The organism is Mycolicibacterium obuense, assembly GCF_055397605.1.
Genome location: NZ_AP043663.1, coordinates 4,151,124 through 4,207,712, shown reverse-complemented (window position 1 = coordinate 4,207,712; position 56,589 = coordinate 4,151,124). Strand labels below are relative to the sequence as shown.

Sequence of the window (56,589 nt, the reverse complement as noted above, 5' to 3'; positions counted from 1 at the left end):
TTGGCCGGCGGTGGGTGGTCCAGCACGCGGCCACCGCGCTGACCACCACAGCGAAGGCGGCAATGACGCTGGCCGGGAGGGCGTGGTCCTGCAGCCATCCGGTCGCGGTGGCCGACCAGCCGGTGAGCAGGTTGCCGCCGCTGGCGGTGTGCCCGGTGGCCGCGGGCAGCCAGTACCACGCGAGGTAGGCGCCGGTGGCGATGAGGACAACGGCGGTGACGCGGGTCCCGTGGCGGGCGAGGATACCCAGATGCCGGGTCAGGGCCGTGCCGGCGATGGCGGTGCCGACGCTGACCAGCATCAAGATGGTGGCGGCACCGGCTGTGTATGCGGTGAACACTGCCAGCAGACCGCCCCATCCGCTGGTGGCCTGGGCCTGGGCGATCACCGCGAGCAGTACCCCGAAGGTGCAGGACAGTGACGCCAGGGCGTAGCCGATTCCGGCCGCGAGCACACCACCGGCTGTTGGGGAGTCCGGCCGATGACGCGTCCGGGCAGGCATACGCAGACCGATGGTGCGGCCGGTGAGCATGAAGCCGCCCAAGATGGCCAGGGTGAGCCCGATCGTGATCCCGAGCCAGGGAGCAGCCGTCACCAGGGTCCGGGCACCGGCACTGATCGCGATACCGGCGAGGGTGAGGGTGCCGGTGAACCCGATGGTCAGGACGGCCCCGGTGCGCAGTGCCCGGGCCAGCCGCACGAGCACCGCATCGGTGCCGCCGGTGGCGATGGTGCCGGTGATCCACGCCGGTAGCAGCGCGAACCCGCAGGGGTTGACCGGGGCGAGCATGCCAGCGGTAAACGCGAGCGCGAGCAGGTTCACCGTGCGGCGCTGCTGCCGAGGGCGGCCAGGATCTGATCCTGGGACGGGGCGTGGCCGCGGTAGCTGATCTGCCCGGACGGGTCGATGACGAGGGCGGTGGTCGGCGCGGTCACCTGGTAGCGGCTGGTCAGGGCCCCGTTAGTATCGACGACCGCGGGCAGGCTGGTGCCGCCGATCTGGTCCAGGAAGTGGCGAACATCGGCGGGTTTCTCGGTGGGGACGATGTCGACGGCTAGGAACTTGGCGCTGCCTCTGGCTTTCTCCACGGCCGCCCGAGCAGCGGCCAGGGATTTACCGCCGCCGACGCATTCGCCGCACCCGTAGGAGAAGAACAGGATCGCGGTCGGGGCGGCAGCGGGCAGTTCGACGGTTTTGCCGTCCACCGTGGTCAGTGTCGCCGCCGTCGCCTGGGTTGTGGCGTTGGCGTGTGGCGGTGAGGTCGGATTGCTGGTTGTGGCCGATTGGCCGCACGCGGTCAGCGCGCCCGCTGCCAGCATCACAGCCGTAACGCCCGCCCACCTGTGGGGTGTAAACGAACGCGTTTCAGACATTGTCGATGCTTCCTTTCGTCAGGTCGTCGAGCGTGTGCGTCGCGGGTGAATGGCTGTCGGCGGGACAGCAGTGATCGCCGCGTTGACCGCGGCGGGCGAAGGCGACCACAGCCGCCAGCAGCAGCGCGACGGCTGCCCCGATGACCCATGGATTCTCGAGCAGTCCACACACGGCGGCGAGCGCGCCGCCGGCGATCAGGACTGGCGCGGCGCAACACAGGGCCGTCACCAGCACCGCTGCCGCACCCAGCAGCACGGGATTTCTTCGTGGACGTTGATTCATTGATTTCTCCTCATCAGGTTGGGTGCGGCTGGTCAGCTGCAGCAGCCGGGGTGGGCAGTTGGCGGGGTATGGAGCTGGGTAAGGATTTGTGTGGTCAGGGCTGCGCCGAGTTGGTGGGCCTCAGCGACGCTGACGATCTGACCTTCGGGGTGCTCGGCGAGCCACGGCGCGGCGTCCTGCGCGCAGGTGAAGTAGTGCACCTGGTTGCAGAATGAGGACCGGATCGAGGTGAGGTCGTCGGGGTTGACCAGCGAGACCACCGCGGTCTCGGGCTGCACGCTGGTGACACCGTTTTCGCCGACCGAGACCCTGATCGGGTGCCCGCTGACGGGTGATTCGGATTCGATGCTGGCGGGCCGGTCCAGGATGGTGGGAAAGATGAGGGTGTCCAGGGCGCACCAGGTGTAGAGCTCTTGGCCGGCCACGGTGAATCGGTGGCGGGTCGGGCGCAGGGTCAGGCCCTGGCCGACGATGCGGCCCTGCTCGTCGTATTCGGTGTCGGGTACCGCGGCCAGACGCCGGGTCACCTCGTCAACCGGGAGGCCGACGGCCGCGGCGAGCGCCTCCACGGTGACCGGCTCGCCGGCGGCGAGCAGCCGCAGCAACGGCACCAGCATCGTCGGGTCGAGCCCGGACTCTTCCGGAATGGTCAGGCGGTCAAGGAAATTGGGCATCAGGAACCTTTCGAGTGAGCCATGCGTCAGGATGCGCAGCAGGACAGTCGGGACATATCGGCGCTGAAGGACTGGGCGGCGATTTTGATGCCTTCGGCCATGGTCAGATACGGGGCCCAGGACCCGGCGACCTGGTCGACGGTCATCGCGGCGTCGAGGATGTAGACCGCGGCGGCGGCGATCTCGCCAGCATCCTTGGCGACGGCGGTGATGCCGTGGATGCGGCCGGTGCCGGCGTCGGCGACGAGTTTGATGAAACCGCGGGTGTCTCGGTTGACCACCGCACGCGGCACATGTTTTAGCGGCAGCACCCGGCAGTCGCACCGTGTCCCGGCGGCGAGGAGCTCGGCCTCGGTCGTCCCGGCCGCACCGACCGCGGGGCTGGTGAACGTCACGCGGGGCAGATGGCGGTAGTCGACCCTGCGGCCGGCGTCGGTGAAGATGTTGTCGGCGACCATCGCGCCGTGATGGGCGGCGACGTAGACGAACTCGCGGTGCCCGGTCACGTCGCCGGCCGCCCAGATCCGTGGGTTCGACGACTGCAGCCCGTCGCTCACCACGACCTCGTTGTTCTCGCCGGTTTTGACCTGCACCGCTTCGAGATTCAGGCCGTCGGTGTTCGGACGGCGGCCGGTGGCGACGAGGACTTTCGCGGCACGGAACTGCTGCGTTCCGCCGGTGATGGTCGCGGTGACCGTGACCTGATCGTCGGCCTGCTCGACCTCGCTCACCGTGGCGCGGCGCACCACCCGGATGCCGTCGTCGGCGAACACCTCCAGCAGCGCCATGCCGACTTCCGGCTCTTCCTTCGATGCCAGCGTGGAGCGGACCAGCACCGTCACCGTTGACCCGAGCCGGGCGAACAGTTGCGCCTGCTCCAACGCGACGTAGCCGCCGCCGATCACCAGCAGCGACTCCGGGACCTCGGTGACTTCCATCGCGGTGGTCGAGGTCAGGTAGGCGACGCCCTCGAATGCGGGCGGGATGACTGGGTTCGCGCCGGTGGCGATCAGGTAGTGCTCGGCCTCGATGGTGGCATCGCCGACCTCGATGACGGGCGCGTCCGGGGTTCCGGCGAACCGCGCTTGGCCCTGAATGCGCTGCCAGCCATACGATTCGGCCACGTTGAGGTACTTCTCTGAGCGCAGCGACTCCACCAGATCGTGCGTGCCGGCGATCAGGGCCGCCATGTCCACCGGGCCGGCCGTGGTGGCGATCCCCGGGAACCGGGCAGTGTCGGCTGCGGTATGCCGGGCCTCGGCCGCTGCGATCAGGGCCTTTGACGGCACGCAGCCGGTGTTGACACACGTGCCACCGAAGATGCCGCGCTCGATCATGACGACGGACTTGCCGAGCGCGGTAGCGCGGATCGCCGCGGCCATCGCCGCGCCGCCGGAACCGATGACCGCGAGGTCCAATCCCTGACTCATGCACCCATCCTTGACCTTCAAGTAGGCTTGAAGGTCAAGTGTTCTGAGGAGACATCGTGAGAATCGGGAAGCTCGCCGAGGCGACCGGGGCCACCACCGCGACGCTGCGCTACTACGAAGACGAAGGCCTGCTCCCGCCCGCCGAACGTTCCCCGGCGGGGTATCGCGACTATGCCGCCGACACGATCGCCCGGGTCGGCTTCATCCGACGGGGACAGGCCGCCGGGTTCAGCCTCGCCCAGATTCGGCAGATCCTCGACATCCGTGACAGCGGCCACGCGCCGTGCACGCACGTGCGCGACCTGCTCGACATCCGACTGACCGACCTCGACGAGCAGATCAGCGCACTGGTGGCACTGCGCGAGACCATCGCCCGGCTGCGGCAGGGCGCCGAAAGCGTCGACCCGGAATCATGCAGCGCCGATGACGTATGTCGATACCTCTAGGAGCCACCTCCGTGGCACCGGAGGCATGTATTTCGTCAAGTCCGTTGACCCCGGCAGTCGTCATGAATTTCCGCCCCACTGGAGGTCGTTGGTGCGCGGGAGCGCGGGGCCTGCTGAGCAGTAGGCTCACCCGATGCGGTGGGATTTCACTCGAAGCTGGTCGCATTGGCCGTGCTGAGCCCAGCCACACTCGTTCAGGCGATCGCCACCTTCGCCATCACCAATATCGACGACATCGTGGTCCTCGCGGTGATGTTCGGCCAGGCGCCCGGTCATCGTGGCGCAGCCATCCGAGTGACCGCCGGTCAGTACCTCGGCTTCACCGCCATCTTGGCAGTTTCGGTCGGCGGCGCACTCCTGGGTGCCACGCTGCTTCCTCCAGCCGCACTGCCGTACTTCGGGCTGCTGCCCATCGTGTTGGGGCTGCGGGCGGCATGGCTGGCCTGGCGGGATCGCCGCACCCAACCGGCGCCGACCGATGATCCCGCAACACTGTTGACGCCTGGCACCTGGCAGGTCGCAGTCATCACCTTCGCCAACGGCGGCGACAACATCGGCGTGTACGTTCCGATCTTCGCCGTCTCAACGATCGCCACCATCGGTGTTTACATCATCGTGTTCCTCATCGGTGTGGCCATCTGGTGCGCGGCCGGCCGATATTTCGCCTCCCACCCGATCATCGCCAAAGCACTCTCACGCTGGGGCCACATCGTTCTGCCCGTTGCACTGATCACAATCGGGGCCCTCATCCTCATCAAAGGCGGAGCGTTCGCCCTCTAGCTCGGAGCAACTTCACCACTCAGGGCCAGGAGGCGCTCCTGCATCGGCATGTGTTGGCGTTCAACCACTTTGGTGATGTCCCGGCCCGTATCCGCTATGACAATCTAAAACGGGCGGTGGCCAAGGTGCTCAAAGGCCGCAGCCGGCACCCGAACTACCAACACGAGCGAGCGCACCACAGAATCATGATCGTGTGTCACGAGAGACACGATCACAGTAGTTATACCGAAGACGTACCCGAGCCAACGGAATCGACAGGAGACCATTCCGGCTACCCTGCTGCGCTCGCAGCCGGGCGCGGAAGCAGGGTAGCCCCAGATTCAATGAGAAACGTCGCGATCGAAATTCTCATCCAATCTGGGGCAATGCAGGTCAGACTAGTAAATGTGCCCCAGATTCAATGAGAACGGACATCGATCAGCTCGTCGACCACGACGGCCAACGGACGTCGGCGGGTGAACGTCAACACCGGAGCAACAGTCCAGCCGGACCGAAGCGCGCGCAGGTGCGCCGAGCGCCCTGGGGCAGACTCCGGTTCCAAGAACACTACGGTGCCCTCCGGCGCGCCGACTTCAACTCGGTGTGGCGCATCGGCGGGCACGACCACCTTGGTGCCGCGATGCTGGTTGCCGTGCTCGTCACGCATCGTGAAAGGTGTTGTTGCGGTGACAATCTGGACGGCATGGTGGGCGTGTAGATCGGTGGTGCCAATCGATCCGGTGAACGCCAACACCCCAGGTCGCAGCAGTGCAGTCCCGCCCCAGTGCGGTTCACCGGTGATACCACCGCCATCCCGCATCATCGCCACGAATCGATGCTACGGCCTTCCATTAATCGACTTACCGCGGCGCCAGCAACGGGGAACATCGAATCAGGCGTGGAGCCATCCGCCGCCACGGGTAATGCAGGATATGCGCCGTGGGCCAGTCACCCACCGCCGCGCCTAGCTCGGGCTGCCCTTGTACCGTATACCCCTCAGGGGTACCTTCGTTGTATCACCCGGGGCGGGTAGCCCGACGACTGGAAGGCGTATCGCTGGTGAGCGTACAAGAAAGATTTCGGCAGCTCGTGCAAAGCCAGACCGCACGGTCGATCGCCAAATGCATCGCTTTGTGCGCGGTGGGTCGTGTCACTAGTGGGCGCCGCTCAGGCAAGGCCGGCGAGGGAAAGTCCTGCTGCGGCTGACAGCACCGCGACAGGCTGCCCCCGAGCGGCTTGCCGCCGGAGCGTGAGGCCCCTCACTGCTGCCGCCGTCCTTAGTGCCTAGTCTTTATGGACCCGAGTGTCCCGGTCCGATGTTCTGCGAAGGAAGTTCTCGATCGCTGGGCCGAAAGCGTGTGCCATGTCCTCAGCGTTGACGAATTGGCGGGACATCGAAACTTCGGCGAGGACCCCTCGTGGAAGGACATCGGCGAGGCTGTGGGCCAAGCACTCGGGGTGACGGATGTCGTCGCCGGCGATGACGAGCGTCGCAGTGTCGATGCGCCGGAGGTCCTCGACCGTTGCAAAGGCGCGGTCATGACCGATTGACGCCGCGGCCGCCGCACTGTGGGCGTCAGCGCGCGGAATAGCCTCAGCGACCAGGTTGGCGATCAGCGGCTGAAGATCAGGAATGAACAATTCCCAGGCGGCCTGCAGACCGCGGGAACGGGCATGCTCGGCGAAACGATCCATCAGATCGGTGTCTGCGGCTTTGTCCGCATCGTCCTCTATCGCTTCAGCACTGATGACCACCGCCGACCGGGCGATACGGGGGTGCTGGAGGCACGTCCGCAAAACGATGGTGCCGCCCAGTCCGGCGCCGACAAGGTGGGCGCAGGTGTCATCGAGCGCGTGAACGATCGCAATGACGTCGCTGACGTACTGATCCCATCGGTGCAACGTCGGGTCGGGACAACGCGATGCTCCGTACCCTCGAATGTCAGGCAACGCAACGCGATACCGGCCAGCGAGCCGGTCAGCAAGCGGTCGCATGCTGTAGTGATCCGGACCCCCACCATGAAGCATGATGATCAGTTCGCCGCGCCCGACGACCTCCCCCATGAGGGGCCAGCCATCATCTCCGACGTGCAACGCGCGCACCACCAACTGATCCCTCCCGTCGTTCCGGGATAGCGCTACGCGCGTCGACACCAAACCAATGACCCCGGAAAGTAACCCTTGAAGCATACCCCCAAGGGGTATATGCTCTCTTACGTATACCCGGTAGGGGTATCTACACCCGTCGAGGATAGGAGATTGGTGATGAGCACGAGCACGTACGCCGTCACAGGAATGACTTGCGGACATTGCGAGCTGTCGGTGCGCGAAGAGGTCAGCGAGGTCGCCGGAGTTGAAGACGTCGAAGTTAGCGCCAAAACCGGCACCCTGATCGTGACGTCGAGCCGTCCCGTCGACGACGCGCAGATCCTCAACGCCGTCGACGAGGCCGGCTACTCGGCGGTGCGTGTCGCATGAACGCCGCGGGACGATTGACAGCGTTTGGCGCCGGACTGGCAGTGGCGTTCACGGCTGCATACGTCACCGCCGCAGCGGTCGTCCCTGATACCGCGGCGACATCTCCCCAGACCCAAACTTCCGATGCTGCAGCGGATCACAGCGCGCCGCCGACCGAGCAGGCGTCGCCAGTCGATCCCTTCGCCGACCCGCCGGGGTTGTCGTTGGCCGAAGACGGATACGTCCTGAGCCCGGTGCGGTCCCCCAGCGCACCCAACGATCGGGGAACGATGAGCTTCACCATCGTCGACCCGGGCGGCACGCCGCTGCTGGACTACGCGACCGTGCACGACAAGCAACTGCACCTCATCGTGGTCCGTTCCGACGGCCAGCACTTCGCCCATGTACACCCAAGGCTGGACGCGGCCACCGGCACGTGGTCAACGCCGTGGACGTGGAACGCCGCCGGCACCTACCGCGTGTTCGCCGACTTCCAACCCGCAGGGGCGGGCAGCGCCAAACTCACCCTCACCCGAACCGTGCAGGTGGCCGGCGCGTTCGTCCCGGCGGTGGCGAGTGCCACACGCACCGTGGATGACATCGCCGGATACACCGTGAAACTGGACGGTGCACTCACCGCGGGCGTCTCCCACCAACTCACCGCGACAGTCACGCGCGACGGCCGGCCGGTGATGACCTTGCAGCCCTACCTGGGGGCTTACGGCCATCTCGTCGCCTTGCGTGAGGGAGACCTGGCGTATCTACATGTGCACCCTGAGGGGGCCGAGCCGGTACCGGGCGGCACCGGTGGGCCTGCGGTGTCGTTCGCGGCAACCGCACCCACAGCGGGGCGCTACCTGCTCTACCTCGACTTCAAAGTCCAGGACACCGTGCACACCGCCAGCTTCGTCGTCGACGCCGCACCCGGTGGCACCAACGAGCCCGCGCCAGAGCCATCGCGTGACGCCGGCCATGCCGGCGGGCACTGAGCTATCCCGTCCGAATCAGAAACTGAAAGGCAGTGGCTTCATGACGACATCGACACCGGTGTCTGGCCCGAGTGTGGAACTTCGCATCGGGGGAATGACCTGCGCCTCCTGCGCCAACCGCATCGAGCGCAAGCTCAACAAGCTCGACGGCGTGGCCGCGACAGTCAATTACGCGACGGAAAAGGCCACCGTCACGGTGCCTGACGGATACGATCCGGCGCTGCTGATCGCCGAGGTGGAGAAGACGGGCTACACCGCCGCGCTCCCGACACCGCGCACGCCGATGCCCTCCGACGCATCCGGTGACACCCCGCACGCCGCGGACACCGCCGACCCCGAACTGGCCTCGCTGCGGCACCGCCTGAGGGCCTCGGCCGTCCTGACGGTGCCGGTCGTCGCGATGGCGATGATCCCGGCGCTGCAGTTCACGTACTGGCAGTGGGCGTCGCTCACGCTGGCGGCCCCCGTCGTCGTGTGGGCAGCATGGCCATTCCACCGGGCCGCCTGGGCCAACCTGCGACACGGCACCGCGACCATGGATACGCTCATTTCGCTGGGCACCGTGTCAGCGTTCCTGTGGTCGCTGTATGCGCTGTTTCTGGGCAGCGCCGGCACGCCGGGTATGAAGCATCCCTTCGCGTTCACCCTGGCGCCGTCGCATGGCGCCGCCAACATCTACCTCGAAGTCGCCGCCGGCGTAACCACGTTCATCCTGGCCGGACGCTACTTCGAGAAGCGGTCCAAACGGCAGGCCGGAGCGGCACTACGAGCCCTACTCGACCTAGGCGCCAAAGACGTATCCGTCCTGCGCGACGGGACGGAAACCAAGATCGCCATCGAAGAACTCGTGGTTGGCGACGAGTTCATCGTGCGCCCGGGGGAGAAGATCGCCACCGACGGCGTGGTGGTGTCCGGTTCCTCGGCTGTCGACGCCTCGATGCTGACCGGCGAAGCGGTACCCGTGGAAGTCGCTACCGGCGACACCGTGGTCGGTGCCACCGTCAACGCCGGCGGTCGGCTGGTGGTGCAGGCCACTCGCGTCGGCTCGGACACCCAGCTCGCGCAGATGGCCCAGCTGGTCGAACGCGCCCAGACCGGCAAGGCCGAAGTGCAACGCCTGGCCGATCGCATTTCCGGCGTCTTCGTACCGATCGTCATCGCTATCGCCGTGATCACCCTCGGCGCCTGGCTGGGCGCGGGATTCTCAGTCGCCGCCGCGTTCACCGCAGCGGTCGCGGTCCTCGTCATCGCCTGCCCCTGCGCCCTCGGGCTGGCCACGCCCACCGCCCTGCTGGTGGGCACCGGTCGCGGCGCACAAATCGGCGTGCTGATCAAAGGTCCCGAGGTGCTCGAATCCACCCGCAAGGTTGACACCGTGGTGCTGGATAAGACCGGAACCGTCACCACCGGCAAAATGACGCTGGTCGATGTCATCACAGCGCCGGAAACCGAACGCGCGGAGCTGCTTCGACTGGCCGGCGCCCTGGAGAACGCCTCCGAGCACCCCATCGCCCAAGCCGTCGCCGCCGCGGCGGCCGAGGAACTCCAGGCCCTGCCCGTTCCGGAGGACTTCGCGAATGTCGAAGGTAAAGGCGTCCACGGCATCGTGGATGGACACGCCGTCATCGTTGGGCGCGAATCACTGCTGTCCGACTGGGCGCAACACCTCAGCCCGGATCTGTCCCACGCCAAGGCCCGCGCGCAAGCCCAGGGAAAGACCGTGGTAGCGGTCGGGTGGGACGGGCAGGCGCGCGGTGTACTCGTCATCGCTGACACCGTGAAATCGACGAGCGCACAGGCAATCTCGCAGATGCGTGACATTGGGCTGACCCCCGTGTTGCTCACCGGCGACAACCAAGCCGTCGCTCGACAGATCGCCGCCGAAGTCGGCATCGACGACGTCATCGCCGAAGTCATGCCCGAAGGCAAGGTTGACGTCATCGCACGCCTCCAAGCCGAAGGCAAGACGGTCGCCATGGTCGGCGACGGAGTCAACGACGCGCCCGCCCTCGCCCAAGCCGACCTCGGTCTGGCGATGGGCACCGGCACCGACGTCGCCATCGAGGCCTCCGACATCACCCTGGTGCGCGGTGATCTGCGCAGCGCCGTTGACGCGATCAGGCTGTCCCGCGAAACACTGTCGACGATCAAAACCAACCTGTTCTGGGCGTTCGCCTACAACGTCGCAGCGATCCCCGTCGCAGCACTGGGCATGCTCAATCCGATGCTGGCCGGAGCCGCAATGGCATTCTCCAGCGTCTTCGTGGTGGGCAACAGCCTGCGCCTGCGCCGCTTCAAAACCACTTCCGCCGACACCACCAGTTAAATCACCGCCACCTGTGAGGAGAACCAATGTCCGAGAATCAGAACCGCACGTCAGCCTGCTGCTGCAGCGGCGCAGCCGACAAAATCGATACCTCACCCATCGACCCTACGGCGAGGAACCTGCTTGACCTCGGATCGCAGAACGAGACCACCTGCCCCGTGATGCCCGGCACGCCGGTGAACAAGACGGTCGCCGAAGCGGCGGGACTATTCCGTGACTATCGCGGTCGGCGTTACTGGTTCTGCTGCAAGGGATGCGGACCACGTTTCGACCGCGACCCCGACAAGTATGCCTCCGCCGCATGACCGCGACCCTCGTCGCGCACTCCTCGCCGGGCACCCGAAGTTAGTCACCACCACGCACAAGGAAAGCGTCATGACCCACGCCGACAACACCAGGCACTGCCCCTCAACAGGCACCACCCACCACGGCTACATCACCGATAAAGACAAATACCTCAAGCGGTTGAAGCGCATCGAAGGCCAAGCCCGCGGCATCAGCAGAATGATCGAAGAGGAGCGGTACTGCATCGACATCCTGACCCAAACAGACGCGCTCACCAAAGCCCTCCAAGGCGTCGCGCTGGCACTGCTTGACGACCATCTTCGCCACTGCGTCCGTGACGCCGCCGCCACCGGCGGACCGGCCGCTGACGCCAAACTCACAGAAGCCTCTGAAGCCATCGCCCGCTTGGTGCGTTCCTAACACCCACATCATCAATGCGCGTCGACTGAAACGCGAAGTCCCCTAAGGAAAGAACATGACAAACCGCGATGACCACGGCGTAGCAACATCCCACCCTGGCGGGCACGCCCACCACCAATTCCCCAGCGCACACCCTGACACCCACCCACACGGCGAACACCACGGCCATGACAATCACACCGGCCACACTGGCCATAGCGGCCACGGCGGTGACCACGTGGCCCAATTCCGCAAGCTCTTCTGGATCAACCTGATCATCGCCATACCGGTCGTCGCGTTCTCGACCATGTTCGCGATGCTGCTCGGTTACGACGTCCCCGACTTCCCCGGCGCACGCTGGATCGCGCCCCTGCTCGGGACAGTGATGTACGTCGTCGGTGGCCGCCCCTTCCTCACCGGTGCGCTGAACGAGGTCCGTTCCCGCAAACCAGGAATGATGCTCCTGATCGGACTGGCGATCACCGTCGCCTTTTTCGCGTCCTGGGGCGCGAGCTTGGGCCTGCTCCACCACGAGCTGGAATTCTGGTGGGAACTCGCCCTTCTCATCGTCATCATGCTGCTCGGCCACTGGGTAGAAATGCGCTCGCTGGCCCAGACCACCTCAGCGCTGGACTCACTGGCCGCACTACTTCCCGACGAAGCCGAGAAGATCGACGGCGACCGCACCGTCACCGTCTCGCCGACCGACCTGCACGTCGGCGATGTCGTTGTAGTCCGACCCGGCGGCAGCATCCCTGCCGACGGCAAGATCGTCGACGGACGCGCCGACATGGACGAGTCCATGGTGACCGGCGAATCCCGGCCCGTTACCCGCGGCGTCGGGGATCCCGTCACAGCCGGCACCGTCGCCACCGATTCCGGGCTTCGGGTCGAGATCACCGCCACCGGCGACGACACCGCCCTAGCAGGCATCCAACGCCTAGTCACCGAAGCGCAGAATTCGTCCTCGCGTGCCCAGCGCCTTGCTGACAAGGCCGCCGGCTGGCTGTTCTGGTTCGCCCTGATCACCGCCGCGATCACCGCGGCGGCATGGACAATCGTCGGCAATCCCGATGCCTCGGTGGTAAGAGCGATCACCGTGCTGGTCATCGCCTGCCCTCATGCGCTGGGCCTGGCGATACCACTGGTCGTGTCCATCGCCACCGAACGCGCCGCCAGAGGCGGCGTCTTGATCAAAGATCGGCTGGCCCTGGAAGGTATGCGCACTGTCGACGCCGTGCTGTTCGACAAGACCGGCACCCTGACGAAAGGCGAACCCACCGTCACCGCCGTCGAGGCGACCGGAGACGACGACGGCGACATCGTGCTCGCGCTCGCCGCCGCCGCCGAGACCGACAGTGAACACCCCCTGGCGCGGGCCATCGTGAAAGCCGCCGAGGATAGGGGATTAACGGTGCCGCGCGCCAGCGGCTTCTCGTCCTCTCCTGCCGTCGGTGTGACTGCGACGGTCGACGGGCACGAAATCCGAGTGGGCGGCCCCCGACTTCTCGAAGAAGTCGGCGCCCAGGAGGTCCCCGCGGCCACCGCGTGGCGCGGCGAAGGCGCCATCATTCTGCACGTCATCCGCGACGGAGAGGTGCTCGGCGGCCTGCGCTTGGCCGACGAGATCCGCCCCGAATCCCGCGAAGCCGTCGATGCGCTTCACAAGCTTGGCGTGCAAGTCGTCATGATCACCGGCGACGCCGAAGCCGTCGCCAATAGTGTCGGCCACCAGCTGGGCATCGACCGGGTGTTCGCGGGGGTGCGCCCCGAAGACAAGGCGTCGAAAGTTGCTGCCCTGCAACACGAGGGCAAGAAGGTTGCCATGGTCGGCGATGGAGTCAACGATGCCCCCGCCTTGGCGCAGGCCGATGTCGGCATCGCCATCGGTGCCGGCACTGACGTCGCCATCGCTTCCGCCGGTGTCATCCTGGCCAGTTCCGACCCCCGCTCGGTGCTGTCGGTCATCGAGCTGTCCCGCGCCAGCTACCGCAAGATGAAACAGAATCTCTGGTGGGGCGCCGGGTACAACCTCATCTCTGTGCCCCTGGCTGCTGGTGTGCTGGCACCCATCGGCATCGTGCTGCCCATGTCGGTCGGCGCCATCCTCATGTCACTGTCAACGATCGTCGTCGCGCTCAACGCGCAACTTCTGCGCCGCCTCGATTTGACGCCCGAGGCGAGCACCCGCGCCGTTCTCAACCGTTAGGGGACGGCCCACCATGTGGAGCATCCGGCGACCATGTGAAGTTCGAATCGCCGCTCCCAACCATGTGGAGCTTCGCACGAAGAAAGCAAATGCAGTCGCCGGTCGAATTCTCAATTATCCGTCGACCGCCGGTACCTTCGGATGCGCCGTAGACGGCGTGTAGCTGAGCGACAAGCCACCCAATCGGAGCCGGGGAAGCGGAGGAAGGAGCACCAGTGACCGACCTCGCCACTGTCGAAAATTCGATTCGACGACGGTCGTTCGGCACCCTGTCGACGCTCGATAGCAGCGGCAACCCCCACGCGACGGCCGTCACGTACGCAGCGGCCGGTGAAGGCACAAACCTGACGTTGTACATCACGACCCGTACTACGAACGTCAAGGTTAAAAACATTCGACGACGCCCACAGGTAGCCTTCGTCATTCCCGTGCCGCACCGCTTTCTCCCCATGATGCCGCCGGCAGCTGTGCAGTTTGCGGGGTCGGCCACAATACTGAACCACGAAAACGCCGACGCGCGAGGGGCATTCCACGCGGACTGGTTTCTCCGTCGCATTCTCGCCGCCGAGGAGCGCATCGTCTCTCAGCGTGCTGAGCTGTGCTTCATCGCAGTCCGGCCGAGGCGATGGTTATCCACCTACGGCATCGGAATGTCGGCCCTCGACATCGTGCGTCATCCGGGCGACGCCATCGGGCGGGCAGACCTGACGGGCGGAAACTAGCCGTCAGGCCGTGGATTGGCCATACAGACGTAGGTCAATGCACATGGTCGTGGTCTTGGTGGTCGTCTAGCGGCGTCGCCGCTGGAAGCGGCTCGCTGATGGGCACGGGCGTAGCCTGCTCAGGCGCGCCGCCAGAGCCAGCGCCTGGTGCAGGAGCTTCGACTGGGCGCACGGCAGGCGGGGAAGACGTCGGCTCCAAATCGTAATTGTGATGGTCGTCGACGTGTTCTGCACCGGTTCCGTGATCATCGGAGGCGGGCTCCCCAGCGGGCGCTGCAGGGGATGGTTCAGGATGGCTGTGATGGTCGTCAGTCTGCTCTGCACCAGGTCCGTGGTGATGAGCCCCTGCTTCAGCGCCGGCTGGGGCGTGGTGGCCGTGCCGTAGACCAGAGGCAGCGCCCACTGTGGACGCCAACGTGACGATCCCAATCGCGCCCAGGAGCACCATGGCACTGCCGAAGGCGGGCACCGGTTCTCCTTGAAGGCCGCGGTGCCAGACCCAGCCAGCGCCCATGACGACATAGATCTGAAGCAGCAACGCGCATAGGTCCGCGGCTTGGATCAGTTCGGCTTGACCGGCGTGGGGCCCGAGCGGCGCTCCCGCGGTTCTCGACACGGACCAAAGCGCAATAACGGCAAGGTTGACCATGATGCCAAGAGCTAGCACCGGGGTGGTGGTACGGGTGAGTACTAGCCGCGCCCACAACAGTTGGAACAGCGCGATTGCCGTAAAAAACAGGCCCGCTGGCATCCATTCCTGCCAGTGCGTGGGAACGACGGCGAAGTGGATTACAGAAGCGCCTAGTGAGGCGAGCGCGGCAAGCCGAGCCGCTAACCGGCTGTCGGTCTTCTTCGCTGTCCTAGGCGCCACCGAACAAGGATGACAGCGCCACCCTAGACACTGGCTGCACGAGGCCACATCTCAACCCGACCGAGATTCATTCGTCATCAACTACTGCCGTCCTACGTAGATGGATCGATGCGACCCTTCGTCTGCGAGTCTCAACCACCGCCGTTTGGCGATAACCAACACCGGCTTCTCTTGAGACCTCGCCGATGCGGCAGTAGCGCACGTCGCTGTTCGCGTCCGGAACTGGCTCAGATTGTCGACGGGACTACGCGCGTCACCGTGCGGGGCGCCGAAGGACAGAGGTCACATCTGCCTCATGGCGTTGCGCTGCTTGAGCTGTTCGCGCACCACATCCTCGATACGGCCATCGGGTAGCGACAACACATAGCGCCGCATGACATCCAGCGCAAACTCCTCAATGTCGGCGTAGCTGGCACCGGCAAGCTTGTCGGCGAGGGTGCGCGGCGCCATACCGAGGTTCCCGCCGAGCCGCATACGCAGCTGCTCGAGAAAAGTCGTGGCCTGTATGCGCGACGGGGGATGCAGTGCTAACCGCACCTGAAAGCGGCGCCATGCCGCGCGGTCGAGCAGTTCGCCATGGTTGGTCGCGCAGACGGCGACGACGTGGGAGGGCAAGCGATCGATCTGTAGGAGCAGCGTCGAAACGACGCGCTTGATCTCGCCGGTTTCGTGCGCGTCGGAGCGCTCCTTGGCGATGGTGTCGAACTCGTCGAAAAAGAGCACGCAGCGCCGAGTCCTTGCGAACTCGAAAACGTGATCGATTCGACTCGTTGTCTCTCCAAGAAAGCTAGATACAACTCCCTCGTAACGCACGGCGTAGAACGGCACCATCAACTCCGCTGCCAACACTTCAGCAAGCGAGGTTTTACCGTTACCAGGCGGACCTTCCAAAAGGATGCGGTTACGCGGTTCCAGGCCGTGGCTGCGGAGAAGCTCGCTACGGTGATGCTCCTCGATGATCTCGTTCACCGCCGCCGTGACGGCAGGCGCCAGATGCACCTCTGACAATCGCCGTTTAGGCACAATTTCGGTGACCAGATCAGCGACCTGGCGGGCGGTGTCATCACGGGCGAGCAGGCTGCGAGCACCGGCAGTGGTGATCAATTCGGACAGACGATCAGCCACAAGATGGTGCTGATTGTTGCGCTCCTCGGCGATGATCGCCTCCACCAGCATGCGAAAGCGGGCGACGTCGCCACGCTGCTGCGCCTCGACCAGATCAATCACTAGGTCAGACCTCGCCATGTGGCCCCTCCTTGCGCAATGCGCTCGCTCGATCATTGCAGATGCGTTCACCACCGCGGGTTCGGCGCCGTACTGTGTCGTGCCCGCTAGCAGCGCCAACAGCGCTCAGATAGTTGTCCGAGTTCTGCCGTAGTGTTCTTCGACCGCCCTGCGGCCACTGATCGCACGGGTGGCTTGTCGCCAGCTACCCGGGAGTGTCTCAGAGGCGTATTGGTGCGCCGGGCGGTCACGCTCGTCGGCGTTGGTCTAGTTCCGGACAGCAGGCCCCGCGACGCTCTGCGTGTCGGTGAGGCGAAGCTGCGTTGGCACGGCAGCAGCGCTGAGGTGTCGAGCTGGTCGCGGCCGTGACAGGCCTTCCGGTCACCGGTTTCGTCGTGGTTCACGTCGACAAAGACGCTGATGACCGCCGACATCGACGAAAGTGCATGGAGTTTCTTCTGCCGCACTTGGCGTTGATGCCGTGCCCACCGGCGAGCCGATCTTGGAGCTGGACACTCGGTCACTTCTGAGGACGTCGACCACGCGACACAGCGCGCCGAGGAAGCGAGACAGCGCGCCGAAACGCCCACCTGTCCGCAGCCCATCTCCACGAACAGGCCGGCGACGCACATCAGCGGGCAGCCGAGGTTCACGACCAAGCACCGTCAGCAGGCGTCGGAGACGTCACTGCGCACAAGGCCAAAGCTCAACGTCATCGCAGAGCGGCCACTTCCGATCGAGAGGCCGCTTCGCGCGACTACTACGACGCCGAGCAAGAACGTCACTAGTTGACTGTCTCGTTTCTGAAAATTTGAGACCAATCAGTTCCTGTCTTGATTCATCGAGACGAAGATTAGACCCCTGTCGTCTCGAACGGGTCTCGGCTTCACCCGTTGCTTGATGGCGGCGGCGAGGTCGTCTGGGATGGGCATGGGTGTCATGAGGCCCGCGTTGACGCGGCCGGTGTTGCCGACCGGGTAGCGGCCAGTCATCGAGCCGGGGGCGGCGACGATGAGGCGCAGGACTTGGCCGATGGCTTCGCGGCGGTCGTGTTGGCGAAGTGCGAGCGCCAGCATGGCGGCGTGGTTGCAGGTGTGCAACCAGGGACTTGGTTGGGAGACGATGTGTGCCCGCTCCAAGTGTCGCCACCGGGTCGCGGGGTCTGCGGCGTGTTTCGCGGCGGTCATTTCCGCTCGGTAGACCTTGCGGGCCTGCTCACTGATTCGTGGCATTGAGTTGGCTCCTGTCGTGGGGATGAGCTTGGTGGGGCTATCGGCGGCTGGTCCGCTTGGTGGGTGCGGTCGTGCCGTTGACGGCCGGTGGAGATGCGGTGGGGGCGCAGCAGTCGCACCCGTGCTCATCCTGTGCCGGGGCTGGGGTGATCAGGGAAAGGCTGATGCTGGTGGCGGGGGTCTGCGCGGACTGTAGAGGGCTGCAGCAGGGGTCGTCGAGGACGGGTGCTGGGCCGATGTCGAGGGTGTGGGTTGTGGTTCGCGGGGTTGTCGCTGTGACGCCGGGAAGGGCGGTGATGCGGGCGGAGCGGATGGCGTTGAGGATGACGAATATTTCGGTGGTTTCGTGGATCAGGACCACGGTGGCCAGGCCCAGGACGCCGAAGGCGGCCAGCGGTATCAGGACGGCGATGATGGCCAGCGAGAACGCGATGTTCTGCACCATGATCCGGCGGGCGTGGCGCGAGTGGGCCAGCACCTGGGGTAGGTGCCGAAGGTCCTCGCCCATCAGGGCGACGTCGGCGGTTTCGATGGCGACGTCGGTGCCCATGGCGCCCATGGCGATGCCGATGTCGGCGGTGGCCAGCGCGGGGGCGTCGTTGATGCCGTCGCCGACCATGGCGATGGGTCGGCCCGTGGAGAGGGTCGGCAGCAGGGCTGCCTTGTCTTCGGGTAGCAGCTCGGAGTGCACGGTGGTGATGCCGGCGTCGGCGGCCACCGTGTCCGCGGTGCGGGTGTTGTCGCCGGTGAGCATGGCCACCGTGATGCCCATTCGCTTCAACAGACGGACGGCTTCGGCGGCTTCGGGGCGAAGTTCATCGCGCACGGCGATGGCGGCGACCGGCTGGTCGTCGCGGGCGAGCACCACCACGGTGGCGCCGGCGGCCTGCAACCGCTCCACGTCAGCGGCGAGTGGTCCGGGGGCGACCCAGGAGGGTTTCCCCAGGCGCAGCCGGTGGCCGTCGAGGTCACCGTGCAGGCCGTGGCCAGCCAGTGCGGTCACATCGCTGGCGGCCGGCGAGTCGCCGGCGGCGGTCAGGATCGCTTGAGCCAGTGGGTGTTCGCTGCGCATCTCCAGGGCCGCTGCCCACCGCAGGGCGTCGGCGTCGCTGAGGTCGTCGGTGGTGATCACCTCGACGACGCGGGGCTGGTTGCGGGTGAGCGTGCCGGTCTTGTCGAGGGCGACGACGGTGATGCGGCCAAGTTCTTCCACCGCCGCGCCACCCTTGATCAGGGCGCCGTGGCGGGTGGCGGCCCCGATGGCCGCGACCACGGTCAACGGGACCGCGATCGCCAGTGCGCACGGTGAGGCGGCCACGAGCACCACCAGTGCCCGTTCCAGCCACAGCATCGGATCACCCAACACCGCGCCCACCGCGGCGATCACCGCGGCCAACGCCATGATCGCCGGCACCAGCGGACGGGCGATCCGATCCGCCATTCGTTGCCCGGCGCCCTTGCGTTCCTGGGCTTGCTCGACGATGTGCACGATCCGCGCCAGGGAACTGTCGGCGGCCGGGGCGGTGACCTCGACCTCTATCGCTCCGCCGCCGTTGATGGCACCGGCGAACACGTCGCTGCCGGGCCCGGCTTCCACGGGCACCGATTCGCCGGTGATCGCCGACAGGTCCAGGCTCGTCTGACCGGCTCGGATGGTGCCATCGGTGGCGGCGCGTTCACCGGGACGGATCACCATGACGTCACCGATGACGAGATCCTGGGGGGCAACGGTCGTCTCGATGCCGTCCCGCAGCACCGAGGCCTTCGGCGGCACCAGCGACAACAGGGAGCGCAGCCCGCGACGGGTCCGGCTGACGGCGTAGTGCTCCAAGCCCTCGGCGATCGAGAACAGGATGCCCAGCAAGGCGGCCTCGGCGAACTGACCCAACGCGACTGCGCCGATCGCGGCGATCGTCATCAACGTGCCGACCCCGATACGGCCATGCCGCAGATTACGCACCGCATCGGGCACGAACGTGATCGCGCCGGCAGCGACTGCAGCCAGCTCGACGGCGTGTGCGATGCCCTCGTAGCCGACCCGCCCGGCAATCCAGCTCACAGCGAGCAGCACCGCGGCCAGCGCCGCGAACTGCAATTCCCGTATTTGCCAAAGCCTTTCGGGACCCGCGTCGGGTTCGACGTCGTTGCGTGGCCCGCAGCACGCATCAGACACGATTGGCTTCCTTAGCGCTAGTTGCGGCCACGCTCGGCAAAACAGCTGCGGTTAACTCGCGTCCGCGCTCGGTCAGCTGATACATGACCAACTTGCCCTGACGGCGCGACGACACCAGCGCCGCGTTCTTGAGCTGGCGCAGATGGTGGGACACCAAGCCTTGCGGCTGTCCGACCACCCAGGCCATATCGCACACGCACAATTCGTCGCCGGCCGCCAGGGCGGCCGCAATGGACAACCGGGTCGCATCGCTGAGGCCGCGCGCCGCCGCGGCGGCGGCCTGGACGGTGGCGCTGTCGGGCACCGTGGCGCGAATGGACTCCGCGTGGGGCAGGTTCAGGCAGAGCAGATCGCAGGTATCCACCGGTTCACTCATATCCATATACTAAAGTACGTCGATATGAACATGAAAGGTCTCGGAGCGATCCTGACCAACACCCGCGTTCTGCTGACCGTCTTCGTTATCGCGTTAGCAACGATCGGGACCGCGGTGTTCCTCTCGGTCCGAGGAACCGACTCGGCGCCTCCGATTCAACTTGATGGGGCAGCCGGACAGACGGTCCGAGACAACAGTCACCGGCTCAACTCGGTACCCGACAGCGACGCCTACTTCGTGGAATTCCTCGATTTCGAGTGCGAGGGCTGTCGCGCGGTGTATCCCGCCATTGAGCAGCTGCGCGCCGAGTACGGCGATCGGGTGAACTTCGTGCTGCGCTACTTCCCGCTGCGCTCGCACTTCAACGCCGAGCGCGCCGCACGCGCGGTCGAGGCCGCCGCCCAACAAGGCCAACTCGAACCCATGTACCGGAAAATGTATGAGACACAAGCAGAATGGGGCGAGCAGCAGACTCCCGCCGACGACGTATTCCGCGGCTTCGCCCAGCAACTCGGCCTGGACATGAGCGCATTCGACGACACCTACAACGACCCGGCCACCCTGGAACGCATCCAGCTCGACATCGCCGACGGCACCGCATTAGGCGTGCAAGGAACCCCGACCTTCTTCCTCAACGGCGAACGCATCCAGCCGCGCAGTTATGAAGACCTCTCCACAGCGCTTGACCAGGCTTTGGTGCGCGGATAGACGTCTGTCTCGTATCTACTGAACGGCATCGGTTGCCTCACGTGGCAAGGGCGTGGAAAGAAGACCCTTAAGAATATTCGGCCTGGTTTATCAGATCCCTGGCTCGCTTTCATCGCAACCTGGCAGACCTGCAGCGCGTGACCCATGGTTTCACCGTCTGGCCCGCCCGCCACACGGGTCGGCCGCCAGACAATGGCTGCTCGTCCCTACATCTTTCCCGCACAGCAGGGGCACGGTTCCTTCATGTTGGCGCAGCAAGGGCATGCGTCCATCGGCATCGCCATCATCGTCTCGCCGCAGCACCACATCAGTGGCCTGGCGCCACCGGCGGTGTACGTGACCGCCATGGGGTACTCGCTGGTGACGTCAAAGTAGATCTTGCCGGTGGCCGTCTGCCCTTGAGTCAAGGTGGCCGGGGAAATTCCCCGCGGGCTGGCCATCTGCCACAGCGCTGGGTAGCGGGCGCCTACAGAGGTTGCGGCGAAGTTGGGGATTACCGGTGTCGAAGTGCCCAAGATCGCCGTCACCGTCGCGGTCGCTTCCCACAGCTGGCCGGCCACCGGGAAGTCAGGCACATCACCGCTTTTCTTCAGATCCGCGACCGACCAACTCTGAATGCCACCACCGTCCGCTACCTGCTGATGCGCTCCAAAGCGGTGCAAACAGTGCTCCGCCGCCGACGCCGCCCCAGCCGAGCCCAGTCCCGCCATCGGCGCCATCACAGCCAATACCGCCATCAAACAGAACTTGAGCACATCTACTCCCTACCGTGGGGCCCGGCAAAGTAATCGCCTCGCGTCTACAACCTACGTACCGAGATAGTAGATGATGTCAGAAGCCGATCGACATGGCCTTGCCCTGGGCTCCTATGACGACGGTTGACACCCGCCGCTGAATCGGAAGAGGTCGCCACGCGGTCAAGCACCATCGCCACTTGCCGGTCAACCGTCTGCAACTCTTCCCGCCGCGCCCGAAATCAGGAGCACCTTCGCTATCTGTAATCAGCAAATGCTTCGCCGCCGACACCCAGCTCATCACTGGCGTCGTTAGTGGGCGGCGTCGCGTCGGGCCGGGTCGGTCCGGCGTCGAAGGCGGCCATTTCAACGTAAGGCCGGTTACTGTCAGCGCAACCGGAAACAAGTTTTTGACCGGAGGTATTGACGTGGCAGTGCGAGGGGAGCGAATCCTGGCTGCAGCGCTGGCAGCAGCGGGAAGTCGGCGATTCCGGAACCGGATCGCCGGGCAAGCCGCCCGCTACTGGTCGGCGCCCACAGGATCGGCCTGGGAAGCGAACTCGCACTGGCGCAACGGAATCGGCGATCAAGCCTGGCTGGAGGTTGGTGACGACCATTGGAAGATCTATGAGACCTTCGCCCGAGCCCTTAATTCGCCCAGCCCGAACACGGTGATGGAGTGGGGCGCCGGCGGCGGGGCCAACGCCGTGGCTTTCGCCCCCCATGCGCAGCGCTTCATCGCCGCCGACATCTCCGAAGAAAACCTCGACGAATGCGTCCGACAAGTCCGCGCAACTTGCACGACACCCGTCGAGACACGGCGCATCGACCTCACCTGCCCCGAACAAGCCACCGTCGGATTGGCGGGCAGCAGCGACGTCTTCCTGTGTCTATACGTGATCGAATTAACGACCGACACCGACGCGGTACGGGCCATCCTTGAAATCGCCCGCACCGTGTTGGCTCCCGAAGGCATGGCGTTGGTCCAGATCAAGTACCACACCAGCGATCGTCGGACCCGCGGCTTCGCCGGGACGGCCTACGACCGAAACCTCGCATCGACCACCACCTTCACCATTGAAGAGTTTTGGAACCTGGCGGCAGAGTGCGGACTCACCCCAAGGCTAATCACTTTGGTGCCGGAAAACCGTCTCGACAGCCGCTACGCCTACTACGCCCTCACAAATCCAGCCGCCGTGCAACCCGCGCCGCCTGACGAGCACCTGCTCGACGTCAAGTACACAGAGTTCGCCGCCACATTCAACGCTGACGTCGCCGACGCAGAGAGGCGCGCGGCGCGCGGCAACTACATAAGCCGCCGTGAGGGCGAACAACCGTCGACGACTGACGGTTAAACGGCTTGCCGCTGATTGGTGTAGTAACCGACTCTCCCTGCGTGGACGGCGCGGTGGCATCGTGGGCAGTTCGGATCATTCCGAGCAGCCAGCCCCTAGTTGCTCGCGAATTTGGCTGTGGTGGTGGACGATAGCGCGCGGCTCGTCCTACGTTTGCGTCTATGAGCGGAAGTGAGAAGTTACGGGCGCGCAAGCGTGCGGTGGAAGCGCAGCGCAGGGCGAACGAGAAACGCGCGAGCCTTGAACGTGCCAATGTAGACGATGCCGCCTCGGTTCGTGTGCTGCTCCAGCGGCTGGGCGCCGTTGACGCTTGGGAGAGTGCGCGCCTCGATCAAGTGAATGAAAACGTGCGCACGGACGCAGCCCGCAAGCGTGTGAGTCATTTCGTCAACCTGCAAACGGTTACTGGGCGGATGAGGGACCGCGGTCAGACGATCGCGTCGATCGCTACTCTCGCTGAGGTCGAGGTTCGCGACCTCCAAAATGTCCTTTGCAGAGCGCGTGCTGACGAGGGCGGCGCGCAGCGTGCAACGGAGTCTCGAAACGCCGCGGCCCTCCGCGCAAACGGCGCAAGTCTGGGGAGCCATAGCGCAGTTGGCGTTGACCATCATCAACCGATCGCAGCGGACAACTACCCGACATCAGATCCGAACCGGTGCGTCCGTTGCGACGCGGTCATGCTAGATCCCGAAGTCACTTCCCGGCGGGGGCGTCCGCGTCGCTATTGCTCTGACACGTGCCGCAGAGACGCCTCGGCCGCGCGTACAGCAGCACAGCGGCACGGAGAACCGATTCGCATCGTCGAGGTTCCTCGTGCTGCCGTCCGAAGTGCATCGGGTACACAGCAACACGGTGCCACCGCTCCGGTAATTCGTTCCGCATGCGACGCGGTAGAATTCGCGCTCCGAAACGCGGATGCCATGAAGATATTATTGTCGAGTGTGGCTGAGCGGGCACGGCGTAAAGAGTTGGACCGCAGCACATTTGAGGCCGCCCGAGAACTCGCCAAAGTGGTCTATCCAAATAGGAATTAACGCGTACCCTGGCTCGGCGCTACCCCGTCAGATGCGACGCATGTCGTGTTCCGCCTTCACTTGATGGGGCATTGCTGGCCATGCAAACAGGCGGCGGCATCAATTCCAGCGTGACTGATCCTGACATATGAGAGTTCGGCTGGAATCAAACGTTCTGGACATGACGCGGCTGCCAGTGTCCTGTTTGCTTGAAATTGCAGATCAGCCCACTGAACTGGGAGTATCCGCTAAACGAATGTGTGCTCAGCTGTGGCGAAGTGTCTGTGCGAAGCGGTACTTTATGGGTCATGGAGCGTCTAGATCTGCAGCCGGCCACCGCGTGGGGCGGAATTGCGGCAGCTGGCGTGGCCGGTTCAGACGCCGCGTCTGTTGAACCGGCCGGTCCAATCGCTAGCGGCAGTCTGTCCATCATCGACGCCGCAGCCGGCCTCGCAGACTTCACTTCTGTCGCTGCCCAGCAGGGTCACGCGGCGGGGCTCCTTCTGCGGGTTGAAGCATTAAGCACTGCAGCGGCCGCAGCAGTGAATTCCCTTGTTGTCGTTGATGAACTGAACGCGACACAGCTTCGTTCCGTGGTGGAGTGACTGTGAGCAAGCTGGCGTTCTACCTCGCGGTCGTTAGCACCGTCGTTGCCATCATGTCACTCGCTGTGAGTCTCAAGATCTTCCCAAGTGGGCAGTCTGAACACGCGATAAGGCCGTCGACCTCGTCCACGTCTGCTGCGGAGCCCTCAGAAAAGCGCGACGCAGCAATTGAGGCGTGTGTTGGCCTGAGGAACTTCAAGAGCGGTGTTGGGATTGCGCGTGGCGCCTTCATCGATCGCGTCGACCGGGCCAATGACTGGGAGTCATCACAAAGCCTGGGGGTGCAGGGCTACTACTTCAGCGCGGTGGGTGCGGAGTTGAACTATATGGCCACCCGGCTAGGTCCAGGCGTACCACGAGAAATTGTTGATGCGCTCGCTGATGTCCGGCGGTCGATCGTGGCTGTGGTCGACGCAGATTTGCGCCGTGAACCCGCATCCGTTTCCAACGACATGGTTGATCAGTACTCGAGTGCCCTGCGGGCCGCTGAAAGTGCCTGCGAAGAAACGGGGGCCGGCTAATGGCCGCTCCACCACCCGCTCGTAGCTATTCACGCTTCATCGTGGCGCCCGATGTATGGCCGGTCACCCGCGAGCAATCTGAAGGACGGGCTGCTGCTCAACGTCGTCTGGCGATGGCGACTGCGGCTGCAGTAGATGCTCACCGGGTCGCCTTGCACGGCTTGCAGGTTGTCGGTGTGGCGCAGTCAAATGGTTTCGAAGCAATGCACGCTGCCTACAGGCGTATTCAGGTTCGGGCCGACGATAAGGCCGACGCGGATAAGGCTGCCGCTGATCTGATGCAGAGTGTTGCGGCGATCCAGATGAGTGCTGAGCTGATGATTGACACGATTGATGCTGAGGCACATCAACAACTGGTACACGTGCCGAGCAGAAGTCCCACCGCTATCAACATCATCACCAGTGCTGCTGCGCGGGCGCGAGGAATCGCAGTAGGGGCAGCCGATGAGATCCGCGCTCTAACTGTGCAATTCGTCCAGGGATTTACGCCTCTGCCGGAGGGACCCCCGAATGGCGATCCGTTTAGTACCGGCGATGACGATCGGTCGACCGATAAGCGATCCGACGAATCGCCTGAGCGTCCACCCGAGGTGGCAGTGGAGACCGGTGATACGCAGCCTCGTCTTTCGGTGCCAGACCCGTCTGATGCCGAATCCAGGTCTGGTAACACTGCGCCGCGGGTCAGCACCGGGCCTACCCCTGGTTCTTCATCGCTGTCACCGCACCCCCCGGCGCAGAGCGCCAGTCCTGCGTCCGTAGCCGCGGTTGGTGACATCGGAAGCAGTGGGGTAGGCCTCGCCGGACCAGGACGTTCCTCATCCATCGGCTCGTTGGCCGCGTTCGGAAGTTCAGCATCTCCGCTATCGGGATCGGGCACTGGAGGAATGTCGCAGTCGGGTTTGGTACGGCCGGCAGTATCTGCATCGCCGTCTCCTGCTGTCGCGCTGCAAGGGGTCATGCCTGCAAGTGGTCCTGCGCCGCTGTCATCGGTCACCGGCGCTCAGACGACTAGCTTCCCTGCTGTCGTAGCCACTGCGACGCCGGCGCAGCCGGCGGCATCTCCGAGTGGAATCTGGCATCCGTTAATAGGAGCGACCACGGGTGCCGTGCCAGCGTCTATTGCCGGGCCGCAGGTAGTGTCGAGTACTAATCCCTATCCAGCGGTTTCAGCACCCTTGCTGCCCCCGGGGCCGCTGGGTCCGCCGCCTTCAGTTCCGGCCGCAATTCCACCGGCCGCCGGTGCTGTCCCATTGATTGGCGGCGCTCACACCTCAATGGCGCCTGCCGGCGCATCGGTCGCGACGGCAGCGTTGACAACTCCCGCCGCGACGCTGCCGTCCCGGGTAGCGGCCGCGGCGGCCCGGGACTTGGAACGGCGGCGCAACGAGTCGAGTGATCTACAGACGGTTAAATGGTTGGCGTGGGAACTGTTGTACGCCACCGAATCCTGCCGAACCTTCGCACTGTGGGCCGTCGGCCTGATGTATTCAGCGGCTGGCGATCGGCATGTTGTGGCGCTGACACATCACGGTGCGGGTTACGTCCCCGCGGGGATTGTGGTCCCTAAGGGCGTGCGGATGCTCTGGTCTGACCAAGCTATTGGAGAGGGCTTTCGTAGCCGATGGATCGGAAATCTCGATCCGGCTGCGACACTGATCGCCTTCGCAGAAGTCAAGGCCGCGGAGCCGGCTGGCTGGCGCTTAGCCGCTGCAGCGACCACCTGGTCGGACGTAACAGCGCTCATGACTGCCGCGCAACGCTGGGGCACTGAATGGGCCACCTGCTCCGGTATGTCCATGCCCGCCTCAATCGGAAAACGTGACGCTATCGCCAACGCGAATACTCCGCACCGATTGGAGCGGGAGTACCCCGACCTTTTCGAGCGTGTAGCGCAACTTCGTGCCAGAGGGCTTACCCAGCGAGCCGCCAAACTGGTCACGGAAGCAATCGTTTCCGACGCGCGCCTTGCGATCGTCGCCGACGGTGGCCCCCGAATTCCGCCGAACTTCGACTCGGTGTGGCCGGCTGCAGCTGACGGCAGAGTAGACGCTTCGGATCGCGCCCGTTTCGCCGAAGCGGTTCAGCAGCAATGGTTCAGCATCGGAATGGTGCAGCCGGGTTGGGAAGATGAACGCACTGACACCGTCTGTGCAGAGTACAGGGGGCAATGGCTTATTTGCCGGGCGCTTGAGGTGGTCCTGGGGTGGATAGCTGACGACAACTGCGGGGCAATGCAGGCGGACCTGCCGCTGGAAGACATGATCTACGCCGCAGCACATGCCTACCTCGACAGTCGGGGAACCGGCTGGATCACTGCAATTTTCGACGCTGCAGGCGGTTCATCCTGAAAATGGATTCGCTCCCTCAGGAGGTAGATGGTGAAGCTTGGCGCGCCGAGCTCGCGCGGCAGCATACGTATCTGGCGAACGTCGTCGATCAAGCATGTGCCTGGACGCGCGAGTTCCACGTGCAAACTGGGGTTGAGCTGTGTGGCAACTACACCTCACTAAAGAGTTATCCCCTGCTGGACTACGCGAACAGGCTGAGACAGCTCAGCTCAGCACTAAAAAGAGTGTGCGCAATTGCTTCGCTACAGCCTCCGCCGCCGACCTGGGACCGCACGACCCTGCATGCGCCCCCGGCTATAGCGGTGCCCGGGCGAGACCCAGATTGGCGACGGGCCGATTACTCGGAAGGCGGTCGGTACCTGCTGATGCTTCAGCCCACTTCGCCACCCGGATACCCGGCTACCGCTCGTGAACAGTGGAGCGCTGCCCTTCGCCTTGCGAGCCCAAGCATCATCGAACGCGAAATCGGTGTGCCGCAACTAGTTGCCTACGGTTGGATGGCTCGATCGGAGTTCGACAAAGCATATCGAGTGGTGCACAGAGCGTTTCTCGACAGTGCGGCCGCCACGTTTGGTCGTGCGTGGGCTACCGGATCTTCCGAGGATGGAACTCGTTCAATGACCGTGCTGGTGAGTTGGATGAAGGCACTGACCGACCATGGGTGCTCCTTGGGTGATTGTGATTCCGTGCTTCGCGACATCGAGGTCGTAGACCCGCAAGCTGTCGCGGATTGCAGAGCAGTCCAGGAAGTTTGGTGCCCTCCCACGCCCTGACCTGCTCCGCCGGCTGATACAAGACCGACGCAAATGCCAGAGTGGCGCCTGCGGCAGTCTTTGGCCTCACGGTGCTTCACTGCTCTCGGGCATGTAACCGGTGACCTCATACTCTTGGACCAATCGTGAAGATCATTGCAATGCAGGACCTCCTAGAGAACTTCGACGAAGTGCTCTTGAGCGTCGAACGAGGGGATTCATTCGAAATCCGGGCGGAGGATGGTCACGCCATCGCCCTGCTGCTGCCGATTCAGGATGAGCTCTAGGACCCAGCCACCCCACCGAGGCGAGCTGCCACATGTCGACGCTTCGCCGGTGTTGACGCATCATCAGACCGGATGAAACGGTATGCGATCAACTATCTGGGCACCTGTTTCCCTGCACCACAGCGCACGGTCAAGACGCTGCCGCCGTGCGACCCTCGCCAGCCTTCGCGTCGGCATTCAAAACTTTCTGCTGACTCCGGTCGAAGTTCGCGTTCTCGCTGATCTGCGTAAGCGAGAGACGCGAGGGTTGCGAGGCTCGCTGAGCCACAACATCTTTGTACGGCGGATAGATTGTCCACAGCAGTACGTTCCTGCGGTTGCGCGCGCCATCATCTTCGATCACCCATCCGAGGTTGCGTAGAGCGGGTGCGTGCCTACGCAGCAGCCCAGAAACGTCGCGACCGTTCTTCGGCCAGTCCCTCGGTCGTTGCCAGTCGTCGTTGACCGGTGTGAGCAGCATCAGCAAATCACTGCCGGATTGACCAACAGCAGGTTCTAATGTCCGCGAGCGAAGCTGTTCGATAAACGGGTCGACGGACAAACTATCCTCAGACAACTGATTGGCGCGCGACATGTACCGGCGTACGCCATTAGTCGACAAGATCTCGTCCACGGCCGCCAGCGTGCGACAGAAGTCCGCCATCCTGGGCGAGTCCTCAACTGTGATGGTCTCCAACTGTCGTCTGCCATGAGGATGGGACCAGTGTGACCTGATTTTTGCCAGGGTGATGGGACCACCTGGATTGCCAGTTATGGGACCACCGGCGCGTCGCGTCGGTGGTCTTTTCATTTGTTCGTTCGATCGCCGTGACGGCTCAAGGTCACGGAGGTCGGCGGGCATGGCTTTTCGGGAGGTCAGTGTGAATGAGATCAGGGAAGTGCTGCGGGTGTGGCTGGGGGTGGTGGGACTGCCGGCGCCGGGGTACCGCAGCATTGCCGCGCATTGCGGCCTGGACCGCAAGACGGTGCGCCGCTACGTCGAGGCCGCCCAGGCGGCGGGTTTGCGTCGCGACGACGACGTCAGCGCGGTCGATGATGCGTTGATCGGGATGGTTGCCGAGGCGGTGCGTCCGGTGCGCCCCGATGGCCACGGGGCGGCGTGGGAGCAGCTGGTGGGCTTCGAAGATCAGATCACCGCCTGGGTGGCCGGCACCGGTGAGCATCGGCCGTTGACGGTCACGAAGATCCACACCCTGTTGGCCCGGCAGGGGTGTGTGGTGCCGTATCGGACGTTGCACCGATTCGCCAGCCAGCGTTGCGGTTTCGGCCGCAAAGACCTCACGGTGCGGGTCGCTGATGGCGATCCCGGAGTGGAGTGCCAGGTCGACTTCGGCTACCTGGGGATGCTCACCGACGCTGCTGACGGGCGCCGCCGCAAGGTGCACGCGCTGATCTTCACCGCGGTGTACTCCCGGCACATGTTCGTGTGGTTGTCGTACTCGCAGACCCTGGCCGCGGTGATCGCCGGCTGCGAGGCGGCCTGGGAGTTCTTCGGCGGGGTGTTCGCCGTGCTGATCCCCGACAACCTCAAACCGGTGATCGCCGCCGCGGACGCGGTCAACCCGCAGTTCAGCCAGGGCTGGCTGGACTACGCCGGGCATAGCGGGTTTCTGACCGACCCCGCCAGGGTGGCCTCGCCGAAAGACAAGCCACGGGTGGAACGCGCCGTGCAGTACGTGCGGCGAAACTTCTGGGACGGAGAAACATTCACCAGTCTGCAGCAGGCGCAGGACGCCGCCACAGCGTGGTGTCGTGACACTGCGGGCACCCGCACCCACGGCACCACCTGCGCACGCCCGCTGGAGGTGTTCACCGACGAAGAGCAGCCCCGGCTGTTGGCGGTGCCGCAGGTCTATGACGTGCCGGTGTTCAAGACGGTCAAGGTCCACCGCGACTTCCACGCCGAGGTCGCCAAGGCCCTGTATTCGCTGCCCGAATGCTGGATCGGTCAGTACCTGGACGTGCGCGCCGACACCGAGCTGGTGAAGTTCTATCGCCGCGGCGTGCTGGTCAAGGTCCATCCCCGCCAACCGGCCGGTGGGCGCAGCACCGACCCCGCTGATCTGCCCGAACACAAGACCGGCTACGCGCTGCGCGATGTGACGACATTGATCGCCACCTGCGCCGCGCACGGCCCCAACGTCGGGATCTACGCCGAACGCATCCTCGATGACCGGCTGCCCTGGACGAAGATGCGTACCGTCTACCGGCTGCTGGGTCTGGTGCGCCGCTACGGCGCCGACCGGGTCGAACAGGCCTGTTCATTGTCGCTGGATCTCGATGTCGTCTCGGTGAACAAGATCGCCTCCATGCTCGAGCGTGCCACCGAGACCAGCTCCCCGGCCCTGCCGAAAGCGGTCGGTCACACCGCGACCCGCTTCGCCCGTGATCCTTCCGAATTCAACTCCACCCCAACATCATTGACCATCGTTTCCGAGGAGAACCGCTGACATGACTACCACCGCCCGTGGAGCTACCGACCCGATCGGCGCTGATCTGCTCCGACTGCTCAAAGCCCTCAAGCTCGGTGCACTGGCTGACACCCTGCCCGAACGCGCCGCCTTGGCCCGACAACACAAACTCAGCCACATCGGCTTCCTGGAAACACTGCTGGCTGACGAGGTCTCCCGACGCGAATCCCGCTCCGCGGCACTACGAGCGGCCAAAGCCGGACTCGATCCGAGCATGCGGTTTGATACCTGGACCGCCCACGGCGACCTGCGCTATGACCGCACCCTGCTCGGTGATCTCACCTCGCTACGGTTCCTCGATGCCGGCCAGTCCGCGATCGTCCTCGGGCCCGTCGGCGTTGGCAAGACGCATCTGGCAACAGCATTGGGAAACATGGCTATTCGACGCAGACACACCGTCGTGTTCGGCCGCGCCGACAAACTGTTCACCCGGCTGCGCGCCGCCCGCCTCGACCACACCGTCGACGCCGAGATCCGCCGCCTGGCCGCCGTCGACGTTCTGATCATCGACGACTTCGCGCTACGCCCCCTCGACGCCACCGAAACCAGCGACTTCTACGAAATCGTCGTCGAGCGCCACCGCGCCAAGACCACGATCATGACGTCGAACCGCGAGCCCGCCGAATGGCTGACCATGACCGCCGACACCCTGCTCGCCCAATCAGCCATCGACCGACTGACCTCCGCCGCGCACACCCTGGTCATCGAAGGACCGTCCTACCGCCAACGGACCCGCCCTCAGCTTGACCCAGACCCCGCCGACGAGCATCCTCAATAACGCGCCACGGTGGTCCCATCCCCCTGGCAATCAGGTGGTCCCATCACCCTGGCAAGCGACACCAACCGATGGTGAACGGAGGCAGCCAAGTCAAGTAGTCCGCCAAAAATACCTGGTAGAGCTGCTTCCCACCGCTGTCGCATCTCGGCCTCTGACTGTCGCATTCTGGGGTCGATGCGTCGCAGCTCGACGATCGCTAGCCGCTCTGCCAGATCGGGTCGGATGGCGCCGACGTCGATTCCGTTGATAATCACGCATCGACGAAACTTGATGACAGCCAGATCGGCATCGGTATATAGAGACCGTTTCACCATGGCGTCGCCTGTCGCAGCGCGGCATAACGAGTCCGACAGCCACGGCGGGATGGCCGACAGGTTGTCCAGAGCAACGACCCACGATCCAGAAGCGGCAACCGCCCATGAGTCCGCGTCCCGCGGCGCCTGACGAAAGGGGGCGGGCGAAGGATCGATGAGTTCGACCAAGCTCCGTGTCGATGTCGTTTTAGCGCTACCTTGCTCGCCAAACAGGGCTAGTACCGGATGCGGGACGTCGCACTGAACCAAAGCAGCTACTAGGAACGCGAGAAGAACTGGGCGGTCCTCAACGGCGACATTGACGAACTCCCAGAGCTTCGTCACATCCCCGCGGGGGCTTGGTGCCGGCATCGCCCCCGTCAGCTTCGTATTTCGGAGGAACCGCACCGGCGCAGTGGGAGCCATCGACCACCTTCCGTCGCAGACTTTGATTACTTGACCGTTTGGATCTCCAGTGTCGATGTAGATCGTCCCGTGGTGGTCGGCAACGCGTAGGTTCAACTTGTCGGGTGCCTGCGTGGCCGCCAGACCTTCCAAAATCAGTGTGGCGTCGGTAAGTGCTTGGCCCCCGGCGACCGCACCGGTCTCGGTGAAGTAGCGAGCGGCGAGATCTGCCCGTAGGCCAGCCCTCCCACCACGCAGGAGTATCGCGAGGTGGGGTCGACTGCGTTCGGCGCCAAATGGTTCGCCGTCCTTGGAGACTCCGAGAACATAGCGTTCCCGGGCCATATCGACTAAGCGTGCCGCGACTGACTTCTTGTCCCCCTCCCCCCTGCCGCTCAAGGGATTTCCTGCCCGTGGTGCTGTCGATTATGGGCATGCTGCGCTATTCTCATGAGGAACTTCCGTGTGGCGTGATCGGGTGGTTCGAACGAAGGCCTCGGCTAGTCCCCGAGGTCTTTTTCGTGCGCAGGCACTAAGCGGCGTCGCCGCCTCCGCGGCGGGTTGCGCTCTCTCGCTCCGATATCCAGCGCAATACCTCGGCCCTCCGATAAACGACTCGGCGTCCCAAGGTGAAACTCGCCGGCCCAATATTCGAATGCCGCCAGTACCTCAGCGTCCCCATCGGAACTCCAGTGATGTCCGAAACTTCCTTCGCTCCTAGCAAATCCATCAAATTACTCCTCAGCTATGGTCGGTTCGCCTGAGCCAACAGTGACTGGTGACTTGACGGTCTGTCCACGACCACAGCCACATTCACTTGAAGAAAAGCCTTTCAATGACTCGGGGGTCGTGACGTCTTCGGCGGGCTCATAGTCCGGCCTCCGGACAACGAAGCGGATGAGGGGAGCGGAATACTGCGGTACTTTCAGCGTATGACGACTCGGAACGAGCGAGCGGGAATTGACGACCGCTGGCACAAACGAGTCAAGGCGCCGGACGGCGCGATGCGTACGGAGCGGTCTGCGGTATACGGCAAGGTCTCGCGCTGGCGTGTCAGATGGGTCGACAGCACAGGCGCTGAACGGACCAAGAGTTTCCAACGCAAGCCGGATGCGCAGGCATACCTCAACGGCCTGACCGCCGACCTTCAGCGCGGTGAGTATGTCGATCCGAGGAAGAGTGCGGAGACGTTCGGGTCGGTGGCGGAGCAATGGTTCGCCACCAAACAGCACCGAAAGCCGAAAACCGTTGCAGGATATCGCTCGTTGCTCGACACCGTAGTCTTGCCGAAGTGGGATGGTGTTCCGCTGAAAAGGCTTGACTACGAGTCCTATTCGACGTGGCTGGGGTCGCTGTCGGTCGATGGTGGGCAACGTGGAGCCGGTTTGTCGGCAAGTCGGATCACCCAAGCGCATCAGCTGGTAGGTGCTGTCCTGAAATACGCCCAACGGACTGGCAAGGTGGCGAAGAACGTCGCGTTGGAGATCAAGCGGGACGAGGATCTTCCCGAGCAAGCCGAGCGTGAGCGGCGCTACCTGAGCCATGCCGAGTTGTTGGTGCTGGCCAAGGCTGCGGATCGGTTCGAGACGCTGACGCTGGTCCTGGGGTACTGCGGGCTGCGGTTCGGCGAAGCCGTTGCGTTGAGACGCAGGCATGTGGGGGATCGGGTGCTGACGGTGCGCTCGTCGGCAACCGCGGTCACTGGTAAGGGCATCGTGGAGTCGACGACCAAGACGAAGCGGGATCGCCACGTGCCCGTGCCCGAACCTGTCTGGAAGAAACTCAAGGCTGAGTTGCCTGCCGATCCGAACGCGCTGGTGTTTCCTAGTCGGAAGGGCGGGTTCCTGCCACTCGGTGAGTACCGCTGGGCATTCGACAACGCGTGTGAAGACGTCGGCATCGAAGGGCTGGTACCTCACGGCCTCAGGCACACCACGGCGTCACTGGCGATCAGTGCAGGCGCTAACGTCAAGGTCGTGCAGAGACTCCTGGGGCATGCAACGGCGGCCATGACGCTCGACCGTTATGGGCACCTACTCAACGACGATTTGAGCGGTGTGGCAGACGCGCTGGGTAAGGCTATAGACAGCACTGCGGTATCACTGCGGTATTCAGGACGTCAGAGGAAGGCTGATACGGCCTAAAGTACGCTCTGAGCTGCGACGCCCCCATAGCCCAATTGGCAGAGGCAGCGGACTTAAAATCCGCCAAGTGTCGGTTCGAGTCCGACTGGGGGCACAGGGACTTGACTCGTAACGACGCAGGTAGAGGGATTATTGGAGGCGGCTAGACCGCGTTCGTAGGCCGTTCTGCCCACATTTTGCCCACAGTCACATCTAACTTGTCGGCAACTCCGTTGAGGTCGTCGTCGAACAGATCGGCGTAGACGTCCAATGTCATGGCCGCCGACGAGTGCCCCAACATCCGCTGCACGACCTTGACGTTGGCGCCCGCCGAGATCGCCAAGGAGGCTGCCGTATGTCTGAGTGCATGGGCTGTCACGCGAGGGAACACGGGGGTGGTCGGCTCATCACCCTCTTTCGCCCGGGCCGCTTCCGCGGCTGCCTGGCACCGCTCCACGGCCCCCGACAGCCAAGCATGCGACGACGGTGGACCGAGGTACCCGCCGTCCCGGGCCGGCCAGGTCAGGTCGCCGTGAGCCTTGCCGCGGCACGTTTTCGACAACTCCTCGATTACGAACGCGGGCAACACAACCGTCCTCGACTTGCCGGACTTCAGAGTCCCGAGGTGAACGTCACCGCCCACCGTTACCGCGTTCTCGTGCAACGTGATCCGGCGCTTCCGCGCCACCATGCGAGTCGGGTACGGCTTCCCCCACGAAGCAGCTGTCGTCTGCATCGGTGATGTCGACGGCTCCTAGCCCACCACCCCTGACCCGGTGAGCGCGTGAGCGTCAAACCCTCCAACGGTACGGAGGGCAAGGACGCCATGACCACGCCGCAAACCAGTGCGAGCAGTACCTGCGCTCCGTGCTCACCGTAAACACCACCGAGGACACACCTACATGCCACGCTCATGCCTCAAAGCCTGCGCCCAACCCGGATGCCCCGAACTGCAGATCGAAAGCCGCTGCACCAAACACAGACACGCCAACGACCGCTACCGCCGCCAGTTCGGCTCCAAGCCCACCGAGCCCCGCGACCGCGGCCGGCGTCGGGCCGCTGTCGACGCCCACCGAGCCCAGCACGGCGACTGGTGCCCCGGATGGGGACGAGACGCCCACCCGTCCACCGACCTCACCGCCGACCACATCACCGAAGTCACCCTCGGCGGCGACCCCCACGGCGAACTCCAGGTCATTTGTCGAGGATGCAACTCGAGGAAGCACGCCACCCGACAGACCAGAGTCCGATGATTAGACGTGTTCGATGGGAGTCGCAGGTCAGGCAGGGTGGGGAGTGCCTCCGGCAGCGGATCGCAGACGGTGACCGCCGGTGAGAGCCCTCGCAGTGCAGAGACTTGAAATGCTGTGAGAAACGGTTCGCGCCACGGCGCTAGATCGGAAGGGTCATATATTCGATGCCACTGTCAATGCCCTCCGTCAGGACTGTCGGCCCGTAAATCGGTGTCCGCTTATCGACCTCGCCCGCGAGTTCCGTGAATTCTGCCTTCAGTGCATCAAACTCTGCGGGGGAGTCGGCCCAGTAGAGCCTTGGGCCCTTCATGTCGATGATGTTGGCATCGCTTTCCACCGCAGCGGCGTAGTGATCACGTAGTTCGTCGCCGTCCCGATACCTGATGTCTTCGTCCAGCTTCAAATAGGCAATTTTCGGTGAAGGGAACTTACCCGGCGGTAGCCGTAGTGGGACCATCAACCCGAGATCTTTAAAACCGAATACTGCGGCCAGCGTCCCCCGTTTGGCGCCAGGAGCGATCATGCTGTCCTTGCCCAACCGGGCCGTTCGTTCTCGGAGATAGGGGCAGACTATTGCCGAGTAGAACACGCAGGATCGATGGAGCGGTCCTGCCAAGTCATGGGCATGTTCACGTTCGTGGCCGCGAATTTGAGCCGCATCACCTTGCGCGAAGGCGCGATAAACGTTGTGGCCGGGCGGCATCGGGTATCCACACAGAGCACATGCTCGATTCACCGCCAGGACGACGGTTCGCTCGACCGAAAACTTATTGAAGGCTGGTTTACCCCCTTCCCATCCAATCTCGGCGAGGATGAAGAATCCCCGAGAGTCACGTGGTAAGTCCGCAAACCACGGCGCTGGTTCCGGAAATTCAAACGACATGTTCCCCCCTAGGTTGACGAGGCCCTAGCCTATGAGGAATCGAGTCAGGAGGGTGCCGTGTCGAGCGACCAAGAGCGGGCGCAACTTAAGGAATGGTGGGAGACACTCACCGAGAATCAACGAAACCGGTTGAAGGACGCTATGCGGACTTACCCCGCAGACCCTTCGATCGTCAATCTGCTGACTTCATGTCCAATCGAGGCGGTGAAGGGTTCGTGGACGGCCACGTCGATCGCCAACAGCGGCCACGCAATTGCCATTCACGAACCGCTGAAGTCGTTCGTAGAGGGCAAACTCGGAGACTGAATTTCTGTCGGTCGCCGGTGAGAGGATGCAGAGGTGTCTAAGCTGTCTGAGATCATCGACGCGGCCACGGGCGAGACGGTGTCGATCGCGTCGCTACTCCGCCAGGTCAAGGTTCTCGGTGTGCGTACCGGCACTCAAGCGTTATCTAAGTGGGTCGATCACGAGCTTCACGGCTATCCGAACGACATGGACTTGCCCGATTACCGAGGACCGTTTCAAACTCAGGTCTTGAGCAACTGGTCCGGGCCGTACAGCTCCATGATCAGGAACGCCCCGTTGGCACCGTCGGCGTTCCCGAAAGTATTGCGGGAAGTTGGAGCTTTCGAAATCGAATTCCGTGAGTCTGTCAGTGAGTTGGAACGGCTGTCGGCGAACGACGGTCCGTTGTCTTATAACTGGGGAACGGATGTGATCGGCCACCTCAATCTCCTGATACAGAGGGGCAAGCTGCCGGAGCTGGCAGCGATGGCCCCAATGCACGGATTGGTGAGTGCGCACCGCGTGGTATCGCCCGCGTTAATAACCTCCGTACTTGACCAGGTTCGCACGCGGGTCCTGGGCTTGGCCCTCGACATCGAGAGAGTAGCTCCCGAGGCGGGCGAGCCGGGGGCCGATCTAAAAGATGAGCACGCGGTCCAGAACATTGTGCACGCCTACATCTACGGCGACGGAAACACCGTCGCAGTGGACAGCCCCGGGGCTATTCAGATTGGCAATGTGGCGGCAGGCGACCTAGACGCTCTCCTGGCCGCGGCCCGAGGACTTGGCTTCGCGGAGGAAGACATCGAAGACCTTCGCGCAGCGCTGGAAGATGATGCGGCTGAGGGAGAGCTCGACGAGCGGGTCGGACCGGGTACGCGAGTCACTCAATTCATGGGCAGGGTGGCGATGGGTGGCTTAACTAGGGCTGGTGAGGCCGGCACGCAAGAGGGAGTGAAGATTCTCGGCGGCCTAATTCGAAATTACCTCGGTATGCCATAACCGTGTTCTTGCGGTTCGTCACCCCCACGCTCTGCCCACAACTTGCCCACAGTTACAGATAACTCCCGTGAACCACGGTCATCTGTTTGTGCTGATCACAACAGGTTCGGATCACTTATCTGCACCGCCAAATCGGTTCGAGTCCGACTGGGGGCACGTTATAGGCGCCTGCAGCGGCGCTCTCTCCGTGGTCGGTTCCGCTCGCGAAGCCGTTGCTGCACGCAAGTTTCTGCAGCTGACGGACCCGATCGACGTAGAGTCTTGCGGCATTACCAGCTGGCGCGAGTGTCTCCTACGCCGCTGGCAAGGTCCCGGAGTTCGACTTCATCGTCTACTCCAACGCACCGGCCTACCTGAGCGACGAGGTCGTGCACGACGCAACATCTCCCGCCGAATGCGGCTCTGCACTGCTGTGGAGAGCTACGTCATCCCCCGGGCTACAGCGCCGTCGTGGCATCGCCAGGCTTCGGCTCCGACGACGAGGTGATCGGCTTCCGCGAACACATGGTGCGCTGACCGTCAGGCGGCCGTCCGCCGCGGCATGATCATCGTCGGCACCGGCGAGTGCCTCAGGATGCGTGCCGCCGCCGAACCCAGGAACACCTGCGCCACCGGGCCGGCCGCCCCGGACCCCAGCACGAGGATGTCGCCGGTCTCCCACCCGACGCCGTCCACGGCGTCTCGCCACGTCGAACCCGAGCCGATCACGATGTCGGCCTCGACGGTGTCGACGCCCGAGCGAACCGCTTCCAACTGCTCTGCGACGCTCACCCGTGTTTGCCGCGCCCATTGCGCGATCACGAGGTCGTCGGCGCCGGGTTCGAGCGAGCCGCTGAACACGGACATCGGTCGGACGGTGAAAGACGCGATGCGCAGCCGAACCGACCAGCGCGCAGCCAGTTCGGCCGTCGCCGCGACCAATCCGACGTGGTCCGCCTGCCCGCCGTACGCCACCGTCAGTCGCTCGATCCGCCCGGGGTGAGCGGGATAGCCGCGCGGCGCGATGGCGACCGGGATCTCCGCCGTGTGGACCAGACGGTCGGTCGCACTGCCCAGGGCGATCCGGCCGAGCAGCCCCGTCGACGACGATCCCACCACGACGGTGTCGGCCTTCACCTCCGTGGCCAGCTCTGTCAGACCCTCCGGTACCGACGTGGCCTGGTGCACGATCGGCCACACATCCAGACCCGGCGGCAGTTGAGCGATGGCGTGCTCGAGTGCCTTCTCGGCCTGCAAGCCGATGTGGTTGAAGTACTCGTTGTCCATCGGATTGGGGAGCCAGGGCCGCTCGATGACCGCCGCCGCGACGATCTTCCCGCCGGTGCAGCGGGACAGTTGCGCTGCGAGATGCAGCGGCGCCGGACTGTGCCCGCTCCAGCTGAACCCCGTGAGGATCGTCATCGCCGGACCTGGCTTGCCGCAGCGGATTTCGCGACAACGTGGGTCACCGGAACGGTGAAGTGCGCCCTGGCGCGGTCGACGACGTCGAAGCGGTGCCATACCGAGAACTCGGGGGACAATGTCGCGATGACGATCTGGTCGGGACTGAACTCCTCAGCGGCGTGCTCGAGCGCCCGCAGCGGCCGGTAATCGCCCAATTCACCGCGTGCGTCCAGCTTTTCGCTACGCAGCGCGGCAAGCGTGGTGTCGAGCCGGGCGGCGGCCGCCTCCTGCGTTGCCTCGGTGACGTCGCGCGGACCGTGCGTCTCCGCGGCGCCCGTGTCGACGGGGCTCGCCGGCACCACCACCAGATACCTCGTGTCCTTGTCAGCGCCGATCCGGCGCAGTTCGTCGAGCAGCTCATCGGAATCGACGGTCTGATTGGCCAGGACGAGCACCCGGTGCGCTGCACCGGCGGGGGCCTCCTCCGCCGGTTCGGACGGGCGTTTCTTGACGAACCACTTGTTGATGACGAACAGCACGATGACCACCGCCCACGACAGCAGGCTCAGCACGAGCTGGGAACGCAACGCGGTGTCGATGAACATCTGCACCAGGATCGCGACGATCCCCACCGCGGTGAGCACTGACAACACGGGGAAGAGCCACATCTTCACGCGGAGTTCCGAATCAGGGGTGCGGTACCGCAGCACGATTTGCGAGACCGCGATCAGCAAGTACACGAACAGGATGATCGCGCCGCTGGAGTTCAGCAGGAACGCGAAGACGGTGTCGGGGGAGACGGCCGCGGCTATGACGCAGAGGAAGCCGACCACCGACGAGGCGAGGATGGCGTTGGCCGGCACACCGCGACGAGTGACGTTGACCAGTGCCGGTGGCGCTTCCCGACGCGCTGCAAGGACGAACAGCATCCGTGACGCCGTGTACATCCCGGAGTTCAGGCAACTGAGCACCGCCGTCAAGACCACAGCGTTCATCACGTGGTCGGCGTAGGGAATGCCCATTTTCGTGAACGCGGCGACGAACGGCGACGCGGCAATTCCCTTGTCGTTCCACGGCAGAATGGTCACCAGCAGGAAAACCGCGCCGACATAGAAGATCAGGATCCGCAGGATCACCGAGTTGGCCGCTTTGGCGACCGCTTTCTCCGGGTCCGAGGATTCCGCCGCCGCGATGGTGGCGATCTCGGCGCCGACCATCGAGAAGATCACGGTCACGATGCCGACGGTGATGGCGCCGAAACCCAAGGGCATGAAACCGCCGTGACTCGTCAGATTGGAGAAGTCCGCCGATTTGTCCGGCCACAGGCCGAAGACAAACGCCCCACCGAGGGCGATGAAGGCGATGATCGCGGCGACTTTGATGCCGGCGAACCAGAATTCGAACTCGCCGTAGGAGGCGACCGAGAACAGGTTGGTCGCCGTCATCAGGATCATGAAGATCAGGGCGGACAACCACAGCGGGACGTCGATCCAGTACTGCACGATCTTGGCCCCCGCGATGGCCTCGAACCCGACCACGATCACCCAGAAGTACCAGTAGAGCCATCCGACGGAGAATCCCGCCCAGTGCCCGAGCGCATTGCGTGAATAGTCCGCGAACGACCCGGTGGACGGATTCGCCACGGCCATCTCGGCCAGCATCCGCATGACCATGATGATGAGCACGCCCGCCATCCCGTAGGTCAGGAAGGAGCCGGGTCCCGTGTCGGCGATGACGACACCGGATCCGACGAACAGGCCCGCGCCGATCACACCGCCGATGGCGATCATGGTCAGCTGACGCTGGCTGAGGGCCTTCTTCAGGGTGGGTGTTGCACTCATGGAAACCTCCAGCGCCTCAGGGAACCGGTCAAGCGTGACAACACTTCAGTGTGGCATGGATCACATTCGATTCCTACGGCCTCTTGAACGGTCACGTCGGCGAACCGGTTGAGTGTCCAGCGCTTCGGCGTACCAGGCCGGAGATCGGCGGGACTTCTGAGACCACCCGAATCACGAACGAATCACAATCATGTTGTTTAGTGCCTCCGACGCGTGGGAATCGCTAGTGACGGAGGCACGTCACATGACAACAAGCACACCAACACTTCGTCGGCAACGCCGATATGCCATCGTCCACACAGTGGCCATGGTCGTGGCCATAGCGTCGGGTACGTTCGCCTTGGTCGCAATGCTCTTCGGGTCGCCCGCGAGTTTCGGTCTCGCACTGGCGCTTTGCGGCGCAGCGTGGATCGTCACGCACTTCGTCGAGTACCTCACCGAGCAGGATGCGATTGCGGCGCGTCGTCGTCGCCCACGGCCGACGCGGCGCATGACCGGTTCCACGCGGCTGACCCCATCGCACTAGACATTCGGCGAAGCAGGCACACCGCGCTCGATTGCCCCACAGGGCCACTGCACGGACACCGGTCGAGCCGGCCGCCAACGGCGCGTCAAGGCGACCTCTGGCACCGTTTGCGAGAAGATGCCCCTGTGACTTCTGATGCGGATGTGACGAAGGCTTCGGTCCCGGCGGAGGCAGTGAACTCCCGCGCAGACAGCGCGGCCGGACCCGAGCCGGCCCAAGCGCCTGCCGAATCCCCGAGCGCGACAACCCCGGCGCCGCAGCCGCGCACGTGGTCGATGCCGAAGTCGCCGGTCACCCGTCAGCACGTCGACGATGTGGGCCGCGGCGTCGTCAAGATCTCCAGATCGCTGTCCAGTCTCGTGGGCCGCGCGGCACGGTCGGGCGTACGCATCGTCGCTCAGATGTGGCGCGCCCTCGCAGCGGTGCCCCCGGCAGCGCGACTGCTGTTCCTGGCGAGCGCGCTGCTGCTCCTCGGATTCGTCGGTGCCCTCGTTCTCGACGGCACCCCTGGCCTGCTCTGCATCATCGTCGTGATCCCGGTGTGCGCGGCTGTTCTCGGCGCACTCGGGTACCGCTGGTACAGCGGGCTCGGCATCGACGCGGCCGCCGCATCGCAGTCGCGCCCGATCCAGCCGGCGAAGTCGGACCTGGAGCGGTCCGTCGATTACGTCGACCGCAAGCTGGCGCTGGCCCTCACCTCCCTCGGCACCGACCATCACCAGCAGGCGGTTATCGCGCTGTTCCAGGCGAAGACGGCCGTCGAGCTGACGTTGGGGACCGAACAGGATCTCGACAGCTATGCCGACATGACGATGCGCCCCGACGACTACGGGCTACGTCCCCGGATCGGGGCCGGGTCCGGTTCGACGTCGACGCCGCGGGAGGGTAATTCGCTGGCGGCCTCGTGACCCGACGGGCGGAGTGACCCGCTGCCCCTCACGCAACCTGGGTGTTGGCTGTGAGGTGGTGGCAACACGACTGTCCACGCGCTGTTGCGAATCGGCAATCCGGTCGGGGAACTCTGGGGCAACGGTCTTCCCCGAAAGGTTCTCCATGTCCTATGTGAGTCCGAGCGAGTTCGTCGGCAAGATGATCGACGCCGGCGAGTCGAAAGCATTGATGTCGACCCGCGACATCCTGATTCGAGCGTTCATGGCAGGCGCCATCCTCGCCCTCGCGGCGGCGTTCGCCGTGACCATCACCGTGCAGACCGGCAACGCGTTGCTCGGCGCGGTCCTGTTCCCCGTCGGTTTCTGCCTGCTCTATCTGCTCGGATTCGACCTACTGACAGGTGTTTTCACACTTGTCCCACTGGCGATGCTCGACAAGCGCCGCGGCGTGACGTTCCGGTCGATGATGCGCAACTGGGGCCTGGTCTTTGTCGGCAATTTCGGCGGCGCCATCCTGGTCGCGCTCATGATGGCGGTGGTGTTCACCTACGGCTTCAGCGTCGACCCGAACGAAGTCGGCCAGCGGCTCGGCGAGATCGGGCACAGCCGGACGGTGGGTTACGCCGAGCACGGTGCCGCAGGCATGCTGACGCTGTTCATCCGTGGCGTGCTGTGCAACTGGATGGTCTCCACCGGCGTCGTGGCGGCGATGATGTCCACCAGCGTCTCCGGCAAGGTCATCGCGATGTGGATGCCCATCATGTTGTTCTTCTACATGGGCTTCGAGCATTCCATCGTGAACATGTTCCTGTTCCCGTCGGGACTCATGCTCGGCGGTGACTTCTCGATCGGCGACTATCTGATCTGGAACGAAATCCCCACGGTGATCGGTAATCTCGTTGGGGGACTGACCTTCGTGGGACTGACGCTTTTCGCCACGCACGCCCGTACCGGCGACACGCGACTGGTCGAAGTGCCCTCCGAGGATCGCGCGCTGATGACAACAGGACGGAAGGCTCGATGACCCCGATCATGCCCAAAAGCGAGGCCGCGGAACTGATCAAGGCCGCTCGCATCCGCAAGAAACTCGACTGGTCCGATATCGCGGCGGAGATCGACGCGCCCCTGGTGTGGTGCGTGGCCGCCCTGCTCGGGCAGCACCCCATGCAGGCCGCGCAGGCCGAGCGAGTGTGCGCACTGCTGGACCTCGACGGTGCGGTGGCCGAGAGCCTGCAGCTGCAACCCAGCCGCGGCATCGACCCCGCGCTCATGTCCGATCCGACCATCTACCGATTCCACGAGGCTCTCGCCGTCTACGCGCCCGCCCTCAAGGAGTTGATCCATGAGGAATTCGGCGACGGCATCATGAGCGCCATCAACTTCAAGGTCGACATCAAGCGCCGTGCGGATCCGGACGGCGACCGGGTCGTGGTCACCTTCGACGGGAAGTTCCTCGACTACCGCTGGTGACGCGCACGCCTACCGCGTCGTGCGCTCGCACTGCTTCCAGAAACTGGTGAACGACGCGTACGACTTCTCCGGCACGTCGGGAAACATCCGCGGCATCTCGTCGGCGGTGCCGCGCCAATGCGGCACCGAGGGATGCCGCATGTAGGTGACGTCGTTCCCCAGGTCGAGGTCGTCGAACTCGGCCACGATCACGCGAGCGCCAGGAATCTCCCGCGCGCATCGCATCACGTAGTCGGTGACCATCGGCGAGACCGGGAAGCGGTCGAACCAGCTGGGTTCCAGCAGGACGATCCGGTTCGCGTCGACGTCCTGGCGCCATGCGGCGTTCAGCCAGAACGAGTGGTAGAGCACCGTGGGCTTGGCCGGGTCGACCATCGGCTCGTCGCTCGGCGGCGGCGTCCACCTGAGGTCGAGCTCCACACGTTCGGTGAGGACGTCGGGAACCGCCATCTCGGCGAGCACACCGTAACCGTGGTCGATGACGGTGTCGTGCTGCGTCAGCGGTGAGTACTTGTTGACGTTCTGCTGGGCCGGCACGTATTTCTTACCGCTGTTGGTGCCCGCCACCCACTGCCATGACAGGCTGTTGCTGGCGGGATCGCCGTCGAGCAGGTGGTAGTACAACCACAGGCTGGGTTCCCACCAGTGGGTGCGGCCGATGTTGCATGTCAAGCCCGCCAACCACATTCGTGCGTGGTTGTGCATGTAGCCCGTGTCGTAGAGCTTTCCGACGGCGGCGTCGAGCGCGTCGATTCCTGTGCCGCCGTCGCGCACGGCTCGGGGCATCCGCCGCGAGCTGACGGGGTGCTGCGGGCGCTTGACGTCGCTGAAGATGCGATCGCCGAGGAACGTCCACTCCCGCTGCCAGTACTCGCGCCACGCCAACTCGAAGACGAACTTGTAGGCCTGGCTGCGCGTGAAGCGCTCGAGGACCAGATCGCGGACCTCAGGCAACGTCACCAACCCACGGGTGAGATAGGGCGAGATCTGCGTGCCGCCATCGGTGAAATTGCGCGTCCTCGCGTAGCGCGCGGCGTCGATTCCCGACACCTGGTCCAGCACGTCCTGCCGGGACACCGCAAACGACTCCACCTCGTCGAGAGTAGCCACGGGGTCGGACACGCCCCGGACACGCTCGAAACACCCGCTGGGTGCGAGGATGTTCACCCATGACCACACGCGAACCGGACCTGGTCGCCGGCGTGCCCCGCAGGCGGATCGTCGTCGCCTCGATGGTGGGCACCACCATCGAGTTCTATGACTTCTATGCCTACGCCACCGCCGCCGTCGTGGTCTTCCCGCACCTCTTCTTCCCCAAGGGCGACCCGACGACGGCGCTGCTCGCATCGCTGGCGACCTTCGGCCTCGCCTTCGTCGCGCGTCCCGTCGGGTCGATCCTGTTCGGGCACTTCGGCGATCGGATTGGACGCAAGACCACGCTGGTGGCCTCGCTACTGGTGATGGGCATCGCGACGTTCCTCATCGGCGTGCTGCCCACCTATCACCAGGTGGGGCTGCTCGCTCCGGCGCTGCTCGCGATCATGCGCTTCAGCCAAGGCCTCGCCCTCGGTGGCGAATGGAGCGGCGCGGCCCTGCTGGCCACCGAGACCGCCCAACCCGGCAAGCGTGCGTGGGCGGCCATGTGGCCGCAGCTCGGCGCCCCGTTCGGTTTCCTGCTGGCCAACGGCGTGTTCCTCATCCTGGTGCTGTGGCTGGGCTTCAACACCGCCAGCCCCGACCTGGACGGTGCGTTCCTGACGTGGGGCTGGCGTATCCCGTTCCTGCTGAGCGCTGTCATGGTGGCCATCGGCCTCTACGTCCGGCTGCGCCTGACCGAGACCCCCGTGTTCGCCCGCGCGATCGCGCGCGGGGAGCGGGTGCGTGCCCCGTTGGCCGAGGTGTTCCGCAATCACTGGCGTCAGTTGATCATCGGAACGTTCGTCATGCTGGCCACCTACACGTTGTTCTACGTCGTCACCACCTGGGCGCTGAGCTTCGGCACCGGCAAGAAGACTGCCTCCGGTGGGGGATTGGGTATTCCCTACCTCGAATTCCTTCAGCTGCAGCTGATCTCGGTGCTGTTCTTCGCAGCGATGTTGCCGGTCACCGGACGGCTGGCCGACAAGTTCGGCCGCCGGGTGACGTTGCTGGTGATCACCGTCGCGATCATGATCTACGGCACCACCTTCGGGCTGCTGCTCGACCCGGCGTCGGCGACGACCACCTCGACGCTGGTGTTCCTGATCGTCGGGATGACGTTGATGGGCCTGACGTTCGGACCGATGAGTGCCGTGCTGCCCGAACTCTTTCCGACCAACGTGCGGTACACCGGATCCGGCGTCGCCTACAACGTCTCCAGCATTCTCGGCGCGGCGATCGCACCGTTCGTCGCGACGTGGCTGGCCACCTCGTACGGAGTGGCGTGGGTGGGCGTCTACCTGCTGTGTGCTGCGTTGCTGACCCTCATTGCGCTCCTGGTGATGCGCGAGACGCGCGACGCCTCACTCGACGACATCGAGGAACTGGTTCCGTAGCGGGGGAGCTCTCACGACCCCATGGTGCCGGGTGTCCGCACCCGTTCGGCGAGCCACGGCAGGGCGTCGGAGAACGAACGCTCGGCGAACTGCCAGGTGTGGAAGCTGATGACCTTGTGAATGGAGCACGAGATCTGCACGGCCTGACCAGCTGCGCAGAGGTCCTCGGCCGCGCCCAGCTCGTCGGTGTCGCGTTCCCCGTCATGGCCGCCGAATCCGGACGGGGAACTCGACTGCGGTCGGTGCAGGCCGGCGGTCTTCATCAGTTGGTCGGCATTCGCCGGTGCGACGGTGTCCTCGAACCAGCCAGCGACACCCGTGTAGGGGCCGTGCTCGGCCATCACCGTGCGCGGATCGAAGGCGTCCCACTGCGTGGCGTCACCGCCGTAGAGCCGGTCGATCGTCTGCTGCTTGGTGCCCGCGGTCGGGCCGTGATCGCCCGCGATGTCTTCGAACGTCCCGAACAGGTCCGGATGCATCACGGTCAGGTCCACCGCGCACGTGCCGCCCATGGACCAACCCACGACCGCCCAGTTGATCGCCGCGTCGGATGCGCCGTAATGGGCGACGAGGTAGGGGCGCACGTCTTCGGTGAGATGGTCGGCGGCGTTGCCGCGCGGCCCGTTGACGCATTCGGTGTCGTTGTTGAAGCTGCCGCCGACGTCGACGAACACGAAGATCGGTGTCTGGCCCTGGTGTTGGCTTGCGTACTGATCGATGATCGGCATGACGTTGCCGCTGCGCATCCAGTCCGCCGGGGTGTTGAACTCTCCGGCGATCATCATGACCACCGGCAGTCGTGGTGGAGTGTCACCGGCGAACCAGGCGGGTGGCAGATAGACGTACTCGCTCCGATGCGTGAAACCGCTTGCCGTGTCGGGAATATCGACCTTCACCAGCTTCCCCGAATCCGGGGTGGTGTTGCGTAGGGAAGGAAGCGCCGAGGCGTCGACCTCATGCGGGAGCGGGCCCGCGGTGATCGCACCCCATGCCGATTGCAGCGATGGGTAGTAGCCCACCCATTGGTTCAGCGACATCGCTGCGGTCAGCAATGTCAGCGGTATGGCGAGAACGGACAGCCCCCGACGCCACCATCTGGTGTTGCGCCAGCCCAGCACCGCGATCGCGACCGTCGCCCCGAACACCGCCGTCCACACCCACAGCACGAATGGTGCCGGGTCCGAGGCCAGCCCTTCGGAATTCATGGAGGTGCGGGCCGCCAGCGCGACGAGTACCCCGACGACGATCGAGATCGGCACCCAGATCACCCGCCACCGTCGGGTCCGCCAGCCGATGACGGCGATCAGCACCACGGCGGCGAGGATCTCGACGGTAGGCGGGAACCAGCCGCCGAGCAGCGAGATCCCTCGCTGGAATTCGTGGAAGTCGGGAGCCGGGAGTTGCGGCAACGGTGGCGGCGTCGGCGTCTGCGGCGGCATCCCCCCATCGTGGCGACGCTAGCTGTGCACTTGCCATGCGCCCCGATCGCTCAGACAGCGGCCCGGTGGAGAAGGTGGCGCGCGCGCTCGCCGGCGGTCATCGCTCCCCACACTCCGTGCTGCTCGGGTGTGCGCAACGCGTGGTCGCGACACTGTTGGAGAACAGGGCACTGTTGGCAGATCTTCTTGGCGGCTTTCTCCTTACTGTGGATCACCGCTCGAGAGGGGCCATCCGGGAAGAACACCTCGGCCGGGTACCCGAGGCACTTTCCCCGCAACTGCCAGCTCCATGCGTCCTCTGTGGGTGGGGGGAGCCGGAGGCAGTGTGTTCGCGCGAACGAGGTCAGATAGCTGCTGTGGCGCGTCATCAGCGTCCTCCGCGAATCTCCGTGCTGCAGTCTCTGTGGCCACAGCCGTCACAGGAGAAGTCGATGGACGCAGGAGTCTCGTTACAGCGTGGGGTATCAGATCGCCCTGCCGCCCAATCCCTTTCACAGCAACCTGCCAGCCAAACTCACAGGTGACATCTCGTCATCTTCAGGTTGGCTTCAGGCCGCACGGTCAACATCACTGACGGCAAAGATCCGAGCCCACGCGAGACAAGGCGCGTGTCCACCTGCCACCGGCCTCTAGACACGGGGAACTGACATTGAGCGTGATCACTGTGGATGTTGTCCTCATCCTGCCGCCGCCACTGCGAGATCTCTCGGTGGCCACCAGCAATCAACTGGCCGATGCGATGTCGGACTCCGGCGGTGCCGCGTTCCGCCTCGGCCGGCCTTTCCCGGGCCGCGACGACGGTCCGTGCGAACCGCACATCTCGCTGTTCATGATGGCCGTCGACGCCACCGAGGTGGCGGAGGTCGCCGCGGCGGTGGCCGGCGCCGCGCGCACGGTCACGCCGGTGGCGGCCTCGGCCGTCGAATACCGGCACAACCACGAAGGTGCCCCGGAGGTGTTCTTCGCCCGGTCCGACGAGTTCCGCGCAGTCCAGCGTGCAGTGATCGCAGCGGCGGAACCGTTGCGCCGGGGCCGGATTCGTGAACTCGACCCCGGCGGCAACCCGCTGGCGGCCGTCCTCGACGACCCCGACCCGGACGATCCCGCGCGGGTACGGCAGTTGCGCACCTACGGGTTCGACGATGTCTCCGACGACCAGGACGACCGGTTCAACCCGCATGTAACGCTCACCTGGCCGGTCGATGAGACCAGCCGCGTCGACCTGACGACCCTGCGCCCTGCAGCGGATTTCAGCGGTCGGCTCACCGACGTCGCTCTGTACGGCATGGCGCCCAACGGAACCTGCACCCGCCGCTACGGCTCGTGGACTTTGACCGGGGACCCGGTGTGACCACCGACAGCCCCGAGCTCCGGCGATCGCTCTGGGCGCTCGACGGGGTCAACTTCTTTCTGGCCGACGTCCAGGCCGGACTGGGCCCGTTCCTCGGGGTCTACCTGATCAACAAGGAGACCTGGAACCCGGCCAACATCGGCCTGATCCTGACCCTCGGCGGCGCGGTCGGGCTACTGCTCAACGCCCCGGCCGGCGCCCTGATCGACGCCACGAAGTACAAGCGGGCCCTGCTTGCCGGGGCCGCCGCGCTGACGTCGTTCGGCACGTTCATCGTGACGCTGAAGCCGACCTTCGCGGTGGTCACCGCCGCCCAGTTGCTGACCGGTATCGCCGGGGTGGTGCTCGGGCCGGTCATCGCGGCCATCGCGCTTGGGATGGTCGGGCCGAAACGCTACGCCGCGCAGACGGGTCGGATGCAGGCGTTCAACCACGCCGGCAATGTGGTGGGTTCGGCCGTCGCCGGGCTGGCCGGCTACCTCATCAGCCTGCGGATGGGCTTCTGGCTGGCCAGCCTGTTCGGCATCTTCGTCGTGCTCTCCACTCTGCTGATCAAACCGAACCTCATCAACCACGACGTCGCGCGCGGGATGAAGCCCAAGGACGACGCAGACGACGGCGACGACAAGCCATCGGGCTTCCGGGTCCTGCTGCGCAACCGCCCGCTGCTGATCCTCGCCGCCGTCGTGGGCCTGTGGCAGCTCGCGAACGGCGCGATGCTGCCCATCACCGGCCAGAAGCTGGCTGTCGGCGACGCCAACGACGGCGCTCTGTATCAGGCCGCCCTGATCATCGTCGCGCAGGTCGTGATGATCCCGATGGCCATGCTCGTGGCGCGCCGCGGCGATCGGTGGGGCCGAAAACCGTTGATGGTCCTGGCTTTTGCGGTGCTCCCGGTGCGCGGCGTGCTGTTCATCCTGGCGCAGTACCCGGGTGAGGTGATCGCCGTGCAGGCCCTCGACGGTATCGGGGCGGGGCTGCAGGGTGCGTTGTTCGCGATCATGGTGGCCGACCTGACGCGCGGCAGCGGCCGGTACAACATCGCCTTCGGTGCGGCCACGATGGTGCAGGGCATCGGCGGCGCACTCAGCCCCACACTCGCCGGCGCCATCGACGCCGCCGCCGGGTACGGCGCGGCGATGTGGGCGCTGACGGGTATCGCGGTGGTGGCTCTGATCCTGCTCGTGCTCGCGGTACCGGAGACGCGTGCGTCGTCGGACGAACCGCCGGAGACCTCCGACGTCGCACCCGAACCCACCGCGGTCGGCTAGTACCGATGATCTCTGGACTCGGTGCGACCGTGTTGTCGGTCGCTCTGGTGGCGGCCGTGATGGTGTTCGCGGTGGTGCGACCCCGCGGGCTGCCGGAGATCGCCGCGGCGTTGCCGGCTGCCGTGATCGCGGTGGCGGCCGGACTGGTCAGCTGGCCCGCGGCACGGTCCGCGGTCGCCGACATGGCGCCCACCGTCGGGTTTCTCGCGGCCATCCTGGTTTTGGCGCATCTGGCCGATGCCATGGGCGTCTTCGCCTGGATCGCCCATCAGTTGCGGCGCGGATCGCGCGGATCTCCCACGCGACTGCTCAGCCTCGTGTTCGTCGCGGCGTCGGCGACCACCGCGATCCTGAGCCTTGATGCGACGGTCGTGCTGCTGACGCCCGTGGTCATCGCCACGGCGCAGGCGCTGCGGATGGACCCGCGGCCGCACTCCTATGCCAGTGCGCACCTGTCCAACACGGCCTCCACGCTGCTGCCGGTCTCCAACCTGACCAACTTGTTGGCCTTCGCCGCAACGGGTTTGACGTTCGTGGAGTTCACGACGGTGATGGCGCTGCCGTGGATCGTGTCGATCGTCGCCGAGCTCGTCGTGTTCCGGATCTTCTTCGCGCGGCAACTGCGTGCCCCGGCCGACGCACCGGGGGCGGCGCGGGCCGCTGTGGCGGACGACGTGACTGGGACGAGCGAAGCGACGGGAGTTGATTCGGCGCCGCCGATGCCGACGGCTGCGCTGGCCGTGTTGGCACTGACGCTCGCCGGTTTCGCGGTGTCCGGGTTCGTCGGGGTCGCACCGGGTTGGGTGGCGGCCGCGGGTGCCGTGGTGCTGGCGGGATTCGCGCTGCGGGCCCGGCGGACCACGGTGCGTCGCACGCTGGCCGCGGCGGACGTGCTCTTCTGCGGGTTCGTCCTCGCGCTGGCGGTCGTGGTGGCCGCCGTGTCCGACGGGCCGATCGGTCGTGCGCTCGCCGAGCATCTGCCGCGCGAACCCACGCTGCTGGGGTTGTTGGTGGCGGCCGCCGTCGCCGCGGTCATCTCGAACCTGGTGAACAACCTGCCCGCGACCCTGTTGCTGCTGGCGGCGATCGGCACTCACGCGCCGCCGGCTCTGATCCTGGCGGTGCTGCTGGGCGTCAACATCGGCCCCAATCTGACCTACGTCGGATCTCTGGCGATCATGCTGTGGCGCAGGGCATCTGCAGCAGCCGGCGCCGATCCGCAACTGCGGGTCTACACCGTGCTGGGGCTCCTCACTGTGCCGACCGCACTGGTGGCGAGTGTGCTCGCGCTGTGGGTCGGGGTCAGGCTCATCTGACGTGTGGCGCGGCCAGCGGGCCGCAGCGCAGATCGAAGCGCTCGCGCAACGTATCCAATGTCCGCCGAGCATTGTCGCGGTCGCGCCGGTGCCGGAGCAGGAACGTCAGGGACCCCCGCAGTTGGCGGGTCAGCGGATACCAGGAGTCGACGTTGGACCCGCACCGCAGGAACACCGCATTCGGCAGCCGCTCGAACATGACACTGAGGTTGTGCTGCGACAGGCACAGGATGCCGAAGGGAAGGATGACTTTCGATTTCGCCCGCAGGTCGATCGCGTCCATCTCGTACAGCGGGGCGTCCGCCAGTCGATCGCGGTAGAGCATGTGCGTCATGAAGTACGCCATGAAGGACGTCAGATGCATTGTCGCCGAACGAAGTTGAATCGACAGCGCCGATCCGCCGGGTGAGAGGTAGGGCTGATAGGGCCCGGCGTCGCGCAGAACATAACCCGTGCAGTTGATGATCCAGCTGCCGGGTGCGACCGTCCGGCGTTGGCCGCTGGCGAATGTCATCACCGGACCGTCGGGTCCGTCGACCACGTCGGTGAAGCGGTCCATCGCGACTTCGCGCAGACCCGCGGCGATGGCGCGGCTCTCCGCGGCCGACATGATGCCCAGCACGTAGGTGTCGGCGCCCTGTGTGGGCCACACGCCGTAGGTGTCCCGGAACCAGCGGTTGGCCTCGTCTTCGTTGGTGCCGTCGAAGTGGCTCAGCATGTGCGCTCCCGAGACGCTCGCCGGGGTGCCCGACCACCACCGCCTGCGTCCCCGCGGGAAGGTCTCGTCGCGGCTGAGGAAGTACGTCCCCGAACCGGCGACCATCGACACCTCCCGGTGTGGGTCGGCAGTGATCAGCGCGTGGGCGGTGTCCATCCCCGTCTTGCCGCCGCCGATCACCCACACCGGCGCACCGTCCGAGGCGATCTCGTCGACGTCGCAGAAGTTCGGCGACACCGAGCGCACCTGGTGGGACTGAACGGGCAGCGGATCGTTCGGCGTGACGGCGAAGCCGGCCGCGTTGATGAGCCGTGGCGTGGTGATCGTGCGCGTGCGCCCGTCGGCGGCACTGACGCGCACCGTGGCCATGCCGTTGGATTCGGTGAAACCGTCGAATTCCCAACCGAACAGGGTGTCGACCGTGACCCGCTGGCGGACGACGTCGAGGCAGTGGGTGAAATGGTCGAGCACCTCGGATCGTGTTGCGAGGTGTCTGCGGTCGTGACCCTGGGTCCACGGGATGTCGCCGGCGGTGAACCACGGGTGGGGCTGGTGCAGGCGGACGTACGGGTAGGTGTCGACCCACATGCCGCCGACGCGTAGGCGACGGTCGACGAGAAGCACTCGCTGCCCCCGGCCCAGATATTCCGACGCCACCGCGAGTGCGTTCATCCCGGCCAAGCCTGCGCCGACGATGCACAGATCGCAGCTCTCGGTCTCCGTCGAAAGGCTCACCGTCGAGTTGTCGGTCACCGCGTCACCTGCTTCGCTCGTCGCCTCCCGAAGGGGTGCCCCTTGACAGCAAACCAAAACCTAGCGACAGCGTCGAAAAACTATCCGTACGGCTATCTCGAGTGCCGGTAGCCGCCAACCGCAGTCCGTCAGTACTCGCGGCGGGCGGACGCCGCGCCCGCCTCGCGCAGCCACCGCAGCGGTTCTGCCAGTGCGGCGTCGACTGTGCCCGCGAGATCAACGAGCGACACCGCATGGCCGGGGGCGTCCACGCCGACCTGTCCGGCGATCACCATCGCGGGGGTCCCTGCCGATTCGCACTCCTCAAGCACCCGGCCGACGAGCTTGCCGTTGAGCGACGTGTCATCGAATCGCCCCTCCCCGGTCAACACCAGGTCAGCACCCGGTATGCGATCGCGCAGACCGGACCTGCGCATCACATGGTCGGCGCCTGAGGTGAACCGAGCGCCCCAGCACAGCAATGCATAGCCGACCCCGCCGGCCGCCCCGGTCCCCGGCGTACTCGGGTCCGCCGTGAACCCCGCCGCGGCAAGCACATCCGACCAATGCCGCAGACGATCGTCGAGGTATCGGCGCACCGCGGGCCCGGCGCCCTTCTGCGGCCCGAAGACGTGAGCCGCTCCGTGAGGACCGAACAGGGGGGCAGTGGTGTCGACGAGCGCGACGACCCCGCCCACAGGAGGTGGCCGCAGCCCGGTTGCATCGACGGTGGCGACGGCATCGAGAGCGCCGGCGGTGGCGTCGTCCAACAGCCGGCCGCGTGAATCAAAAGCCCGCAGGCCGAGTGCACACAGCAAGCCGAAGCCGCCGTCGGTGCTGGCTGATCCACCGAGGGCGATCTGAACGTCGTGAACGCCGGAGTCGAGCGCGCGCTCGAGCATCTCACCGGTTCCGCGACTGGTCGCCGTCACAGGCGACAGGGCAGGCATCAGCGTGATGCCCGAGGACTCGGCGAGTTCCACCACCGCAGAGCCGTTTTCGTTGCATATCCAGCGTGCATACAAGGATCTGCGGTCGGGGCCGGTGACCCGCACCCGGTGGCTGCGCCACGACCCTGCGGCGGCGATGGCGTCGAGCGTCCCCTCGCCACCGTCGGCCTGCGGTAGTTCGATGACGGTGTCGTGCGGGCGCGCCGATCGCCAGCCTGCCGCGACGGCGCGGGCGGCATCTGACGCCGACGCCGAGCCCTTGAACGAGTCCGGCGCGACGAGCACTCTCACGCCGACAGACCGGGCAGCACCAACTCGCGATATCGCTGCTTCATCGTCTCGACGACGCCGCGCGGATCGGCGGACCACACGTCGGCGTTGAAGATCTCGACTTCCACGTCACCGTGGTAACCCGCGGCGGACACCATGGCGGTCACCGACGCGAAATCGATGACCCCGTCGCCCATCATGCCGCGCGACATCAGCGGATCGGCAGCCATGGGAACCAGCCAGTCGCAGATCTGGTAACTGCTGATGCGGCCCTGCCTTCCGGCTTCGGCGATCTGCTGCGGCAACTCCGGGTCCCACCACACATGGAACGTGTCCACGACGACGCCGACGACATCTGCCGGATGCGGTTCTGCGAGGGCGAGCGCCTGGGACAACGTGGAGATCACCGCGCGGTCGGCGCAGTACATGGGGTGAAGAGGTTCCAGTGCCAGCCGGACCCCGCACGCGGCGGCGTGAGGCGCCAGCGCGCCGATTCGGTCGGCCACACGTGCGCGTGCCCCAGGGAGGTCTCGGTGGGGGATGCCACCGACGACCATGACGAGTTCGGGGGCCCCGAGTGCGGCGGCCTCCTCGATGGCGCGCCGGTTGTCGTCGAGTGCGTCGTCGTCGAACCCGGTGAGAAAACCGCCGCGGCAGAGGCTGGACACACGAATACCGTTGTCGGCCACTATCTTGGCCGATTCAGCTACGCCGGCCTCGGCAACGCGGTCGCGCCACAGTCCGACCGCAGGCAGCCCCGCGGCCGCAGCTCCCTCGACCGCTTCACGCAGAGTCCACGAATTCGTGGTCTTGGTGTTCAGCGAGAGGCGGGCGAACTCCGTGCCGGTCACTGGGAGATCCCGTTCAGTTCGAGGAACACGCGCATCCGGTGGGCCGCGCGGTCGGGATCGGCCAGCAGGCCGGCTCGGTCGGCGAGCACGAAGATCCTCGTCAGGTGCGGCAGCGACCGCCCGGTGGCCAGCCCGCCGACGAGAGCGAATCCCGGTTGGTGGCCGTTGAGCCAGGCGAGGAAGGCGATGCCGGTCTTGTAGTAGTACGTGGGGGTCTCGAAGATGTGCCGGCCGAGTTCCTGCGTCGAGTCCAGGATCTCGCGAGCACGCACCGGATCACCGGCGTCGATCTCTTGCAGGGCCGTCGACGCGGCGGGGTAGATCGCGGCGAAGATGCCGAGCAGGGCGTCGGAGTGTCCGTGCTCGTCTCCCATGATCAACTCGGGGTAGTTGAAGTCATCGCCCGTGTACAGCCGGACTCCCGCGGGGAGTGCCCGACGCAGCGCGACCTCGTGCTCGGCGTCCAGCAGGGACACCTTGACGCCGTCGACCCTATCCGCATTCTCCTCGATGAGGCGCACGAATGTCTCAGTGGCCGAGGCGATGTCGGAGCTTCCCCAGTAGCCGCGCAGGGCCGGGTCGAACATCTCACCCAGCCAGTGCAGGATCACCGGGCGCTCCACCTCCGACAGCAGCGCCCGATACACCGAGAGGTAGTCATCTGCAGAAGTGGCCACGGCTGCGAGCGCGCGTGACGCCATCACGACCACCTGCGCGCCCGCCTCGCGGATAGTGGCAATCTGCTCACGGTAGGCGTCGGCAACCGCGGTCAGACCCGCCGCCCCCGAGGGGATGTCGGCGAGCTCGAGTTGATCGGTGCCCGCGCCGCAGGCCAGCCGACCGCCGACGGAGGCAGCCTCCGCTGCGCTGCGGCGGATCAGCTCTGCGGTGGCGGGCCAGCTCATTCCCATGCCGCGCTGTGCGGTGTCCATCGCGTCAGCGATGCCGAGGCCGTAGGACCACAGCTCGTGTCGGTAGGCCAGCGTCGCGTCCCAGTCGAGA

At 65.1% G+C, this 56,589-nt stretch carries 55 protein-coding genes, 1 tRNA gene and 2 pseudogenes (2 of these 58 running past the window's edge); 29 read left to right on the top strand and 29 right to left on the bottom strand.

Annotated features, from left to right (window positions below; all coding sequences use genetic code 11):
- The 5 genes in view from ACZ50N_RS20080 to merA are tightly spaced (at most 46 nt apart) and all read right to left on the bottom strand, a layout consistent with a single transcriptional unit that may run on beyond the window.
- Window positions 1-823: the 5' portion of a cytochrome c biogenesis CcdA family protein gene (locus tag ACZ50N_RS20080; protein WP_024444598.1), read on the bottom strand. The gene continues 26 nt to the left of window position 1, outside the view; 823 of the gene's 849 nt are visible here — the first part of the coding sequence; the start codon lies at window positions 821-823; its stop codon lies off the left edge, out of view.
- The gene (locus tag ACZ50N_RS20075; protein WP_234788714.1) at window positions 820-1,320 is read right to left on the bottom strand and encodes a TlpA family protein disulfide reductase; all 501 of its coding nucleotides are present in this window, start codon (window positions 1,318-1,320) and stop codon (window positions 820-822) included. Before ACZ50N_RS20075 ends, ACZ50N_RS20080 begins: the two co-directional genes overlap by 4 nt.
- Window positions 1,321-1,366: 46 nt before the next feature.
- The gene (locus ACZ50N_RS20070) at window positions 1,367-1,657 is read right to left on the bottom strand and encodes a mercuric ion transporter MerT (RefSeq protein ID WP_005148657.1); all 291 of its coding nucleotides are present in this window, start codon (window positions 1,655-1,657) and stop codon (window positions 1,367-1,369) included.
- A gap of 32 nt (window positions 1,658-1,689) precedes the next feature.
- Complete coding sequence (merB, locus tag ACZ50N_RS20065; protein ID WP_005148656.1) at window positions 1,690-2,331, bottom strand: organomercurial lyase MerB; 642 nt, start codon at window positions 2,329-2,331, stop codon at window positions 1,690-1,692.
- Between the two features lie 26 nt (window positions 2,332-2,357).
- On the bottom strand, window positions 2,358-3,761 hold the full coding sequence (gene merA / locus ACZ50N_RS20060; RefSeq protein ID WP_005148655.1) for a mercury(II) reductase: 1,404 nt from the start codon (window positions 3,759-3,761) through the stop codon (window positions 2,358-2,360).
- A 56-nt stretch (window positions 3,762-3,817) separates the two neighbouring features.
- Between merA and ACZ50N_RS20055 the strand changes: the two genes are divergently transcribed.
- Window positions 3,818-4,207 carry a heavy metal-responsive transcriptional regulator gene (locus ACZ50N_RS20055; protein ID WP_005148625.1) on the top strand — a complete coding sequence of 130 codons (390 nt, stop codon included), beginning with the start codon at window positions 3,818-3,820 and terminating at the stop codon, window positions 4,205-4,207.
- A 138-nt stretch (window positions 4,208-4,345) separates the two neighbouring features.
- A complete protein-coding gene (locus ACZ50N_RS20050) occupies window positions 4,346-4,987 on the top strand; it encodes a cadmium resistance transporter (RefSeq protein ID WP_079481877.1) in 642 nt (213 codons plus the stop codon).
- Window positions 4,988-5,399: 412 nt separating this feature from the next.
- Here the strand turns inward: ACZ50N_RS20050 and ACZ50N_RS20045 are convergent.
- Together ACZ50N_RS20045 and ACZ50N_RS20040 are read right to left on the bottom strand one after the other, a co-directional pair.
- Window positions 5,400-5,789: pseudogene (locus tag ACZ50N_RS20045) on the bottom strand (AraC family transcriptional regulator); the annotation flags it as partial.
- 461 nt (window positions 5,790-6,250) lie between these two features.
- Entirely contained in the window at window positions 6,251-7,075 is an 825-nt protein-coding gene (locus ACZ50N_RS20040) for an alpha/beta fold hydrolase (protein ID WP_024444594.1), read from the bottom strand.
- A 156-nt stretch (window positions 7,076-7,231) separates the two neighbouring features.
- On the opposite strand from ACZ50N_RS20040, the gene ACZ50N_RS20035 reads away from it, so the two are divergent.
- The 7 genes from ACZ50N_RS20035 (at window position 7,232) to ACZ50N_RS20005 (ending at window position 14,353) form a co-directional block, all read left to right on the top strand.
- Complete coding sequence (locus ACZ50N_RS20035) at window positions 7,232-7,444, top strand: heavy-metal-associated domain-containing protein (protein ID WP_011856847.1); 213 nt, start codon at window positions 7,232-7,234, stop codon at window positions 7,442-7,444.
- Complete coding sequence (locus ACZ50N_RS20030) at window positions 7,441-8,412, top strand: DUF8832 domain-containing protein (protein WP_024444593.1); 972 nt, start codon at window positions 7,441-7,443, stop codon at window positions 8,410-8,412. The genes ACZ50N_RS20035 and ACZ50N_RS20030 overlap by 4 nt, the downstream gene beginning before the upstream one ends.
- A 40-nt stretch (window positions 8,413-8,452) precedes the next feature.
- The gene (locus ACZ50N_RS20025; protein WP_073683355.1) at window positions 8,453-10,738 is read left to right on the top strand and encodes a heavy metal translocating P-type ATPase; all 2,286 of its coding nucleotides are present in this window, start codon (window positions 8,453-8,455) and stop codon (window positions 10,736-10,738) included.
- 26 nt (window positions 10,739-10,764) lie between these two features.
- Window positions 10,765-11,043, top strand: coding sequence for a YHS domain-containing protein (locus ACZ50N_RS20020; RefSeq protein ID WP_024444591.1), 279 nt, complete (start codon window positions 10,765-10,767; stop codon window positions 11,041-11,043).
- 70 nt (window positions 11,044-11,113) lie between these two features.
- Window positions 11,114-11,443, top strand: coding sequence for a metal-sensitive transcriptional regulator (locus tag ACZ50N_RS20015; RefSeq protein ID WP_011856766.1), 330 nt, complete (start codon window positions 11,114-11,116; stop codon window positions 11,441-11,443).
- 55 nt (window positions 11,444-11,498) lie between these two features.
- Complete coding sequence (locus ACZ50N_RS20010; RefSeq protein WP_024444590.1) at window positions 11,499-13,631, top strand: heavy metal translocating P-type ATPase; 2,133 nt, start codon at window positions 11,499-11,501, stop codon at window positions 13,629-13,631.
- A gap of 215 nt (window positions 13,632-13,846) precedes the next feature.
- Window positions 13,847-14,353: a pyridoxamine 5'-phosphate oxidase family protein gene (locus ACZ50N_RS20005; RefSeq protein WP_064280685.1), complete on the top strand. Its 507-nt coding sequence runs from the start codon at window positions 13,847-13,849 to the stop codon at window positions 14,351-14,353.
- A gap of 34 nt (window positions 14,354-14,387) precedes the next feature.
- Here ACZ50N_RS20005 and ACZ50N_RS20000 read toward each other — a convergent pair whose 3' ends face one another.
- The 5 genes and pseudogenes from ACZ50N_RS20000 to ACZ50N_RS19980 form a co-directional block, all read right to left on the bottom strand.
- Entirely contained in the window at window positions 14,388-15,272 is an 885-nt protein-coding gene (locus ACZ50N_RS20000; RefSeq protein ID WP_082909142.1) for a hypothetical protein, read from the bottom strand.
- A gap of 234 nt (window positions 15,273-15,506) precedes the next feature.
- Window positions 15,507-16,469, bottom strand: a complete 963-nt coding sequence (locus ACZ50N_RS19995) for an AAA family ATPase (RefSeq protein ID WP_064280684.1) — start codon at window positions 16,467-16,469, stop codon at window positions 15,507-15,509.
- Window positions 16,470-17,347: 878 nt separating this feature from the next.
- Window positions 17,348-17,680 (bottom strand): annotated as a pseudogene (locus tag ACZ50N_RS19990) (DUF3703 domain-containing protein); the annotation flags it as partial.
- A gap of 37 nt (window positions 17,681-17,717) precedes the next feature.
- Entirely contained in the window at window positions 17,718-19,853 is a 2,136-nt protein-coding gene (locus ACZ50N_RS19985) for a heavy metal translocating P-type ATPase (protein ID WP_064280683.1), read from the bottom strand.
- Entirely contained in the window at window positions 19,846-20,229 is a 384-nt protein-coding gene (locus ACZ50N_RS19980) for an ArsR/SmtB family transcription factor (RefSeq protein ID WP_064280706.1), read from the bottom strand. Before ACZ50N_RS19980 ends, ACZ50N_RS19985 begins: the two co-directional genes overlap by 8 nt.
- A gap of 24 nt (window positions 20,230-20,253) precedes the next feature.
- On the opposite strand from ACZ50N_RS19980, the gene ACZ50N_RS19975 reads away from it, so the two are divergent.
- Window positions 20,254-20,937 carry a DsbA family protein gene (locus tag ACZ50N_RS19975; RefSeq protein WP_064280682.1) on the top strand — a complete coding sequence of 228 codons (684 nt, stop codon included), beginning with the start codon at window positions 20,254-20,256 and terminating at the stop codon, window positions 20,935-20,937.
- 206 nt (window positions 20,938-21,143) lie between these two features.
- Here the strand turns inward: ACZ50N_RS19975 and ACZ50N_RS19970 are convergent, their stop codons facing one another.
- Window positions 21,144-21,674: a DUF1942 domain-containing protein gene (locus tag ACZ50N_RS19970; RefSeq protein WP_064280705.1), complete on the bottom strand. Its 531-nt coding sequence runs from the start codon at window positions 21,672-21,674 to the stop codon at window positions 21,144-21,146.
- 197 nt (window positions 21,675-21,871) lie between these two features.
- Here ACZ50N_RS19970 and ACZ50N_RS19965 point away from each other — a divergent pair, with 197 nt between their 5' ends.
- The gene (locus ACZ50N_RS19965) at window positions 21,872-23,026 is read left to right on the top strand and encodes a methyltransferase domain-containing protein (protein ID WP_235716664.1); all 1,155 of its coding nucleotides are present in this window, start codon (window positions 21,872-21,874) and stop codon (window positions 23,024-23,026) included.
- A gap of 179 nt (window positions 23,027-23,205) precedes the next feature.
- Here ACZ50N_RS19965 and ACZ50N_RS19960 read toward each other — a convergent pair whose 3' ends face one another.
- Window positions 23,206-23,637: a hypothetical protein gene (locus tag ACZ50N_RS19960; protein ID WP_064280681.1), complete on the bottom strand. Its 432-nt coding sequence runs from the start codon at window positions 23,635-23,637 to the stop codon at window positions 23,206-23,208.
- A gap of 611 nt (window positions 23,638-24,248) precedes the next feature.
- Between ACZ50N_RS19960 and ACZ50N_RS19955 the strand changes: the two genes are divergently transcribed.
- Window positions 24,249-24,644: a hypothetical protein gene (locus tag ACZ50N_RS19955; protein WP_234788708.1), complete on the top strand. Its 396-nt coding sequence runs from the start codon at window positions 24,249-24,251 to the stop codon at window positions 24,642-24,644.
- A gap of 2 nt (window positions 24,645-24,646) precedes the next feature.
- Complete coding sequence (locus ACZ50N_RS19950) at window positions 24,647-25,165, top strand: hypothetical protein (RefSeq protein ID WP_234788707.1); 519 nt, start codon at window positions 24,647-24,649, stop codon at window positions 25,163-25,165.
- Window positions 25,166-25,350: 185 nt separating this feature from the next.
- Here ACZ50N_RS19950 and ACZ50N_RS19945 read toward each other — a convergent pair whose 3' ends face one another.
- Window positions 25,351-25,527, bottom strand: coding sequence for a hypothetical protein (locus ACZ50N_RS19945; protein ID WP_185292653.1), 177 nt, complete (start codon window positions 25,525-25,527; stop codon window positions 25,351-25,353).
- Between the two features lie 1,053 nt (window positions 25,528-26,580).
- On the opposite strand from ACZ50N_RS19945, the gene ACZ50N_RS19940 reads away from it, so the two are divergent.
- Together ACZ50N_RS19940 and ACZ50N_RS19935 are read left to right on the top strand one after the other, a co-directional pair.
- Window positions 26,581-27,513 carry an EspK C-terminal domain-containing protein gene (locus ACZ50N_RS19940; protein ID WP_234788706.1) on the top strand — a complete coding sequence of 311 codons (933 nt, stop codon included), beginning with the start codon at window positions 26,581-26,583 and terminating at the stop codon, window positions 27,511-27,513.
- Window positions 27,514-28,411: 898 nt separating this feature from the next.
- Complete coding sequence (locus ACZ50N_RS19935) at window positions 28,412-28,552, top strand: hypothetical protein (RefSeq protein ID WP_156448508.1); 141 nt, start codon at window positions 28,412-28,414, stop codon at window positions 28,550-28,552.
- A gap of 130 nt (window positions 28,553-28,682) precedes the next feature.
- On the opposite strand, the gene ACZ50N_RS19930 is transcribed toward ACZ50N_RS19935, so the two are convergent.
- Window positions 28,683-29,165, bottom strand: coding sequence for an AICE-type RepA C-terminal domain-containing protein (locus tag ACZ50N_RS19930; protein WP_464473611.1), 483 nt, complete (start codon window positions 29,163-29,165; stop codon window positions 28,683-28,685).
- A gap of 226 nt (window positions 29,166-29,391) precedes the next feature.
- Between ACZ50N_RS19930 and istA the strand changes: the two genes are divergently transcribed.
- Window positions 29,392-31,002: an IS21 family transposase gene (istA, locus tag ACZ50N_RS19925; protein ID WP_406775775.1), complete on the top strand. Its 1,611-nt coding sequence runs from the start codon at window positions 29,392-29,394 to the stop codon at window positions 31,000-31,002.
- Between the two features lies 1 nt (window position 31,003).
- Window positions 31,004-31,801, top strand: a complete 798-nt coding sequence (locus ACZ50N_RS19920) for an ATP-binding protein (RefSeq protein ID WP_138247680.1) — start codon at window positions 31,004-31,006, stop codon at window positions 31,799-31,801.
- On the opposite strand, the gene ACZ50N_RS19915 is transcribed toward ACZ50N_RS19920, so the two are convergent.
- Window positions 31,795-32,844: an AICE element replication initiation protein gene (locus tag ACZ50N_RS19915; protein ID WP_464473610.1), complete on the bottom strand. Its 1,050-nt coding sequence runs from the start codon at window positions 32,842-32,844 to the stop codon at window positions 31,795-31,797. The two genes, ACZ50N_RS19920 and ACZ50N_RS19915, sit on opposite strands and share 7 nt — an antisense overlap.
- Before the next feature lie 187 nt (window positions 32,845-33,031).
- A complete protein-coding gene (locus tag ACZ50N_RS19910; protein ID WP_011856752.1) occupies window positions 33,032-33,229 on the bottom strand; it encodes a helix-turn-helix transcriptional regulator in 198 nt (65 codons plus the stop codon).
- 202 nt (window positions 33,230-33,431) lie between these two features.
- Between ACZ50N_RS19910 and ACZ50N_RS19905 the strand changes: the two genes are divergently transcribed.
- Together ACZ50N_RS19905 and ACZ50N_RS19900 are read left to right on the top strand one after the other, a co-directional pair.
- The gene (locus ACZ50N_RS19905) at window positions 33,432-34,643 is read left to right on the top strand and encodes a tyrosine-type recombinase/integrase (protein WP_064280677.1); all 1,212 of its coding nucleotides are present in this window, start codon (window positions 33,432-33,434) and stop codon (window positions 34,641-34,643) included.
- Between the two features lie 20 nt (window positions 34,644-34,663).
- Window positions 34,664-34,737 (top strand) — tRNA-Leu (locus ACZ50N_RS19900).
- 48 nt (window positions 34,738-34,785) lie between these two features.
- Here ACZ50N_RS19900 and ACZ50N_RS19895 read toward each other — a convergent pair.
- Window positions 34,786-35,313: a tyrosine-type recombinase/integrase gene (locus ACZ50N_RS19895; protein WP_464473609.1), complete on the bottom strand. Its 528-nt coding sequence runs from the start codon at window positions 35,311-35,313 to the stop codon at window positions 34,786-34,788.
- Between the two features lie 701 nt (window positions 35,314-36,014).
- Complete coding sequence (locus tag ACZ50N_RS19890; protein ID WP_464473608.1) at window positions 36,015-36,758, bottom strand: hypothetical protein; 744 nt, start codon at window positions 36,756-36,758, stop codon at window positions 36,015-36,017.
- A 57-nt stretch (window positions 36,759-36,815) separates the two neighbouring features.
- Between ACZ50N_RS19890 and ACZ50N_RS19885 the strand changes: the two genes are divergently transcribed.
- Entirely contained in the window at window positions 36,816-37,064 is a 249-nt protein-coding gene (locus ACZ50N_RS19885; RefSeq protein WP_464473607.1) for a hypothetical protein, read from the top strand.
- A 33-nt stretch (window positions 37,065-37,097) separates the two neighbouring features.
- Window positions 37,098-38,045, top strand: coding sequence for an AbiTii domain-containing protein (locus ACZ50N_RS19880; RefSeq protein ID WP_464473606.1), 948 nt, complete (start codon window positions 37,098-37,100; stop codon window positions 38,043-38,045).
- Between the two features lie 519 nt (window positions 38,046-38,564).
- On the opposite strand, the gene ACZ50N_RS19875 is transcribed toward ACZ50N_RS19880, so the two are convergent.
- Window positions 38,565-39,446, bottom strand: a complete 882-nt coding sequence (locus tag ACZ50N_RS19875; protein WP_464473605.1) for a universal stress protein — start codon at window positions 39,444-39,446, stop codon at window positions 38,565-38,567.
- Window positions 39,443-41,269 (bottom strand): amino acid permease, encoded by a 1,827-nt coding sequence (locus tag ACZ50N_RS19870; RefSeq protein ID WP_464473604.1) that lies wholly within the window; start codon window positions 41,267-41,269, stop codon window positions 39,443-39,445. Before ACZ50N_RS19870 ends, ACZ50N_RS19875 begins: the two co-directional genes overlap by 4 nt.
- 301 nt (window positions 41,270-41,570) lie before the next feature.
- On the opposite strand from ACZ50N_RS19870, the gene ACZ50N_RS19865 reads away from it, so the two are divergent.
- The 4 genes from ACZ50N_RS19865 to cynS all read left to right on the top strand — a co-directional run bounded on the left by ACZ50N_RS19865 (window position 41,571) and on the right by cynS (window position 44,155).
- Entirely contained in the window at window positions 41,571-41,795 is a 225-nt protein-coding gene (locus ACZ50N_RS19865) for a hypothetical protein (protein WP_464473603.1), read from the top strand.
- Between the two features lie 125 nt (window positions 41,796-41,920).
- A complete protein-coding gene (locus ACZ50N_RS19860; protein WP_464473602.1) occupies window positions 41,921-42,703 on the top strand; it encodes a hypothetical protein in 783 nt (260 codons plus the stop codon).
- A gap of 145 nt (window positions 42,704-42,848) precedes the next feature.
- Window positions 42,849-43,709 (top strand): formate/nitrite transporter family protein, encoded by an 861-nt coding sequence (locus ACZ50N_RS19855; protein WP_046361636.1) that lies wholly within the window; start codon window positions 42,849-42,851, stop codon window positions 43,707-43,709.
- Entirely contained in the window at window positions 43,706-44,155 is a 450-nt protein-coding gene (gene cynS / locus ACZ50N_RS19850) for a cyanase (protein ID WP_046361635.1), read from the top strand. Before ACZ50N_RS19855 ends, cynS begins: the two co-directional genes overlap by 4 nt.
- 9 nt (window positions 44,156-44,164) lie before the next feature.
- On the opposite strand, the gene ACZ50N_RS19845 is transcribed toward cynS, so the two are convergent.
- Window positions 44,165-45,277 (bottom strand): FAD-binding domain-containing protein, encoded by a 1,113-nt coding sequence (locus ACZ50N_RS19845; protein ID WP_464473601.1) that lies wholly within the window; start codon window positions 45,275-45,277, stop codon window positions 44,165-44,167.
- Between the two features lie 47 nt (window positions 45,278-45,324).
- On the opposite strand from ACZ50N_RS19845, the gene ACZ50N_RS19840 reads away from it, so the two are divergent.
- On the top strand, window positions 45,325-46,689 hold the full coding sequence (locus ACZ50N_RS19840; RefSeq protein ID WP_464473600.1) for an MFS transporter: 1,365 nt from the start codon (window positions 45,325-45,327) through the stop codon (window positions 46,687-46,689).
- Window positions 46,690-46,700: 11 nt separating this feature from the next.
- Here ACZ50N_RS19840 and ACZ50N_RS19835 read toward each other — a convergent pair whose 3' ends face one another.
- Together ACZ50N_RS19835 and ACZ50N_RS19830 are read right to left on the bottom strand one after the other, a co-directional pair.
- Window positions 46,701-48,128 (bottom strand): alpha/beta hydrolase, encoded by a 1,428-nt coding sequence (locus ACZ50N_RS19835; RefSeq protein WP_464473599.1) that lies wholly within the window; start codon window positions 48,126-48,128, stop codon window positions 46,701-46,703.
- 50 nt (window positions 48,129-48,178) lie between these two features.
- Window positions 48,179-48,496, bottom strand: a complete 318-nt coding sequence (locus ACZ50N_RS19830) for a WhiB family transcriptional regulator (protein ID WP_046361633.1) — start codon at window positions 48,494-48,496, stop codon at window positions 48,179-48,181.
- Between the two features lie 296 nt (window positions 48,497-48,792).
- Between ACZ50N_RS19830 and ACZ50N_RS19825 the strand changes: the two genes are divergently transcribed.
- The 3 genes from ACZ50N_RS19825 to ACZ50N_RS19815 are packed head-to-tail and all read left to right on the top strand — an operon-like array spanning window position 48,793 to window position 52,066.
- A complete protein-coding gene (locus ACZ50N_RS19825) occupies window positions 48,793-49,479 on the top strand; it encodes a hypothetical protein (RefSeq protein ID WP_464473598.1) in 687 nt (228 codons plus the stop codon).
- Entirely contained in the window at window positions 49,476-50,750 is a 1,275-nt protein-coding gene (locus tag ACZ50N_RS19820; RefSeq protein ID WP_046361631.1) for an MFS transporter, read from the top strand. The genes ACZ50N_RS19825 and ACZ50N_RS19820 overlap by 4 nt, the downstream gene beginning before the upstream one ends.
- A 5-nt stretch (window positions 50,751-50,755) precedes the next feature.
- Window positions 50,756-52,066, top strand: a complete 1,311-nt coding sequence (locus ACZ50N_RS19815; protein WP_464473597.1) for an SLC13 family permease — start codon at window positions 50,756-50,758, stop codon at window positions 52,064-52,066.
- Here the strand turns inward: ACZ50N_RS19815 and ACZ50N_RS19810 are convergent.
- The 4 genes from ACZ50N_RS19810 to ACZ50N_RS19795 all read right to left on the bottom strand — a co-directional run.
- Window positions 52,059-53,537, bottom strand: a complete 1,479-nt coding sequence (locus tag ACZ50N_RS19810) for an FAD-dependent oxidoreductase (protein ID WP_464473596.1) — start codon at window positions 53,535-53,537, stop codon at window positions 52,059-52,061. The two genes, ACZ50N_RS19815 and ACZ50N_RS19810, sit on opposite strands and share 8 nt — an antisense overlap.
- A gap of 128 nt (window positions 53,538-53,665) precedes the next feature.
- Window positions 53,666-54,757 (bottom strand): glycerate kinase, encoded by a 1,092-nt coding sequence (locus tag ACZ50N_RS19805; protein WP_464473595.1) that lies wholly within the window; start codon window positions 54,755-54,757, stop codon window positions 53,666-53,668.
- Window positions 54,754-55,587, bottom strand: coding sequence for a sugar phosphate isomerase/epimerase family protein (locus ACZ50N_RS19800; RefSeq protein WP_464473594.1), 834 nt, complete (start codon window positions 55,585-55,587; stop codon window positions 54,754-54,756). Before ACZ50N_RS19800 ends, ACZ50N_RS19805 begins: the two co-directional genes overlap by 4 nt.
- Window positions 55,584-56,589, bottom strand: partial view of a dihydrodipicolinate synthase family protein gene (locus ACZ50N_RS19795; RefSeq protein WP_464473593.1) — the 3' portion only. It continues 188 nt past the right edge of the window; the window shows 1,006 of its 1,194 coding nt (coding positions 189-1,194); its start codon lies off the right edge, out of view — the gene reads right to left on this strand; the stop codon is at window positions 55,584-55,586. Before ACZ50N_RS19795 ends, ACZ50N_RS19800 begins: the two co-directional genes overlap by 4 nt.

What these genes read in the sequence shown, in the direction of transcription:
- merB (WP_005148656.1), bottom strand. Translation starts at nt 2,331, where the DNA reads ATGCCCAATTTCCTTGACCGCCTGACCATTCCGGAAGAGTCCGGGCTC.
- merA (WP_005148655.1), bottom strand. Translation starts at nt 3,761, where the DNA reads ATGAGTCAGGGATTGGACCTCGCGGTCATCGGTTCCGGCGGCGCGGCG.
- ACZ50N_RS19975 (WP_064280682.1), top strand. Translation starts at nt 20,254, where the DNA reads ATGAACATGAAAGGTCTCGGAGCGATCCTGACCAACACCCGCGTTCTG.
- ACZ50N_RS20035 (WP_011856847.1), top strand. Translation starts at nt 7,232, where the DNA reads ATGAGCACGAGCACGTACGCCGTCACAGGAATGACTTGCGGACATTGC.
- ACZ50N_RS19920 (WP_138247680.1), top strand. Translation starts at nt 31,004, where the DNA reads ATGACTACCACCGCCCGTGGAGCTACCGACCCGATCGGCGCTGATCTG.
- ACZ50N_RS19905 (WP_064280677.1), top strand. Translation starts at nt 33,432, where the DNA reads ATGACGACTCGGAACGAGCGAGCGGGAATTGACGACCGCTGGCACAAA.
- ACZ50N_RS19960 (WP_064280681.1), bottom strand. Translation starts at nt 23,637, where the DNA reads ATGATGGTCAACGCCAACTGCGCTATGGCTCCCCAGACTTGCGCCGTT.
- istA (WP_406775775.1), top strand. Translation starts at nt 29,392, where the DNA reads ATGGCTTTTCGGGAGGTCAGTGTGAATGAGATCAGGGAAGTGCTGCGG.
- ACZ50N_RS19875 (WP_464473605.1), bottom strand. Translation starts at nt 39,446, where the DNA reads ATGACGATCCTCACGGGGTTCAGCTGGAGCGGGCACAGTCCGGCGCCG.
- ACZ50N_RS19970 (WP_064280705.1), bottom strand. Translation starts at nt 21,674, where the DNA reads ATGGCGGTATTGGCTGTGATGGCGCCGATGGCGGGACTGGGCTCGGCT.
- ACZ50N_RS20025 (WP_073683355.1), top strand. Translation starts at nt 8,453, where the DNA reads ATGACGACATCGACACCGGTGTCTGGCCCGAGTGTGGAACTTCGCATC.
- ACZ50N_RS19815 (WP_464473597.1), top strand. Translation starts at nt 50,756, where the DNA reads ATGATCTCTGGACTCGGTGCGACCGTGTTGTCGGTCGCTCTGGTGGCG.
- ACZ50N_RS19855 (WP_046361636.1), top strand. Translation starts at nt 42,849, where the DNA reads ATGTCCTATGTGAGTCCGAGCGAGTTCGTCGGCAAGATGATCGACGCC.
- ACZ50N_RS19870 (WP_464473604.1), bottom strand. Translation starts at nt 41,269, where the DNA reads ATGAGTGCAACACCCACCCTGAAGAAGGCCCTCAGCCAGCGTCAGCTG.
- ACZ50N_RS19890 (WP_464473608.1), bottom strand. Translation starts at nt 36,758, where the DNA reads ATGTCGTTTGAATTTCCGGAACCAGCGCCGTGGTTTGCGGACTTACCA.
- ACZ50N_RS19980 (WP_064280706.1), bottom strand. Translation starts at nt 20,229, where the DNA reads ATGAGTGAACCGGTGGATACCTGCGATCTGCTCTGCCTGAACCTGCCC.
- ACZ50N_RS20030 (WP_024444593.1), top strand. Translation starts at nt 7,441, where the DNA reads ATGAACGCCGCGGGACGATTGACAGCGTTTGGCGCCGGACTGGCAGTG.
- ACZ50N_RS19995 (WP_064280684.1), bottom strand. Translation starts at nt 16,469, where the DNA reads ATGGCGAGGTCTGACCTAGTGATTGATCTGGTCGAGGCGCAGCAGCGT.
- ACZ50N_RS20075 (WP_234788714.1), bottom strand. Translation starts at nt 1,320, where the DNA reads ATGCTGGCAGCGGGCGCGCTGACCGCGTGCGGCCAATCGGCCACAACC.
- ACZ50N_RS20070 (WP_005148657.1), bottom strand. Translation starts at nt 1,657, where the DNA reads ATGAATCAACGTCCACGAAGAAATCCCGTGCTGCTGGGTGCGGCAGCG.
- ACZ50N_RS20020 (WP_024444591.1), top strand. Translation starts at nt 10,765, where the DNA reads ATGTCCGAGAATCAGAACCGCACGTCAGCCTGCTGCTGCAGCGGCGCA.
- ACZ50N_RS19915 (WP_464473610.1), bottom strand. Translation starts at nt 32,844, where the DNA reads ATGGCCCGGGAACGCTATGTTCTCGGAGTCTCCAAGGACGGCGAACCA.
- ACZ50N_RS20015 (WP_011856766.1), top strand. Translation starts at nt 11,114, where the DNA reads ATGACCCACGCCGACAACACCAGGCACTGCCCCTCAACAGGCACCACC.
- ACZ50N_RS19835 (WP_464473599.1), bottom strand. Translation starts at nt 48,128, where the DNA reads ATGCCGCCGCAGACGCCGACGCCGCCACCGTTGCCGCAACTCCCGGCT.
- ACZ50N_RS19910 (WP_011856752.1), bottom strand. Translation starts at nt 33,229, where the DNA reads ATGGATTTGCTAGGAGCGAAGGAAGTTTCGGACATCACTGGAGTTCCG.
- ACZ50N_RS20010 (WP_024444590.1), top strand. Translation starts at nt 11,499, where the DNA reads ATGACAAACCGCGATGACCACGGCGTAGCAACATCCCACCCTGGCGGG.
- ACZ50N_RS19895 (WP_464473609.1), bottom strand. Translation starts at nt 35,313, where the DNA reads ATGGTGGCGCGGAAGCGCCGGATCACGTTGCACGAGAACGCGGTAACG.
- ACZ50N_RS19840 (WP_464473600.1), top strand. Translation starts at nt 45,325, where the DNA reads ATGACCACACGCGAACCGGACCTGGTCGCCGGCGTGCCCCGCAGGCGG.
- ACZ50N_RS19830 (WP_046361633.1), bottom strand. Translation starts at nt 48,496, where the DNA reads ATGACGCGCCACAGCAGCTATCTGACCTCGTTCGCGCGAACACACTGC.
- cynS (WP_046361635.1), top strand. Translation starts at nt 43,706, where the DNA reads ATGACCCCGATCATGCCCAAAAGCGAGGCCGCGGAACTGATCAAGGCC.